The following is a 57,671-nucleotide window of genomic DNA, read 5'->3' as shown; positions in this document are numbered from 1 at the left end:
GGAACGCGGCCCGCAGTTCCTCGAGATCGGCGTCGGGACTCGCCGTCGCGTCGGCGGCGCCGGGCAGTTCGTCGATGTCGAGGAGCCGTGTCGCCCCGAACCAGCGTTCCACCCAGGCGTGGAACGCGGTGCCGCGCCGGGCCATCGGGTTGGGCCGGAACGGGGTGGGCCGGCGGAGCCGACGAGCGAACTCGGCCTCGTCGGCGTCCAGTTCGACCAGCTGACTGACGGACAGATGGGTCGGCAACGACACCTCGACGAGCGCCTGGTTGGCCTGATGATGCTCGGCGAGCAGGGCCGACACCTCGGCCTCCCACGCCCCGATCTCGTCCGCGGGGTCGGCCGGTGGCGTTGCGGGGGTCTCGGCGTCGGCGGGGCCGGACTGGGCAGCAGGTGTGTCGAACAGCGCGGGCGCCGCGCGGCCGGCGATGGCGTCGGCGACCAGGTCGGCCGCCCGCTGTACCGAGTCGCGGCGGCCCGCGAGCGGATCACGCGGCCACGGCGCCGCGATCGCGCGTTCGGCCAACGGATTCGGGCTGTCCGGTTCGGGCGGTGGCGTCCGCACCGCGATCGACAGACCGGTCGAGTCGACGCTCGGGTCGGCGATCGCCTCATCGATGCCGGTCATCAACTCGTCGAAGAAATCCGAACCGCCGCGGGGTTTGTCGCCGGTCTCCGACCAGTGGTGCGCCGAGATCAGCAGGTCGTGCCGGGCGCGGGTGAGCGCCACATAGAGCAACCGGCGATCCTCCTCGAGTCGCCGTTCGCCGATCGCGGCCTTGTGGTCGGTCAGGGCGTCCTCGAGCTGCTTGCGGTCGGCCACGGTGTCGATCTTCAGGATCGGGAACCCCTCCGGCGCACCGTCGGCCGCCTCGGCCGGGATCGCCAGATCGCCGCGCAGGTCCGCCGGGAGTTCGCGCGCACTGCCCAACCATGTGGTGTCGGCCTTGGCGCTGGGGAAGATCCCCTTCGCCAGGTGCGGGATCGCGACGACATCCCATTCCAGGCCCTTGGCCGCATGCACGGTGAGGATCTGCACCCGCTGTTCGGCCACCTCGATGCGGCCCGGTTCGAGACCCTTCTCGATGGTCTCGGCAGCATCCAGGAAGGCGAGCAGTCCAGGCAGATTCGCTCCCGGACGATCAGCGTAATGACTGACGTAGTCGGCGAAGGCGTCGAGGTGTTCGCGTCCGGTGATCGCACCCCGCATGCGCCGCGCCCGGATCTGCGCCTCGACGCCGACCCCGATCGTGTTCTCCACGTCGGCGACGAGTTCGGGCAGCGGTTGTCCGATGCGCCGACGCAGTGACTCCAACTGCGCACCGAACGCCCGGATGCGGGCGTAACCCTCCGGGCTGTAGTCGGTGGGTTCGCCGGGGTCGACGACGGCGTCGGCGATGCCCGCCCGGTCGACGATCTCGGTGGGCAGCACCGCATCGAGTGCGGCGTCGAGCGCTTCCCTGCTGGTGACCACCCCGCCCGCCTCGGCGAAGCTCTCCGCCGCCAGGTTGGTGGCCCGACGCCAGAGCGCGGCGAGGTCCTTGGCGCCGAGCCGCCAGCGGGCCCCGGTGAGCAGACGCATGACCGCGGTCCCGGCCATCGGGTCGGCCATCACGCGCAGGGTCGCGACGATGTCCTCGATCTCCGGGACGTGCAGCAGCCCGCCGATGCCGACCACCTCGGTGGGGATGCCCCGACTCTCGAGCTCGGCGGCCAGCGGCGCCGAATCCTCGTTGCGGCGCACCAGGATCGCGGTGGTCGGCGGCGCGACGTCTGCGGCCTCGGCCGCCTGGTAGCGTTCCTCGATGGCGTCGGCGATCCAGTTCCGTTCGTCCAGAACCGTTTCGGTCAGGGCGATCGACGCCGTTCCGTCCGGGGCATCGGGACGCGGCCGGAGCACACTGACCGGGATACCGCGGCGTCGGAGCTCCGCGGAGATCTGATTCGCCAACCGCAAGCCCTGGGCCGAGTTGCGCCAGCTGGTGAGCAGTTCGAGGCGCCGGGCCGGGGTCCCGTCGGGTCGTGGGAAGTCGCGCGCGAACCGCGGCAGGTTGGCCGCCGAGGCGCCACGCCACCCGTAGATGGACTGGATGGGGTCGCCGACCGAGGTGACCGCGACCGGCGCGCGGCCGTGCCCGCCGAACAGGGTCGACAGCAACACCCGTTGCGAGTGGCCGGTGTCCTGGTACTCGTCGAGGAGAACCGCGCGGAAGGCGGTGCGCTCGGCGGTCACGACCTCGGAATTGGACACCACCAGCCGTGCCGCCAGCGACATCTGGCTGCCGAAGTCGAGCGCGGACTGGGCGCGCATCGTCTCGCCCAGCGCTATGACCATCGGGATCAGCTCGCGACGTTCGTCGATGACCTCCTGGACCTTCAGCAGCGCCTGGGTCGGTTTGTCACGCTGCTTGGGGCCCTTCGGGAGGGTGTCGACGAGTTCGTACAGCGTCGAACCCGCCTGCGCGAGGTCGGCGATGTCGACGAGGTGCTCGGACATCTCGCCGTACAGCTTGAGCACCGCCTCGGTGACACTCGCCGGCACCTTCTTGGTGTTCAGCTCGCCCGGCCACGCGGAGACGAGGGAGAACGCGAGCTGCCAGAGCTCGGTCTCGGTGAGCAGCGTCGACGACGGTTCCACCGGCAGCAGCAGCCCGTAGTCGGCGATCAACCGGCCGGCGTAGGCGTGATAGGTGCTCACCTCGGGGTCGGCGCCGCGCAGGCGGGCGGCCAACGCGCCGTCGGGATCCCAGTTCCGCAGCGCCGGCGACCCGGCAAGCATCGAGAGCCGACGCCGGATGCGGGCGCCGAGTTCGCTCGCGGCCTTGCGCGTGAAGGTGAGTCCGAGGATCTCGTCGGGGGCCACGAGCTGGTTGGCCACCAGCCACACCACGCGTGAGGCCATCGTCTCGGTCTTGCCGGCCCCGGCTCCGGCGACGACGAGCATCGGCTCCATGGGTGCCTCGATCACGGCCACCTGCTCGGGCGTGGGATCGGGCAGACCCAGCGCCGCGGCCAGCGACTTCGCCCCGACCATCGGCCGTTCGGTCCGATCCTGCAGGTCAGTCATCGGTGACCGCCTTCCCCGGGATCTGGGCCGGACAGCTGGTGGTGAGGTTGCAGTGCACACAGCCCGGGTTGGGCGTCGCGCTGTACGTCGGACCGATACTCGCCCGGGCCGCGCGACGCACCACCCCGATCCACTCGTCTAGCAACTCCGGCGTGAGCGGCGACTGAACACGCTCGGCCGCACCGGAATTGCGGTTCGCGGTCGACACGTAGACCAGTCGGGCGCCGCCCGGCGCGGCGTCGCCGAACTGGGGCACGCCGCCGTGCGCCAACGCCACCTGATAGGCCGCCATCTGCGCGTGCTCGTCGGCGTCGGCCTTGGTGATGGGGTTCTTCGAGGTCTTCACGTCGACGACGACCGGGCGGCCGGCGCCATCGGTCTCGAGGCGGTCGACACGCCCGCGCAGACGGACCGCGGGCTCGTCGGAATCCGGCCCCGACGCCGCGGGAATGGTTGCGTCGATCGGCAATTCGACGCCCACCTCCTCGAGATCGGCACGCGAGATGCGCAGCCACTCCCGGAAGTGCCCCAGCATGCCCTCGGCCCGTTCGAGTTCGCGAGCCGAGTACCAGCCCGCCCCGGTGTCGACCCGTTCCCAGATGCCGCGCAGCGCCGCCGTCACCTCAGCCGGGTCGAGCTGGCCTGCCACCGCCTGGACGAGCGTGTGCACGAGACTGCCGGTCAGCGCGGGGGTGCCGTCGCCGTCGCGGCCGCCGTTGCGTTCGAGCACCCACCGCAGCGAACAGCGGGTCAGTGCATCGACATTCGACGGTGAGAGCGTCAGCGCCCCCGACTCCGGCGTCCACAGCGGATCGTCGGTGCTGGGTGCGGCGAGCCCGAACCAGTCGCGCGGGTGCGCACCCGGGATGTCGGAGTCGGCGAGCTCGGCCAGCAGACGCGCCGCGGCCTTCGTCCGGGGTGCATCGGGTTCGTCGACGCCGGCGATCACCGCCGACCGAAGTGTCGCGACGAGGGACGGCAACGAGAGCACCCGGTCGACGCCTGGATCGAGCCGTACCTCGGCGCGGGCCGACTCGGCCGGATCGTCGTTGTCCCCCACCAGATCTGCGAGCTCGGTGATGAACCGCGACGGCGAGGCGTCCCCGCTGCCGTCCTCGACCGCGGTCACGAGCAGCCGGCTTCGCGCCCTGGTGCAGGCGACGAGGAAGAGCCGGCGCTCGTCGGCGAGTGCCGTCGCCCCACGGGCGACGGTGTCCACGGCGTCGGCGGCCATACCGTCGAGGAGGTCGACGAGTTGCCCGGTGGCGAGAACGCCACCCCGGCTGCGCAGCGACGGCCACAGTCCGTCCTGGACCCCGGCGACGGCGACGACCTCCCATTCCCGCCCCACCGCGGCGTGCGCGGACAGCACGGTCACCGACTCGGTTGCGGCGGTGGCTGTTCGGCTGTCGCGCGGGATCTGCAACTGGGACAGGTAGTGCACGAATCCGGCGGGCCCGGCCGCGGGCAGCGTGTCGGTGAAATCCGCGGCGGATTCGAACATCGCCATGACCGCGTCGAGGTCGCGGTCGGCCTGTTCACCGGCCGGGCCGCCGCGGACCGCCGATGCCGCCCACCGCCGCTCGAGTCCCGTGGCCTGCCACGCCGCCCACAGGGTCTCCTCGATCCCGCGGCGCGCGTCATGGACCCGCTGGGCCGCACCGACGACGTCCAGCACGCGGGCCAGCGGCGCCGCCTCGGTCTCGGTGAGCCGTCGGCGATAGCGCGCGCCGACCTCGGGGTCGAGGATGGCGCGGGTCAGCGACGTGAGCGAATCCGGTTGTCCTGCTGGGTCATCGGCATCGTCGAGACGCCGCACACCGCGTCGGAGACGGCGCATCGAGCCCGGGTCGGCCGCCCCGATCGGACCGGACAGCAACGTGAGCGTGTCCTCGGTGCTGAAGAGCTCGCTGGTGAACAGGTCGGTGGTCTCCGGGTCGGTGGTGTCGGGCAGGTCGGCATCTGCTCCCGCGGCCGCCCGCGCGGCGACGGCGCGCAGCACCAGCATCAGTCCGATGACGGCTCGTTGCCGATGCAGGGGCAGGTCGCTCGCGGGCGTCGTCAGGGGTACGCCCGCGGACCGGAAGGCGCGTCGGAGCGGCGGCAGGGCCAGTGACACCGACCGGACGACGACCGCCATCTGCGACCACGGGACCCCGTCGAACAGATGCGCACGCCGCAGGAGGTCGGCGATGGCGGTGGCCTCTTTCGCGGCAGACCCGTACACGCGCACCGCGGCCGCGCCTCCCCCATCGGCCGCGCCCGGGTCGGCGTCGGCCGAATCCGTCACCGGGTCGGGATACGGGTGCGGGCGAGCGCCGGGCAGCCGGGCGGCGATCGCGCGCCCGAGGCGGGACAGCTCGGGCCGGGCGCGGTGATCGTGTTCCAGCAGGATGTCGAGCGGGCTGCCCGGTTCGGCCAGCCCGTCCGCGAATCGCGGACTCGCACCCCGGAATCCGAACACGGACTGGTCGGTGTCGGCGGCGATGATCGTCGAGAGGGTTCCGGTGCCGACCAGCGTGATGAGCTGCGCCGCCTGCGGGTCGAGATGCTGCGCGTCATCGACCAGCAGATGCCGGATACGACGACGCTCGCCGCTCAGCAGGTCGGGATCGGTGGCGAAGGCCGACAGGGCCGACCCGATCAATTCGGCCGCGTCGACCGCGGGCGCCGAGGCCCCCGGGGTCTCGAGCCCGACCGCCCCGCGCAGCAGCATGTTCTGCTCGTACTGCGCGTAGGCCCGGGCGGCCGCGGCCCACTCCGGTCGTTTGTGCGTACGCCCCAGCGCGGCAAGCTCTTCCGGACCCACCCCGCGTTCGGCGGCGCGCATCATCAGGTCGCGCAACGCCTGGGCGAACCCGTCGGTGCCCAGCGCGGGCCGTAGGTGGGCAGGCCAGTACCCGGCGCCGTCCTCGATGTCACCGGCGAGCAGTTCACGCAGGACGACGTCCTGTTCGGACCCCGTGATGAGGCGCGGCGGCGGATTGTTGTGGGCCTGCGCCTGTAAGCGGAGGATCGCGAAGGCGTAGGAGTGCACGGTCCGCACCAGCGGCTCGCGCAGCGCACCGCCGAGCACCCGGCGACCGCTCGAGCCCGCGGACAGGACGCGCCGGGTGATCTCCTCCCGGAGCGCGACGGCGGCGCGTCGGCTCGACGCCAGGACGAGGACCGACTCCGGATCGGTGGCGGGGTCGAGCAGGCGGGCGACCGCGGCGTCGACGATCAGTGCGGTCTTCCCGCTCCCGGGGCCGCCGTGCACCCGCACCGGGCGCCACGCCTGCTCCTCGTCCGCCGGCCGACTCGTGGGCGGGTCGATCACCTGCGCCACGGACGGTGGCCAGTGCCGGGGCCGGTCCGTCGGGTCGGGGGCCGCGACGAGTCGCGCACGCAGCGCGCTCCGCGGGGTCTGGGCACCCGGTTTCCGACTCATGCATCCATCGAATCACGGCCCACCGACGGCCTCGTCGGCCGTGCCCGCGACCTGTGTCCCCGCGACCTGTGTCAGAGTCCGCCGCGCGGCGTACGGCAGGATGGACGGGTGACAGCTCTCAACACGCATGTCTTCGGCAGCGGTCCTGCGGTTCTCGCGATCCACGGACTCACCGGGCACGGCCGCCGCTGGGCAGCGCTGACCGATCACCTCCCCGGCGTGCGCCTCGTCGCGCCGGATCTGATCGGTCACGGCCGGTCTCCGTGGCGACCGCCATGGAGCATCGAGCACCAGGTGCGGGCGTTGTCCGCGGTGATCGACGAACACATCCCCGCCGATGAGCATCCGGTGGTCGTCGTGGGTCACTCGTTCGGTGGCGCGCTGGCGTTGCACCTGGCCAACCGCCGCCCGGATGCGGTGAAGGGGCTGGTGCTGCTCGACCCCGCGCAGGGCCTCGACCCCGAATTCGCGCTCGACGTGGCCACCGACAGTCTCGACAACTGGGACTACGCGGATGCCGACACCGCCCGCGCCGCGAAACGTGCGGAGGGCTGGGCCGCCGTTCCCGACCAGCTCATGGAGGCCGAACTCGCCGAACACCTCGTCCCCCGGCCGCGCGGCCGGGTCGGCTGGCGGGTGAGCGCACCCGCCGCAGCGGCGTCGTGGAGCGAGATGGCTAGGCCCGCAGTGCTTCCGCCGCCAGGTGTGCCCACCCACGTGGTGGTCGCCGACCAGGTCCAGCCCCCGTTCGTGCGGCCGGCCTTCCTCGATGCGTGCGCGAGCGAGCGCGGCGACGAGGTCACCGTCCACCATGCCGACTGCGGCCACATGGTGCCGTTCCTCGAGCCCGGGCTCGCGGCCGCGCTGGTCCGATCGCTGCTGTAGCGACGACATCTGTCGAGGCGACGATGGCAGCCATCACCGAGGAGCAGGTCGAACGGGTCCGTGCACTCGTGTCGGCCATTCCGGCCGGCCAGGTGAGCACCTACGGCGACCTGGCCGCCGCGGCCGGGTTGTCGAGCCCGCGGATCGTCGGCTGGATCATGCGGACCGATTCGGCCGACCTGCCCTGGCACCGTGTGGTGCCCGCCGGCGGCCGGCCGGCGCCGCATCTCGCGACTCGTCAGCTGGAACGGCTGCGGGCGGAGGGTGTTCCGGTCACCGACGGGCGAATCCGACTGCGCGAGTGCCGGTGGGACCCCGCCACGTGACCGACCCGCAAACCCACCTGTTCTCGGCATACCCACCCCCTTGGAGGGTGCTGAATATGCCGAAAAAGGGTGGGTTTGCGGGGCAGCTCAGACGTGGCGCGGGACCGGCACACGTCGGTACGGACTGATGGCCGCACGCATCCGCGTGACGATCAGGTCGACGATCCTGGGGTCCGGCCCCAGGGGTGCGGCGACCGCGTCCGCGCCGTAGGTGCTCAGGCGCTGATGGAACAGGCCCGGGGCGAGGAGGTGGCTGGCGATCACGACCCGCCGTCCCGTGCGCCGGGCCCGCTCGACCGCCTCGGGCACAGTGGGGGTCGCGGTCGTGATGAACCCGACCTCGACCCGTCCGCCGATCAGCGATTCCAGCTGCCGGGCGGCCAGATGAACCTGCCCGCAGGCACTCTCGTCCGATGACCCGGCGGCGGCGAGCACGACCGCGTCGCCCGGTTCCCAGCCCGCTTCGGCCAGCCGGAGTCGGGCGACCGAGGCGATGGCCGGATCGGGACCCAGCGCCCGGGTGACGACGGTGTCCGCCCGGCCGGCGGCCGCGACGTGTTCGGGCAGGTCCTTGCGGACGTGGTAGCCCGAGGCGAGGAACGCGGGCACCAGCACCGCCGGACGTTCCAGGTCGGCGATGACCTCGCTCGGCGTCGGTCCGAGGACGTCGACGAATGCGGTGCGGGTGAGCCCGATGCGGGCGCTGACGGCCTCGGCGATCTGGGCGATCACGTTGACCCCGTGCGGGTTGCGGGTCCCGTGCGCGACCAGGACGGGGCTGTACCCCTGCAACCGGTCACCGTGCGGAAGCCGTACATGGTTGTCGTGCATGTGTTCTCGCTTCCTTCTCACTCGTCTTCGGCGTCGTACTCGAGGTCGACCGCGAGCCGGTAACCACGCTTGACGACGGTCTGCACCATCTTCGAATCCCCGAGTGCGGCACGGAGTCGAGCAACGGCGACCTCGACCGCATGGGTGTCGGAGCTGTCACCGGGCAGACCGGCGAGCAACTCCTGCCGCGAGACCACGCGACCGGGGTTGCGGGCCAACAGTTTGAGCAGGAGCAGACTCGTCGCCGACATCTCACGGAGCTCACCGTCGACCACGACGGCCTGGCCGCGGATGGCGGTGTCGTGCCCGGCGACCCGCAGCAGGTGGCTCCGCCGCGGCAGTTCGTCGGTGATCAGGCGCGCGAGCGCGCCGAGACGGAACCGGCGCGGGTAGATCGTCGGGATCTGCAGCGCCTCCAGCGGACTGGCGGTCACCGAGCCCACGCACATGACCGGTACCGCGGTCCGCAGTGCGTGGATGAACTGCTGCAGCTTGCCGAGTTCTTTGGCACGGGTCAGGATCGACGCCGCCGCCGGGGCGCTGGTGAAGGTGATCGCGTCGAGATCGCCGCGGAGCACCGCGCCGATCATCTTGTCGATGCGCGCCACGTCGGGGTGCATATGCCAGCGGTACACCGGGATCGCAACCACCTCGGCACCGGCGGCGCGCAGCACCGTGCAGAAGTCCGGCAGCGGTTCCCACTCGCTGGTGGCACCGTGCAACTGCACCGCGATCCGGACGCCGTCGACGCCCTCTTCCAGCAGCCGGTCGAGGACCTCCGAGGAGGACTCGCTCTCCGGCGACCACTCCTCGCGCAGCCCCGCCGCCCGGATCGCGCCCTTGGCCTTCGGGCCGCGTGCGATCAGCCGGCTATCGGACAGCGCCCGTAGGACGGCCTCGGCGTTGCCCCACCCGTCGGCGGCCTCGACCCACCCGCGGAAGCCGATACCGGTCGTGGCGACCATCACCTCGGGCGGGTGGGCGATGAGTTCCTCGGTCACCCGCTCGAGTTCGGTGTCGTCGACCAGCGGCAGGATGCGGATGGTCGGGGCCTGCATCACCTCGGCACCGCGTCGTTCCAGCAGTACCGCGAACTCCTCGGCGCGACGCGCGGCGGTGATCCCGATCGTGAAACCGGCGAGCGGCAACGGGTCGGGGTCCGGTGAGGTTGCGCCGGCAGGGTCTGCACCGGCGGGGGTCATGGTGTTCACGCCGGGAAGAACACCTCGACGATGCGGTTGACCACCCGCACACCGTAGCTGGGGACCGACACCGTCTCGTCGTCCAGGCAGATCCCGGTGCGCAGCGCGAAGACCTGTTTACCCAGCGGCGAGGCGACGGTGGGTTCGCCCCCGCGGTCGCCGGTGAGTCCCCGGGAGAGGACCGCGGCGCGACCGAACGGATCGATGTTGCCGATCGCGTACAGGCGGGAGCGCCCGGGCGCCGCCTCGCGATCGGACTCGGCGGCGGGCAGACGGAACAGCGCGGCCTGCACACCCTCGGGACCCAGCACGGCGACGCCGCGACCGACGATCAGGTCGTCGATCGAACAAGCGCGCACCCAGCTCCCCTCACACGCCGTGGCGGCGCCGGTGGGTGTCGTCTCTGCGGACATGGTGTCGGCCTCCCCTGGCGCGATGGTCATGTGGGCACTCCTTCTCTCACCGGTCGCTCGCTCACTCCATCGGGGCCCGACGGAGCGGTCGCACCCGGACGGACCGCCGGCATGTCGAGCAGCACCGGCGCCTTGCGCTCGTACTCGGAGAACCGGATCGTCGGGTCGACGACATCGGGCGCATTCACGAACGAGACGAACCGCTTCAGCTTGTCCTCGTCCGCGAGCACCGCGGCCCACTCGTCCTGGTAACCGCCGACGTGGCGGGCCATCGCCTCCTCGAGTTCGGCGGCGAGCCCCAGGCTGTCCTCACACACCACGTCCTTCAGATGGTCGAGACCACCTTCGAGCGACTCCAGCCACGGCGCCGTGCGCTGCAGTCGATCGGCTGTTCGGATGTAGAACATGAGGTACCGATCAATGTAGGCGACGAGGGTCTCGTCATCCACTCCGCTGGCGAGCAGCACCGCATGCTTGGGGCTCTGGCCGCCGTTGCCGCCGACGTAGAGGTTCCAGCCGTGCTCGGTGGCGATGACACCGACGTCCTTGCCCCTCGCCTCGGCGCACTCGCGGGCACATCCCGACACCCCGAACTTGATCTTGTGGGGTGAGCGGAGTCCGCGGTACCGCTTCTCCAGGAGCACGGCCATGCCGACCGAGTCCTGCACGCCGTACCGGCACCACGTCGAACCGACGCAACTCTTCACCGTCCGCAGGCTCTTGCCGTACGCCTGCCCCGACTCCATCCCGGCGTCGACGAGGCGCCGCCAGATCTCGGGCAACTGGTCGACGCGCGCACCGAACAGGTCGATCCGCTGGCCGCCGGTGACCTTGGTGTACAGCCCGAAGTCGCGCGCGATCTCACCGATCACGATCAGCTGCTCGGGCGTGACCTCGCCACCGGGCATCCGCGGCACGACCGAGTACGAGCCGTTCTTCTGCATGTTCGCCAGGAAGTGGTCGTTGGTGTCCTGCAGCGCGGCCTGCTCGCCCTCGAGGATGTGGTCGCTGGAGGTCGACGCGAGGATCGACGCGACCGTCGGCTTGCAGATCTCGCAACCCTGCCCGGTGCCGTACCGGTCGACGAGTTCGGAGAACGTGCGGATTCCGGTCACCGCGACGATCTCGAACAGCTCGGCGCGCGACTGGGTGAAGTGGTCGCACAGCGACTTGCTCAGTTCGACCCCGGACGCGGCGAGCAGTTGCTTGATGCTGGGCAGGCAGCCACCGCAGGTGGTGCCGGCCGAGGTGCAGCCCTTGACCGCGGCGATGTCGCACGCACCGTCGGCGATCGCCGAGCAGATGGCACCCTTCGAGACGCCGTTGCACGAGCAGATCTCCGCGTCGTCGGGCAGTGCGTCCATACCCACCGCAGCACCGCCCTCGGGTGCGATGAGGGCAGCGGGGTCGCCCGGGATCTCCCGGCCGACCATCGGCTTGAGCATCGCGTAGGCCGATGCGTCGCCGACCAGGATTCCGCCGAGCAGCGTCTTCGCGTCGTCGCTGACGACGATCTTCGCGTACCGGCCGGCGACCGCGTCGTGGTAGGTGATCTCCAGCGCGTTCTCGGTGGTGCCGAACGCGTCGCCGAAGCTGGCCACGTCGACGCCGAGGAGCTTCAACTTCGTGGACAGGTCGGCACCGGGGAACTCCGACGTCCCGCCGAGCAGACGGTCGGCGACCACCTCGGCGGTCGAGTAACCGGGGGCGACGAGGCCGTAGCAGCGGCCTTCGACGGCGGCGACCTCGCCGATGGCGTAGACGTTCTCGTCGTCGGTTCCACAACCGGCGTCGACGAGCACGCCGCCGCGCTCGCCGACGGCCAGTCCCGCGTCCCGAGCGAGCTGATCGCGCGGTCGGACGCCGGCGGAGAACACCACGAGCGAGGCGTCGATCGTCGACTCGTCGGACAGCGTGACCCGCAGGCCGCCGTCCTCGGCGTCGGCGATCTCCGACGTCCCGACCCCGGTGTGGACCTCGAGTCCGAGCTCGGTCACCAGGTTCTTCAGGATCGCGCCGCCGCCCTCGTCGACCTGCATCGGCATCAGACGCGGGGCGAACTCCACCACGTGCGGGGTCATCCCCATGAGCTTGAGTGCGTTGGCGGCCTCGAGTCCGAGCAGGCCGCCACCGACGACCACACCCGTCGCACCCGGACCGGCGGCCTCGGCCGCGGCCCGGATGTCGTCGAGGTCGTCGAGGGTGCGGTAGACGAAGCACCGGTCGTTGTCGTGACCGGGGACCGGCGGGACGAAAGCGTAGGAACCGGTGGCCAGAACGACTGCGTCGTAGTCGATCTCGCGACCGCTCGAGGTGACGACCCGGCGGGCGTCTCGATCGATGCCGGTGACGGTCTCGCCCAGATGCGTGACGACCCGATCGTCCCCGGCGTACGTGTTCCCCTCGAGTGCGAGAGAATCCCGAAGCCAGGCACCGACATACGAGGACAGCCCCACCCGGTCGTAGGCCGGGTCGATCTCCTCGCTGACGATCTCGATACGCCACAGGTCGGTCGCGTCACGCTCGCGGAGCGCCTGGACGAAGCGGTGACCGACCATGCCATGGCCCACCACCACCACTGTCTTGGTTGTGCGCGTTGCGGTTTCGCTGTTCACTGCTCTTTGCTCCCTTGCCTCGCCGGTCCCGTGAGGATCAGGCCAGCGCTTCCTTGGTTGCCTGCTTGTCGGTGCCCTCGGCGGCAGCACCGGTCGATGCGGTCCCGTCGACAGTCGATGCCGGTTCGTCATGGGCACCGGTGATCGCGAGATCGGTGGTCTCCGCGATGACGATCGGGCGCCGGGCGTAGAACCACCAGGTCACGACCGCTGCCAGGACGTAGAAGAGCATGAACACCCAGAAGGCCATCGTCGCCGACTTGTTGGACTGGTAGCTGGCGCGCAGCACCAGGTTGATGCCCACACCGCCGAGACCGCCTGCGGCACCGGCGATCCCGATGAGCGCGCCGGACATGCTCCGCGACCACTTCGTCTTCCCGAGCGAATTCAGTCCGCTCCGCGCCTGCGCCTTGTGCTCCCAGATGGTCGGGATGATCTTGTAGACCGACCCGTTGGCCAGGCCCGAGAGCAGGAACAGCAGGATGAAGCCGATGATGAAGGCCGTCAACGTGGCGCCGGTGATCGTCTTGCCGTTGTTGTCGGCGATCGTGCCGGCGACCACGAGGATCGCCGCGGAGAAGACCATTGCGATGAAGGTGTACAGCGTCACCTTGCCACCGCCGACGCGATCGGCCAGTTTTCCGCCGTAGGGACGGATGACCGACCCCAGCAGCGGACCGATCCAGACGATCTGCGCTGCTGCCAGCGCCGGCTTCGCGACTCCGGCCTCGGTGAAACTGATGTTGAGGACCTGGCCGAACGCGAACCCGAAGCCGATGAAGGAACCGAACGTACCGATGTAGAGCAGGCAGATCAGCCACGTGTCGCGGTACTTCAGGCAGTCGAGCATCGCCCGGCCGCTGGCCGTCTGGTGGTCCAGGTTGTCCATGTAGAGGGCGGCACCGATACCGGCGACGGCCAGGGCGACCAGGTAGATGGCGCACACGATCTCGGGTTGGTCGGCGGCGAGCCAGATGACCAGCAGACCGATGACCTGCACGACCGGCACGCCGATGTTGCCGCCGCCGGCGTTGAGTCCGAGCGCCCAGCCCTTCAGCCGTTGCGGGTAGAACGCGTTGATGTTGGTCATCGACGACGCGAAGTTGCCGCCACCGAAACCGGTGATGGCCGCGACGGCGAGGAACCAGCCGAACCCGAACTCGCCCGGGTTCATCATCAGCATCATCGTCAGCCCGGTCGGGATGAGCAGCACGACGGCGGAGAAGATCGCCCAGTTGCGGCCGCCGAACTTGGCGGTGGCCTGCGTGTACGGGATACGCAGGCAAGAACCGACCAGCGTCGCGGTGGCGGCGATGACGAACTTCTGGTCCATGCTGATGCCGTACTCGGGGCCCATGAACAGGGCCATCACCGAGAACAGGGACCAGATCGAGAATCCGACATGCTCACAGATGACCGACCAGATCAGATTGCGCTTGGCGATCGCGGCATTGCCGTTGTCCCAGGCGACCCGGTCCTCCGGGTCCCAGTCGGTGATCGTGTGGTCCCGTGTCAGTTGTGCTCTGAGATCTGCGAATGCCAAGGCTCCGCCTCCGATGGTTGCTGGTCTACGTGGTGTCACTGCCGTGCACAGGGCTGCGTGCAGTGGTGGCTGTCGTGGAAGACGCCGACACCGGTGTCGTGCGACTCGAGACCAAGTGTGGAGGGGGCGTGTTGCGCGGATTTTCCGCGAGGTGACCGCATCGTCACGTTGTCCTCACTCCGTCACGCGGGCGTTGTGAGAACCCTGTCAGCGGTCAGTCAGGGCTGTGAGCTGCGGTTATACGAGTAAACGTACATGTTCGACGACTCGCTGCAACCCGGGCAGTGCGCCCGAGGTCGACCGCGGGTGCAGCGCGTGGACTGCCAACCGGAACATCGTCGCCCGCAGCATCATCTGCGGCCACTCGGGCTGATCCGACCATCGCTGGATGAGTTCGGTGTCGGCACCACCCCACGCCAGGGCGTCGACCACCGCGACCGCCGCCGCCCACGGGGCGGGCCGCCAATACGGGACGATGTCGGTGATCCCCGGGGCCGCGGCACCGGCGAACAGCACCGTGCCGAAGAGGTCACCGTGCACGACCTGAGACGGCAGATCCACCGGCTTACGAAGCTTCGCAAGGGTTTTCAGCATGTCGACGCTCTGCACACCGTCGGGTGCGGTCGGCTCGGCCATACCGGCGGCCCGGGCCGAGCGCAGCGGGACGTCCTCCCAGGCGGCACGATCGGCCGCGGTGAACACGTCGACGTCGGTGTGCGGCGGAGCAGGCGGCTGCAGCAGGAACCGGGGCCGTTCGAGCGAGGCGGTCGCCTCGTGCAGCCGGTCGGCGACCAGGACGACCTCGTCGTGCCGTGGTTCGGGCGTCCCGGCGATGTAGGTGTCGGCGCGCCAGCCCGACACCACGTACCGGCCGTCGGTGGCGCGGAACGGACGCGCGATGCGCATCCCCTCCACGAACAGGGATTCGCGCACCGACGCCGACCACGCGGCGCGCGCGTGGTCGGGGACCAGTGAGAGCACGACTTCGCCGACACGCCACCCGCCGACCCACGATTCCCCCATCGCGATGGGCGGGTGGGCGGTGAGCCCGAACGTGTTCAACACGTGTCCGGGCGGCTCGACGGTGTTCACGTCGGCCAGATTACCGAGCGCGGTAGTCCGTTTCGGGAAGGCACGCGGCAACCACCCGCACCGACGTGCGGATCGATGACCGGGCTCAGTAGACCGGCAACGTCTTGTCGACCTGGTTCGCCCACGCGGTCACGCCGCCCTGCAGGTGCGTGGCGTCGGCGAAACCGGCTCGCTTCAGCGCAGCGAGCGCCTCGGCGGACCGGATGCCGGTCTTGCAGTAGAGCACGGTGGGCCGGTCCTGCGGCACCTTGGCGAGACCCTCGCCGGAGAGGATGTCGCCCTTCGGGATGAGGGTCGCGCCGTCGATGCGGACGATGTCCCATTCGACGGGCTCCCGGACGTCGATGATCGCCAGCTTCTCGCCCGCGTCGATCTTCTGCTTGAGTTCGACGGCGGTCAGCGTCGACCCCGCGGCGGCGTCGGACGCCTCCGAGGAGACGACACCGCAGAAGTCGTCGTAGTCGATGAGGCCGGCGATCCGCTCACCCTCCGGATCCTTGCGGATCTTGATGGTCCGGTAGGTCATGTCGAGGGCGTCGTACACCATGAGACGACCGAGGAGGGGCTCGCCGATCCCACAGATCAGCTTGATGGCCTCGGTGCCCATGATCGATCCGATCGAGGCGCAGAGGATGCCGAGTACACCGCCTTCGGCGCAGGACGGCACCATCCCGGGCGGCGGTGCCTGCGGGTAGAGGTCGCGGTAGTTGAGCCCGCGGCCGTCGGGGGCGTCCTCCCAGAAGACCGAGGCCTGACCCTCGAAACGGTAGATCGACCCCCACACGTAGGGCTTGTGCGCGAGGACCGCGGCGTCGTTGACCAGGTACCGGGTCGCGAAGTTGTCGGTGCCGTCGAGGATGAGGTCGTACTGCGAGAACAGTTCGATCGCACCCTCGGGCTCGAGCCGCTGGTCATGCAGGTTGACGGTGACGAAGGGGTTGATCTCCAGGATGGAGTCCCGCGCGCTCTCGGCCTTGGGCCGGCCTATGTCGGACTGGCCGTGGATGACCTGGCGCTGCAGGTTGGATTCGTCGACGATGTCGAACTCGACGATGCCGATCGTCCCGACCCCCGCCGCAGCGAGGTACAGCAGCGTCGGCGAACCCAGTCCGCCGGCGCCGATCACCAGCACCTTGGCGTTCTTCAGACGCTTCTGACCGTCCATCCCCACGTCCGGGATGATCAGGTGACGGCTGTAGCGGGCCACCTCTTCGTTGCTCAGTTCCGCGGCCGGTTCCACCAGCGGCGGCAGCGACCCTGTGGGCGACCCTTGCGATGACACGAACGCCTCCATTGTTCGGGCTGACTACGTACCCCCGGCACAACGGATGAGTCCGCGGCGGCATTCCCGGTCAGCGGGTGGGGAACGGCCAGGGATTGGGACGGCACACGAAGGTCCGGTTGGCCTTCATCTGCGGGTCCAGAGCCATGATCTCGGAGTTCGCGACGCCGAAGGACTGCTGCATCATGATCGGCGCGAGCGCGCCGTCCTCGCGGCACGCCTCGTGCGCCTCGTAGCCGATGCCGTGACCGACCTCGTGGTTGATGAGGTACTGCCGGTAGGCGACGTCGTCACCCTGATAGGACAGCGCACCGCGCACCCATCGGGCTTCGTTCAGCGTTACCCGCGCCTGCGGCGGGTAATAGCACGAGGTCTCCAGGCGGATCTGGTAGCCGCACAACTCGCGGGTGGTGCCGGTCGAGGTGAGCGAGATGCGGAGGTCGGGTTCGCCGCGGTCGACACGGCGGAAGGACACGCGGCCGTCGCCGATCCAGCTGCGCGGGTTGGCGAGCGTCGTGTCCACCATCTTCGCGAAGGTCGGGTCACCGCCGTAGTCCTGCGGGTTGAGGCCGTTCTCCACCTCCACCGTGTAGGTGTACACCTGCCCGCCGGTGCCGACGGGCGGACCGCCGCCGCGCAGGACCCGGAACGTCTTGCGGGCCCGGTCGGTGAACGGGCCGCCCTGGGGCAGCGTCCCGGCGGGCAGCGCGGCCGCCTGGATGTCGCCGGTGGGGGCACCGATCGGGCGGGTCTCCTTGCTGATGTCGGTGTTGCGCGCCGCGGAGTCGGGGCTGGCGGCCGCCGCCGGCTCGAGCGCATCGGTCCGGCCGTCCCGGATGGTGACGACGATCAGCGCGATCGTCAGGATCGTGAGCACCGGGATCGCATAGGCACGCCACCCATAGGTCGAGACGAACCGCCCGAGCGCCGACTGCTTCTTGTATTCCGGCTGGGCATCGCGGTCGACGCGGGGACGTCCGCTGTCGTCGGTCGGGTCCCAGCGCGCTCGTAGCGGCTGGTCCGGTCTGGGGCGTCCCGACGATCTCGGGCCGACATCCTTGGCACGCACCCGGCCACGCTCGGACCCGGGGCCACCGTCCTCTGTGCGGCTCACCGGTCAACTTTCTCACAGCAGACCACCGATACTGCGCAGGAAGCTCCGCCGAGTACTCTCTTGGGCATGTCGACCGCAACCAACGCGTCCGCCGTGCCCGGCCGCAGCACTCGCCTGCCGCGCAGCGCACGACGTATGCAGTTGCTCGACGCGGCCAGTGAGATCTTCGTCGAACGCGGCTACCACGCGGCCGGCATGGATGAGATCGCGGTGCACGCGGGAGTGAGCAAACCCGTTCTGTATCAACACTTCCCGTCGAAGCTCGACCTCTACATCGCGGTCGTGGACAGCCACGCCGAGAAGCTGGTCAGCGACGTCAACACCGCCCTGCGGACGACCACCGACAACCGCAAGCGCGTCCGTGCCGCGGTCCAGGCCTTCTTCGACTTCATCGATCAGGACAACTCGGGCTACCGGTTGATCTTCTCCTCCGACGCCTCCGATCCCGCCGTCATCCGCCGGGTGGAGGGCGCGACCGAGGCGTGCGTCGACGCCGTGTACGGCTTGGTCATGCACGATTCCGGTCTCGATCCGTACCGTTCGCGGATGCTCGCGTCGGGGCTCGTCGGTGCCAGCCAGGTCAACGCCCGCTACTGGCTCGAGGCCAAGCGCCCGGTCGACAAGCAGACCGCCGTGGACACCACGGTCGCCCTCCTCTGGGGCGGGTTGTCGCACTTCCCGCGACAGACGGCGTCGGCTGACGCGCAGCCGGTTGTCGAGCCGAGTGTGGCCGACGCGCAGCCGGATGCGACCGGCGCCGGGAGCGAAGCGAGCGGGCCGACTGTCAACGGCACTGCCTGAACCACTTGCGACACGAGAAGGGGCCTGCACGCCATCCGGCGTACAGGCCCCTTCTCGTCGATCTGGTTGCGCGGCCGGTCAGGAACCGAATCCGACGCGGCGGTTCTCCGACGCGCCCACCTCGACATAGGCGATCTTGGTGACCGGGATCAGGTAGCGGGCGCCCTTGTCGTCCACGAGGGACAACAGCTGCTGCTTGCCACCCAGTGCCGCCTCGACCTCGGCGAAGGCCTTGTCGCTGGTCAGGGTCGACGCGATGGTCAGCTCCCGCGGGCTGTCGGTGATGCCGATCTTCACTTCCACGGCCATGTGCCGCCCTCCTCGGTGTCTGTCAACGCTTGCCGCACAAGGCTAGTGCAGCCGGGGTGCGGCGGGACAGCCACTCCGCTCAGAGCGAAACACCGTCGGCCTACTCCGCCGTGGTCAGGTCCGGCTCAGGCTAGGCCGAGGTCGGCCATCCGCTCGGCGTGTTTGCCGGCGACGACGTCGAAGAACCCGGCGACGCCGGTCAGCGAACTGGCCCCGGCGAAGAGCAGATCGGTGACCTCTTCCTCGGCGGCGAGAACCCACTGCGCATGGGTGATGGCCTCGCCGAGCAGCCGGCGGCCCCACAACACCAGGGCCGATTTGATCGACGGGTCGGCCTCGACGGCCGCCCGGACCTGTTCACGGGCGAACTGGGAGTTGGCGGTTTCCGACATCACCTCGGCCATCACGGCCTGCGAGTCCGGCGGCAGCATGTCGGAGAGCTCGGCGTAGAAGTCGGCCGCGAGTCCGTCGCCGACATACGCCTTGACCAGCGCCTCGTACCAGGTCTTCGGCGTCGTCGCGCGGTGATACTGATCGAACACCGAACGGTAGCGCTCGACGGCTTCCGCGGCGCCGAGGCCGGTCATCGCCTCCACCCGCTCGGCGAGCCGGTCGAAGTGGCCGACCTCGGAGGCCGCCATCCGGGCGATCGCGATGCGGCTGGGCACATCCGGCGCCATCGCCGACTCCTCGATGAGCCGGTGGAACGCGGCGAATTCGCCGGCGAGCAGCACGGCGAACAGCTTCCCGATCGCCGAATCCCGCATCTCGGCCGACGCCACCGAGGTGGACGTCGCAGGTGACGGGGTCGACTCGGACGGGTCGGATGCAGGCGCCATGAGGTGATGGTAGCGGGCCGCCGCGGGGCACCAAGTACACTCGACGGCGGTGCACTCCGACGGGACCCCCCGTCGCTTGCCCGCTGAGCTGCGCGTGGAGCGCGTGCTCGCCGGCGCGAGCGTGTGGATGTGACGACGGCGTTGCTCGCCGAACTGCGAGTTCCTCGCGATACCCGGTCACATCCCCGGTGCCACTACGACATATGCGCGTGCACTTTCGAGCCTTCTCCGTGCGCGCACCGAAACACATCGCGCGCAGACCGGCCCAGAAAGGCACACAACCGCACATGAGCGATTCCGCCGTGCAGACGACCATCGTCGACGACACCCACACCGCCCCCACCTTCGCCGAGCTCGGCGTCGACGACCGTATCGTCTCGGCCCTCGCCGCAGACGGCAAGACCCACACCTTCGCGATCCAGGAACTGACCCTGCCGCTGGCGCTCGAAGGCCACGACCTCATCGGCCAGGCCCGCACCGGCATGGGCAAGACCTTCGGCTTCGGCATCCCGCTGCTGCACCGGCTCGCCCATGCCGAGGAGTCCGGGGTCCGTCCGCTGGACACCACGCCCCGCGCGCTGATCATCGTGCCCACGCGCGAGCTGTGCGTGCAGGTGACCGGCGATCTCCAGGTGGCGGCGCCGTCGCTCGAGGTGACCCTGGCCGATGGGACGAAGCGACCGCTGAAGGTCACCTCGATCTACGGTGGCCGTCCCTACGAGTCGCAGATCGCCGAACTGCAGTCCGGTGTCGACGTCGTGGTCGGCACCCCGGGCCGGCTCCTCGACCTCGCCCAGCAGGGCCACCTCGTCCTCGGCAAGGTGTCGATCCTGGTCCTCGACGAGGCCGACGAGATGCTCGACCTCGGCTTCCTGCCCGACATCGAGCGCATCATGTCCGCACTGCCGACGCCTCGTCAGACGATGCTGTTCTCGGCGACCATGCCCGGTCCGATCGTCACCCTGGCCCGCACGTTCCTGAACCGGCCGACCCACATCCGGGCCGAGAACGCCAACGACTCCGCGGTCCACGACCGCACCAAGCAGTACGCCTACCGGGCGCACGCGCTGGACAAGGCCGAGCTCGTCGCCCGCATCCTGCAGGCCGAGGGTCGCGGCGCCACGATGATCTTCACCCGCACCAAGCGCACCGCGCAGAAGGTCGCCGACGATCTCGCCGAGCGCGGCTTCAAGGTCGGCGCGGTCCACGGCGATCTCGGTCAGGTCGCCCGCGAGAAGGCGCTCAAGCGGTTCCGCGACGGCACCATCGACGTGCTGGTCGCCACCGACGTGGCCGCCCGCGGCATCGACATCGACGACGTCACCCATGTCATCAACTACCAGTGCCCCGAAGACGACAAGACCTACGTGCACCGCATCGGCCGTACCGGTCGCGCCGGGCGCACGGGCATCGCGGTGACCCTCGTCGACTGGGATGAGCTGCACCGCTGGGAGCTCATCGACAAGGCGCTGAATCTAGGTATCCCCGATCCGCCGGAGACCTACTCGACGTCGGAACACCTCCGGTCGGACCTGTCGATCGACGAGTCGAAGACGGGCCGGATCGCCGCCGCCAAGCCGCCGCGCGACCCCGACGAGACCCGGGAGACGCGCGCGGACCGCGAGCCGCGCAAGCGCTCGACCCGCACCCGCCGTCGCACCCGGGGCGGACAGACGGACGCCAATGGGACGTCCACCGAAGCGGCTGCTGAGTCCGCGACAACCGAGACCACGACGACCGAGTCCGGCGCCGACGCCGGAACGCCTGCCGCTGACGGCACCGCGAAGCCGCGTCGCCGTCGTCGACGTCGGGGTGGCGCCAACCGCAAGCCCGCCGGCGAGCAGACCACCGCGTCCGACGCCGGCGCGTCGGAGTCCACGGCAGCTGTCGCCGACTGACCACCGGCTGACCCGCGTGGCACGAGTCAGGCCCGAACGGCGCCGCCCGATCGATCTCGCGGTCACCGCGGCCATCGTGGTCGTCGTCGCGGCCCTGTGCGTCACCGCCTGGGCCCTCAGCCCGGTTCGCCACACCGCGAGCGTGCCGGCCGCGGCCGTACCCGCCGCGGTGCAGCCGGCACAGTCCGTGCCCGCGAGTTTCGTCGCGCGCTGGCGGGCCGACTCCGACGCCACCCGCGCCCCGGCGATCGGCACCTCCGCCGTCGTCACCGGGAACGGCGGACGGGTGGTCGGGCACGACCCGGCCACCGGACGCGAACTCTGGTCGTACAGCCGCGATCTCGACCTGTGTGCGGTCGGTACCGCCTGGACCGGGAGCGCCGATCTGGCGCTGGCCGTCTACCGCAACAGCCGCGGTTGCTCGGAGGTGACCGCTCTCGATGCGGGCACCGGCAGCCGGAAGGGCGCCCGCACCAGCGACGCCGACCCGGAGGTCCGGCTCGCGACCGACTCGGGGTACGTCGTCGCGCAGGGCCCCCGCCGGATGGAGACCTGGGGTTCCAATCTCGTTCGCGGAATCGAATACGGCCGGGTCGAGGCGCCGGTCCGACCGGAGGACGCGCCCGATCGCGTCGACTGCGAGCTGTTCTCGTCGGTGGTGTCGGGAGATCGGGTGGCCGTCGTCGAACGCTGCGCCGACGACCCCGGGTATCGGCTCACGGTCCTCGGCGCGGTACTCGGCGACGACGAGAAGGTCGAACAGTACGGGTCGACCCTCATCACCGGCGACGTGAGCGGACCGCCGCCCGTGGTCATCGCGATGTCGTCGTCGGGGATCGCCGTGTACGACGGTGGCGCCGCACCGGCCGAACCGCCCACGTTCGACGCCGAGAGCGGGCCGGCGATCCGCCGGTTCGACACCGACGCGAACGCGGCGGGGACCAACACCGTCGCCGGCGACTCGACGCCACCGGCCGGTAGCGTCCCGATCTCCTCCGACGGGATCGTCACCTACTGGACCGGGAAGGCGACCGTCGTCCTGAATGCCCAGACGCTGAATCCGATCTACCAGGTCCCCGGCACATTGGGACCCGGCCAGATGATGGCGGGACAACTCCTGCTGCCGAGTACCACCGGGATCAGCGTCCGCGACGTCGCGACCGGCCGGGAGATCCGGTCCATCCCGCTCGCCCGGAGCGGACCGGCCGCGCCCGTGGTGAGTCTGCGTGTCCTCGGCGACATCGTCGTCGAACAGCACGGACCCCGGATCGAGGCCTTCGGCCCGGGCTGACCCCCACGGCCCCCGACCGCAGACCCGACTGTCAGACCTCGAAGGTGCCGACCTCGGCGCCCGCCTCCCAGTGCTTCCACAGATTCTCGGCGAGCGCGCGATATGCCGTCGCGCCCTTGTTCTTTCGGCCCCGCATGACCGACGTCCCGGAGGCGGAGGCCTCGGCGAAACGCACTGTGCGCGGGATGGGCGGGTCGAGCACCGGCAGGTCGTACCGATCGGCGACGTCGGCGAGAACGTCGCGGCTGTGCGTGGTCCGGGCGTCGAAGAGGGTGGCCACCGCACCCAGCATCGTGAGGTTCGGGTTGGTGATCTGCTGGACCTCCCGGACGGTGCGCAACAACTGTCCGACGCCGCGATGGGCGAGCGTCTCGCACTGCAGCGGCACGATCACCTCGTCGGCCGCGGTGAGACCGTTCAGCGTGAGGACGCCGAGCGACGGCGGGCAGTCGACGATCACGACGTCGAAGTCCTCGCTCACCTCCGCGAGTGCACGCTTGAGGGCATACTCCCGCCCCGGGCGCATCAACAGCAGCGCCTCGGCGCCGGCCAGGTCGATGGTCGCCGGCAGCAGGGTGACCTTGTCCTCGGTGTCGAGCAGGACATCGGCGATCTCCTCGTCACCGAGCAACACGTCGTGGACCGAGGAGGTGAGCTGATCGGGATCGTGCCCGAGCGAGAAGGTGAGACACCCTTGCGGGTCGAGATCGACGACGAGGACCGAGACGTCGAGATCGGCGAGGGCGGCACCGAGGGACTCCACCGTGGTGGTCTTGGCGACCCCACCCTTCTGATTGGCAATCGCGAGGATACGCGTCATGCGCCCTACTGTACGACCGCCCGGGCGTGGATCGTCGGATGAGAGTCCACCTCGGCTGCGCGGCGCACCCGGACGGAGGAGAACCGGCCGGAGGAGGATGTCAGCGCTCGGGTTCGAGTTCGTCGGCGAGCCACCTCATGGACGCCGGACTGAACAGCATCACCAGGACCGCGAGCGCCGCGAGCGCCAGCGGCACGCCGAACACCGGCCATCCGCTAGTGAACAGGTAATACGCCACCGGCAGCAGCAGGATCTGCGCCACCATGGCGATCGAGCGTCCCCACCGCCGCCCCGAGAGCAGCGCCAGACCGCCGACCAGTACTCCCCCGCCGATGATGCCGAACCAGGCCGCGGTGCCGTAGCCGCTGATGGTGGTCTCCTCGTGCCCGGCCAGGCCGCGCACGACCAGGATCACCGCGACCGCAACACCGGCCAGCCCCTGCAGCGTGGTCACCGCACCCGCGATCTTGATCTGGCGCGGGGTCACCGACGGATCGGTGTCGGACTCCGGACGGCCGTTCTCGGTGCTCACCGTCCCAGGATATTTGGTCCTCTCGCGCGGACCTCCGCGGGTGTGCGCACCGGAGCGATGGCGCCGTACACATCCGCGCGATTACGCGCGGGCGGCGACGACCCCATATCCTCGGGTGTCGTGCGTGTCATGCTCATCGTCAACCCGTTCGCCACCGCGACCAGTCCGGCCGGTCGCGACGCGCTGGCGCACACCCTGAGCGCGCATTTCGACCTCGACGTCGAACTCACCACGCACCGCGGGCATGCGTTCGAGCTCGCCGCGCGCGCCGCGGCCGAGGACTTCGACACCGTCATCGTGCACGGCGGCGACGGATCGGTGAACGAGGCCGCCAACGGACTGCTCGACCCGCCGTCGAGCAGCGATCCCGACCGGCGGCGGCCCGCCCTGGCCGTGATCCCCGGCGGTAGCGCCAACGTCTTCGCCCGCACGCTGGGGATCGATCCCGACCCGCTGCTCGCGACACAGCAGATCATCACCCTCCTCGACGCGGGACGCAGTCGCCGGATCGGACTCGGCCACACCGATGACCGCTGGTTCCTGTTCAACACGGGCATGGGCATGGACGCGGTCGTCATCCACGCGATGGAGGACAAGCGGCACGCGGGCAAGACCGCGACGCCGGCCCGATACCTGTGGACCACGATCACCAGCTTCCTGAAGCAGTCCGGTTCGTCGGCCACGTTCGACGTCGAGATCCCGGGCCGGAACCGGATCGTCGGCGCGCGTTACGGTTTCGTGTCCAACACCAGCCCGTGGACCTATCTCGGACCGCGCGAGATCCGCACCAACCCCGGCACCGGTTTCCACACCGGCCTCGGGGTGTTCGTGGCGACCTCCACCGGTGTGTTCCGTAACCTCCCGCTGGCGACGCGACTCCTGTCACAGGCAGATCCCAAGGCACGCCACCTCTTTCGGGATGACGACGTCGACGAGGTGTGCTTCCGCGCGGAGGCCCCGATCGACGTACAGATGGACGGCGATTACATCGGGGCGTTCCGCGACATACGTTTTCGTCATCGCCGCGACGCCCTCACGGTCATCGCACCGCCGATCAGCACCGCCGACATCACGACGTAGGGCAGCGCCGCCGCCGCGAAGAGCCCGGCCGGACCCAGCCATGTCGACCCCAGCGCCCAGCCGGCGAAGGCCAGGATCGCGACCACCTCCTCGCCCATCCCGGCCAGCGAGGTGACGGTGGCCCGCGATGCCGATCTCAGATGGTCCTGCAGTTCGGCGTCGGCCACGACCCGCGCCCACCCCAGGATCCCGAACGCCGTCGCGACGCCCGCGGCGCCCACCGGGTGCCCCCACAGCGCCGACCCGATGAGCACGACCGCGCCCACCCCCACCGCCGGCCCGATCGCGTCGACCGACCGGAACCGCCCCGCCGCGAGCGCGCCGCCGATGTCACCGGCCGACACCACGATCATCAGCAGCGCGACCGCCGCCGGATCGGGCTCGGCGGCGGCGTCGACCACGAACGACGCGATCAGCAACGGGAGATACTCGTCGAGCGCCGCGACCCAGGTCAGCGCCACACCCAGCAGCAACATGCGCCGTGCGACCGGCTGCGTCCGCACCGAGCCCCAGCCGTGGCGGACGATCTCCCGCCAACCGAGGTCGGGGTCCGCGTCCTCGGGTTCCGGTGGATCGGCGGCGGCCTCTCGACCCTCGGGCAGCATCGCCGACATCACCGAACACAACACGCAGGCGACGACGCTGGCGGCGCCTGCGGCGTCGTAGCCGCCCCACGCGAACAACGGTGCGGCCGCCGCGGTGCCGCCGATCACTCCGATGGCCCCGGCCGCCCGCATGAGCCCGGTCAGTCGGGCGTAGTCCTGCGAGCGCCTCAGCCGGTTCAGCTCGTCGTAGACCAGCGCCTGTGTCGTGCCGGACCGCAACGCTCCACCGAGGGCCCACAGGACGAATCCGGCGGCGAAGGCAACGAACGACGGCGCCACCGTCCACAGCGCGAAACCCGACGCGGTGATCAGCGGACCGGCGACCAGCAGCTTCCGTCGGGACACGCGGTCGGCCAGCACACCGGTGGGGACCTCGACGATCACCGACGACACCGACCAGATCACGAACAGCGCCGAGATCTCGGCGGGCCCGAGCCCGGCGCCCGGAATCCCGGGGTCGGCGAAGAGGACGGCGTACAGCGGGTAGAGCGGGATGAGGTCTTCGAGGAGGGCGGAGCCCACCGCCGCGGCTGTCAGCCTGCGGTGGGGCCGCCGGGGCGGTGTGGATCAACATCGTCGGCGCATGTGGTGAACAATACCCTCGGCGTCCGGCCACGTCACGAGCGTTTTTCACCGGCGACGGGGTCGCGACCTGCAGAAAGTCGTCGACAGTACCGCCGCGAGACGCGTAGGCTACAACAAGGCCGTGAGACAAAGTGCCCGGACCCCCCTTCGGGAGTCCGCGACCGTAGTGCTAGGCGGGTGACGTGATGTTGCCCACGTGTGAAGCAAACCCATTGACTTCGGCCCGATTCGTGAAAGTATTCACAAGCAACAACGCGGAAACATTTGGTGCGCCGCGTGAACTGAGAGTTACAGCCGACAATCACCAGCAAGACGATCGAGTGGTGCGAACGCGCCCGAAGGAGTAGTGGAATGGACTGGCGTCACAAGGCCATCTGTCGCGACGAGGATCCGGAACTGTTCTTCCCCGTGGGGACCAGCGGCCCGGCCATCGCACAGGTCGCCGACGCGAAGCTCGTCTGCGCGCGGTGCCCCGTCACCGCCGACTGCCTGTCGTGGGCCCTCGAGTCCGGCCAGGATGCCGGAGTGTGGGGCGGCATGAGCGAGGACGAGCGACGCGCACTCAAGCGCCGTACCGCACGTACGCGTACCCGGAGCAGCGTCTAGGCCTCGACGGCCGGCATCGTCCCGGACTCGAAGAAACCCGGCCGCGGCCGGGTTTTTTCGTGCTCTCGTCCCCACCGTCCGGCGGAAACCGCGGTCAGACAATGCGGTACGCGACCACGGCTCACGAGCGCAGCGGAATGTAGACACCCACTTCGGTTCCCGGGCCACCCGGATTGGACCGGATGTCGAGCTCACCGCCCAGTTCGATGGACACCAAGGTCTTGACGATCTGCAGGCCGAGATGGTCGGACGTGGCCAGATCGAAATGCTCCGGGAGACCGGAACCGTTGTCGCGGACCGCTATTCGAAGGCCGCGCACATCCCGTTCGGCGACGACCGCGATCTCGGCGTCATCGTGCGGCGCGCCGTCGAAGCCGTGTTCGATCGCGTTCTGGATGAGTTCGGTGAGGACCATCACCAGCGGCATCGCGAGTTCGGCGGTCAGCACGCCGAGCCGATCGCGATGGCGCACAGCCACCCGCGCCTCCCCCGACGCGACATCGACCAGGATCGGGACCAGACGATCGACGACCTCGTCGAGGTCGACCTCCTCGTCCACGCTGCCCGACAACAACTCGTGGACGAGCGCGATGGAGGCCACTCGGCGCACCGCCTCGTTGAGCGCCTCGCGGGCATCGGAGTTCGACGTGCGCCGCGCCTGTAGTCGCAACAGCGCCGAGACCGACTGCAGGTTGTTCTTCACCCGGTGGTGGATCTCGCGGATGGTGGCGTCTTTGCTGATGAGTGCGCGGTCGCGTCGCTTGACCTCGGTGACGTCCCGGATCAGGACGACGCTTCCGGTCGTCTCGCCGCGCGGACGGAGCGGCACGGCGCGGATCAGGGCCGTCGCGCGGCGGGCGTCTGCCTCCACGCGCATCCCGATGTCGCGGTAGGGGCCGGTCGGGATCTCGGCGACGCCGGCCGCGATGTCGAGCATCAGTGCGACGTCGTCGGCCTCGAACGGTTCGGTGATGAGTTGCTTGACGACGTCGGACAAGCGGGTGTGATTGAGTTCGGCGGTCCACCCCATCCGGTGGAAGGCCGACAGCGCGTTCGGGCTGGTGTAGGTGACGAGGCCCTGTCCGTCGAGACGAACGAAGCCGTCGCCGGCGCGGGGCGTCGACAAGCCGCGCGGATTCCCCTCCTCATGCGGAAAGGTGCCGTCGGCGACCATCTGGCACAGGTCGTCGGCCGAGTCCTGATAAGCGAGTTCGAGCGGCGACGGCAGGCGCGGGTGGGTGAGGTCGACAGCTCGGGTCGCCACGGCGATCACCTCGCCGTCGAAGCCGACCGGAACCGCTTCCTGCCGCATGGCCGTCGCGCCGAACCAGGTGGGGTCCTCGTCGCGCAGGATGCGGGCGGAGGTGAAGGCGCGCAACACCTGTGGATGGGCTTCGGTGTCGATGACGCGGCCGACCTCGTCGGTCGGGAAGACCGTCGAGGCCGTGTTGGGACGGCATTGCGCGACCGTGACGACCGCGCCCGCCTCCGTGCGCACCGACAACAGGAGGTCGGCGAACGAGAGGTCGGCGAGCAGTTGCCATTCGGCGACGAGGCGCTGCAGATGCGCGGCTGCCGAGTCGGACTGCGTGGTGTGTTCGGCGAGCAGGTCGGAGAGGGTGGACATCTCAGGACACGGGGGCGACGACGGGCCGGGGCCGGTTCACTACTACTCGTAGACGGCGATCACATCGCCGGCCTGGATGACGTCGCCGACCTCGACCTTGACCTCGGCGAGCGTGCCCGGCTCCTCGGCCAGCACGGGGATCTCCATCTTCATCGACTCCAGCAGGACCAGGGTGTCGCCGACCTCGATCTGCTCCCCCGCGGCGACGCGCACCTCGAGGACACTCGCGACGATCTCTGCCACAACGTCTTCTGCCATGCACCCAAATTAGCCCACGGCGTCATACCCGGAGGTCCCGGTGCCGGGGGCGTCAGCAGAGGTGTTTTTGGTACGTGGGAGAATCCCTGAGACACTGTGATGTCCCGATCACCAGGGATGTCTTCCCCGGATGACACCAGGGATGTCCTCCCCGGCCGATGCCAGGGTTGTCTCAGCACAGCTGAACCAGTACACGGCGGGCCCGGTCCCACGGCGCCCGCCCCGCAATGAAGGAGATGCGTCATGGGAAAGCGCGGACGCAAGAAGCGTGCTCGTAAGAAGAACGCTGCCAACCACGGCAAGCGCCCCAACGCCTGATCACCGCACCACGCGGTCTCGGCGAGCGAGCAAGCCAAAAAGCCCGGGTACGGCCTTCACAGGCCGCCCGGGCTTTTTGGTGTGTTCTCGACGCGATCAGCGATCGGATTCGGAGACCTCGTGCACGATCACGGTCTTGCGGATCTCGATGCGCAGACGGTCGCGCAGGCTCTGCGGTGCCTGGTCGCCGCCGCACTTCCGGTTGACGAGCGCCTTGAGCTGCTGCTCGATGCCGTAGTGCGCCAGGCACGACGGGCAGGAGTCGAGATGGCCCTGGAGTCGTTCCCGGGCGTTCTGGTCGCACTCGTTGTCCAGCAGGAGCCAGACATCGGCGATGACGGCCGAGCAGTCGAGCTGGGTCAGCTCCGGATCGACGTCGCTCATCGCGCCACCTCCGCATCCGCCGCCGCACGTGCGGAACGATTGAACCCGCGCTCACGCGCGACGTCGGCCAGCAGCTCACGCAGCTGACGGCGACCGCGGTGCAGTCGGGACATGACGGTACCGATCGGGGTGTCCATGATCTCGGCGATCTCCTTGTACGGCAGGCCTTCCACATCGGCGTAGTAGACGGCCATCCGGAAGTCTTCCGGCAATTCCTGCAGCGCGGCCTTGATCTCGTCGTCGGGGAGGGCGTCGAGCGCCTCGATCTCCGCCGACCGCAACCCCTGCGAGGTGTGTTCGGCGGTCGCCGCGATCTGCCAGTCGGTGATTTCGTCGGTCGGGTACTGCGCGGGCTGACGCTGCTTCTTGCGGTAGCCGTTGATGTAGGTGTTGGTGAGAATCCGGTAGAGCCAGGCCTTGAGGTTGGTGCCCTCCCGGAACGACGCGAACGCGGTGAACGCCTTGATGTAGGTCTCCTGGACCAGGTCCTCGGCGTCGGCGGGATTGCGGGTCATCCGCAGCGCGGCACCGTACATCTGGTCGAGCAGCGGCAGCGCGTCACGCTCGAACCGCTCGGTCAGCTGTTCCGGCGACTCGTTCGGATCGGCCCGGCGAGGCGCCTTGGCGCTCCCGGTACGGCCGGAATCGGGTGACTCTGTGTCGGATGCTTCTGTGTCGGACACTACGATCCCTTCGATGGGAGGCATCACGGAGATGTTGTCGATCAAGCTTACCGACCCGTCCCCCACCGAGAGAGGCCTCGGTTCGACGCGCTGCGGGAGCTCCATCACGGCCGCTGTGCTCATATGCCTCTGACCTCCTTCGTGTCCGTCTTCATACGTCCGTTGTCCGATCAGTCCCAACAGAGCGCACCGCGCGGTTTGTTCCCGGCCCGCCCCCGCGATCGTCTCGGCGCGGATCACCGCGGCCTCGTGCGCACGCGCTCAGCCGCGACCCCGCTCACGACCAGGAGGTAACCGACCATGGCGTCCACCCCGGCGATCGCCGCGCTCGAACGCGCCCGGATCGACCACTCGGTGCACCGGTACGCGCACGACCCCCGATCGGAGGCCTACGGCGCGGAGGCGGTCGCCGCTCTCGCCGAAACCCTCGGTGTCCGTGCCGAGCAGATCTTCAAGACGCTGGTCATCGAACTCTCCGGCGGGGACCGGCCCGGCCTGGCGGTGGCGGTGGTCCCGGTGCCGGCCAAGCTGTCGCTCAAATCGGCGGCCGCCGCACTCGGCGCGTCGAAGGCGAAGATGGCCGACGCCAAGGCGGTCACCCGGACCACCGGCTACGTTCTCGGCGGCGTGTCCCCGGTCGGCCAGCGGACCCTGTTGCCGACCGTCGTCGACTCGTCGGCCACGCATTTCGACCGGGTGCTGTGCAGCGCCGGCAAGCGCGGGCTCGAGATCGAGCTGGCCCCGGCCGATCTGGTGTCCGTCACCGAGGCCGTCGTCGCCGACATCGCCGTCGGCTGATCGTCGGCTGTCGGAACGGCCACTCATCCCGGTGGCGGGGCACCCACTAGGGCAGCATGGACACCATGTGCGGACGCTATGCGGTGACCACCGACCCGGCGAAGCTGGCAGCCGAGATCGATGCGGTCAACGAGGTACCCCAGCCGGCGGGTGCGGACTCCACCGATCTCGACGCGGCGCCCCGGTCACCGGGCGTGAACTACAACGTCGCGCCCACCACGACCGTGATGACCGTCGTGAAGCGACACTCGCCCGACGATCCAGACGACGATCCGCTGCTCCGCGTCCGCGCGATGCGCTGGGGGCTGGTGCCGCCGTGGGCCAAGGAGGTCGGGAAGGGGCCGCTGCTGTTCAACGCGCGCGCCGAGAGCGCCGCGGAGAAGAGTTCGTTCCGTTCGTCGGTCAAGTCGCGGCGTTGCCTCGTGCCGATGGACGGCTGGTACGAGTGGAAGAAGGGTCCGGCCGACAGCAAGGGCAAACCCACCAAGATCCCGTTCTTCATGTCGCCGCAGGACGGGACCCGGCTCTTCATGGCCGGGCTGTGGTCGGTCTGGCACCCCAAGACCGACGCCGAGTCGTCCGAGAAGGCCGCCCAGCCGCTCCTCAGTTGTTCCATCCTCACCACCGACGCGGTCGGGGAGCTGCGCGACGTCCACGACCGGATGCCGCTGATCATGCCGTACGAGCACTGGGATGCCTGGCTCGACCCGGACGGCCGGGCACCCGACGAGCTGTTCGCCCCGCCGGCCGAATCGCTGGTCGACGCGATCGCGATCCGCGAGGTCGCCCCGCTGGTCAACCGCGTCGCCAACAACGGGCCGGAGTTGCTGAACCCGTTGTGACGCGCCGCAAGCTCCGGGCGCTCCTCAGAGACCAGTGACGGCGGTCGCTCAGCTGAACTCGTAGTCGCGCAACGGGAACGAGTCCATCTCGCGGAGAGTTCGCAGCGTCGAGGTTGGGCGGAGCAGCGTCGCCTCGCCGTGCTGGTTGAAGTAGTAACTGCGCGACGTCGCGCAGTCCCCGTTGTAGAACACCGAGGACTGCAGACGGTCGGTCACCTCGTCGAGGAAGGCGTCGTTGGCCTCCTCGGTCACCTCGAACGTCCGTTGCCCGCGGCGGCGCAGTTCTCCGAAGAGGCGGGCGATGTGCTTCATCTGCCCTTCGATGGTCGTGAAGTACGACAGGCCGCTGTAGGAGTAAGGACTGTTGAGGGACAACAGGTTCGGGAACTTCGGGACGGTGACGCCCTCGTAGGCCTGGAAGCGGTTCTCGCGCCAGAACTCGCCGAGGTTGCGCCCGTCCCGGCCGACGATGTCGAAGGCCGGGAAGTTGGTGTCCCAGAGGTTGAACCCGGTGGCGAGGACGAGGGTGTCGATCTCGGTCCGGGTGCCGTCCGCGGCGAGGATCGCATCGGCTTCGAGGCGGGCGATGCCACTGGTCTGCAGGGTCACGTTCGGCCGGGCGAAGCTGGCGAAGTAGGTGTTGGAGAAGGTGGGGCGTTTGCAGCCGAAGTCGTAGTCCGGGGTGAGCTTCCGCCGTAGTTCCGGGTCGGCGATCTGGCGCCGCAGGTGCGCCTGGGCCAGTCGGGCGGCGAGTTTGTTGCCGGGCTTCACCTGCTTGTAGTGCAGGACGCCGAACACCATCAGCAGTTCGAGAAGCGACGAGTTCACCAGTCGCGCAGCACGCTGGGTGAGCGGGAACCGGCCGAACAGTTGCTGGACGAGCGGCGGGATCGCGAAGTCGATCTTGGGCACCACCCAGATCGCGGTGCGCTGGAAGACGGTCAGGGCCTCGGCGCGGGCGGCGATCTCGGGGATGAGCTGCACCGCGGTCGCGCCGGTACCGATCACGGCGACCTTCTTACCGGTGAAGTCGAACCCGTCCTGCCAGTCCGCGGTGTGCAGGATCGTGCCCGCGAAGTTCTTGATGCCCGGGAACTCCGGGACGTGCGGCTGGGACAGGAACCCGGTCGCGGTCACCAGATAACGCGCCGTGCGTTCGGTGCCGGATGCGGTGCGGACGCGCCACAGCTGCTCGTCGGGGTCCCAGGTCGCGGTCTCGACGACCGTTCCGAATTCCATGTGCCGCTTGAGGTCGTACTTGTCGGCCACGTGGTGGGCGTAACGCTTCAGCTCCGCTCCGGGGGCGAACAGCCGGGACCAGTACGGGTTGGGCTCGAAGGAATAGGAGTAGGTCACCGACGCGATGTCGACGGCGAGTCCCGGGTAGTGGTTCACGTGCCACGTCCCGCCCAGGTCGTCCTCCCGCTCGAGGATCGCGATGTTGTCCAAGCCCTGTCGCTTCAGTTCGATCGCGGCACCCATCCCGCCGAAGCCGGCACCCACGATCACGACGTCGAGCTCTGGTTGCATCCGACACCCCCTCTTCGGTCACCCTGAATTACCGTTACCGACAGTTACCGTAACCCAGCACACAGCCGGGAGACCAGGGCCAGACCCTCCCGGACGCGGCGGTAGCGTGTCAGCTGCCATGTCTGACCGTTCGCATACACCCGCCTCCCCTGCGCCGACCGGCGCATCGTTCGCCGCGGCGGTCTACGCCTTCGCCGTGATCATGCTGGGCACCACGCTGCCCACACCGCTCTACGCGATCTACGGCGAGGAACTCGGTTTCGGCGTGACCACCACGACCGTGATCTTCGCCGTGTACGCCGCCGGCGTCATCGCCGCGCTGATCGGCTTCGGACGCTGGTCCGACGTCATCGGCCGGCGCAAGATGCTCATCGCCGGCGCGATTCTGTCGGCGGTCAGCGCCGTCGTCTTCCTCACGGCCGGCCCGGTCTGGCAGTTGCTGCTGGGCCGGGTGCTGTCGGGTCTGTCCGCGGGTATCTACGCCGGCGCCGCCACCACCGCGGTCATCGAACTGGCCCCCGCGTCGTGGCGGGGACGCGCCCCGGCCGTGGCGACCGCGGCCAACATCGGCGGCCTGGGCCTCGGACCGCTGATCGCCGGAGTCCTCGCCGAGTACGCCCCGTCCCCGCTGCACACCCCGTTCGTACTCGATCTGGCGCTACTGGTCCTGGTCTTCCTCGGCATCTGGCGGCTGCCCGAGACGGTGGACGTCGTCCCCGGCGCCCGGCTGAGCATCCAGCGGCTGTCGGTCCCGGCCGACATCCGCGGCGTCTTCGTCCGGGCGTCGATCGCGGCCTTCGCCGGATTCGCGGTGATGGGCACCTTCACCGGCGTGATGCCGTCCTTCGTCACGAACATCCTCGGCATCGACGACCACGCGTTCACCGGTTTCCTGGTGTTCGTCCTGTTCGCGTCCTCAGCGGTCACCCAGATCGTCGTGCGCCGGATGCCGACCGAACCGGCCCTGATCGCCGGCTGCGCCATCCTCATCCTCGGGACCGGCCTGTCGATCCTGGGACTGGTCGCCGCATCGACCCCGGCGTTGCTGGGCGGAGCGGTGATCTGCGGTGTGGGGCAGGGCATGTCGTTCAGCAAGGGACTGGCGTCGGTGGTCGCGGCGACCCCGGCGGGACGCAAGGCCGAGGTCACCTCGACCTACTTCGTCGTCGCCTACGTCGCGATCTCGATCCCGATCGTCGGCCAGGGAATCACCGCGCAGCACTGGGGTCTCCGGCCCGCCGGGATCGCCTTCAACATCGGGGTCGCCGTGCTGGCCCTCATCGCACTCGTACTGACCATCGTCTCGGTCAGGAACCTGGCACGCCCGACTCGTTGAGCACCGAGATGAGGCGGCGGAAGCGCACGCTGCTGACGAGGTCCTCGACGAGCACGACGTCGCCCTCCGAATTGGCCAGCGGGACACACCAGTTCGGGTACTGACTGCTGTCGGTGCCCGGCTGATTCTGGATTCGTCGCTCCCCCACCGCATCCACCAGGGCGACGCTCAGCAGTACCGACGGGCTGTGGGCGATCACGGCGTAGAGAGCGTCGACGACCTTCGGGTCGGTCAGCGGGGTGTCCCGGGACAGCAGGCCGCGTTCGTAGGCGAGTTCGAGGACGGCGTCGCGTTCACGTGCATCGCGCGCCCGCTCCGCGTCCTCCCCGGAGGCGAGCAGGCCCAGCCGCGATCGCAGCGTGATGTGGTCGCCCGCCAGATATCCCACGGTCGGGGGCAGATCGTGGGTCGTCACCGAGGTCAGACACAGCTCGCGGTAGTCCTCGGGCGGGGTCGCGGCGTCGGGCCCCTGTTCGAACCACAGGATCGACGTGCCGAGGATTCCGCGTTCGCGGAGTGAGTCCTGCACCGACGGTTCGAACACCCCGAGATCCTCGCCGACGACCACCGCGTCGGCGCGCTGCGCCTCGAGCGCCAGGATGCCGATCAGCGCCTCGCTGTCGTAGTGCACGTAGGTGCCCTGGGCCGGGCTGCTGCCGTCGGGTATCCACCAGAGCCGGAACAATCCCAGGATGTGGTCGACGCGCACACCGCCCGCGTGTCGGAGGACGGTGCGGATCATGTCGCGGTAGGGCTCGTAACCGGCCTCGGCGAGGCGTCGTGGATGCCACGGCGGTTGGTCCCAGTCCTGGCCCTGCTGGTTGAAACCGTCGGGCGGCGCCCCCACCCTCGCACCGGAGGCGAGCACGTCACCGAGGGCCCACGCATCGGCGCTGTGCCGAGCGACCCCGACCGCGAGATCGGCCATCACACCGATCTCCATGCCGGCCGATCGCGCCGCGTGCGCGGCGGTGGCCAGTTGCTCGTCGCAGATCCACTGCAGCCACATGTGGAAGTCGATGCGCCGGGCCATCTTTCGACGCTTCTTCTTCATGTACGCGGGGTCTGCGAACTTGCCCTGCCAGCGCGGGTCGTCGGCGTCGTACCGCTCGGCCAGCGCGCACCACGTCGCGAAACGCTTGAGGCCCTTCCCCTCCCGGCGCCGGAATGCGCGGTAGGCGTGCGCACGAGCCGGGGCGAGCGGGACGCCGTAGATGAGTTCGAGCGCTTCCAGCTTGGCGCGGAATGCCTTGTTGCGCCGGATCTTGTCGGTCGCGGTGTTCTCGTCGAGGAAGCTGCGCTTCAACGCCTTGACCCACTTGCGCTGCGACTTCGACAGCCCGTCCAGCTCGGGGATGTCGGTGATCCGGATGTAGAGCGGATTGACGAATCGTCTCGTCACCGGCAGGTACGGCGACGCCTCGATCGGCGCCTTCGGCTGGGCGGCGTGAAGTGGATTGACCTGGACGAAGTCGGCGCCGTACGCGCTGGCGGCCACCTCGCAGATCCCGGCGAGATCGGCGAAGTCGCCCACGCCCCACGAGTCAGCCGATCGGATCGAGTACAGCTGCGCGGCGAGTCCCCATCGCTTCCGGCCGATCAGCCGGTCGGCGGTGTGCAGTCGGCGCGGCGTCACGATCAGGGGCGCGCTCGAGGCCGATGAATCGTCGAGATCGATCGCCTTGATCTGGTGATATCCGGTGGGGAGGTCGTCGGGCACGGCGAACGTCGCACGGCCGATCAGCACGCCGTCGACCTCGCGCGGCTCGACCCAGACATCGAGTTGGGGGGCCGCGACGTCGTCACCGGTTTCGCTGACCACCCACACCTTCACCAGGTGCCCGTGCGGAACATGCACGGCGAACGTGGCTCCCGAGCCCTCGGTCACGACGGTCACGGCCGGGACGAACTCACGCCACGGTTGTTCGTCGATCTCGCGAATCGAGTTCTCGATCTCCTCGGGCGAACCCGCGGGGACGTCGAGCGCCCGGAGCACCGCGACCAATGTGTCCTGGTCCACCTCGTGCCGCTCGTCACCCCAGCCGACATAGCTGGAAGCGACGCCGTAGCGATCCGCCAGTGCGGTCAACCCATCGAGGTTCACATCAGCCACCCGTGCATGATCGCAGGATTTCCGTGCGCCCGCCGCCCGCGCCGCCGGGTTCGGTCCACCGGTTCGGTCCTCACGGAAAGATCACCCCCGGGTTTAGGGTTCCCCGCGGGTCCAGCGCGTCCTTGATCGCGCGCATGGTCGCAAGGTCGGTGGCGTCGCGGCCGAGGTGCGTCCAGGCCGACTTCGCGCGGCCGATACCGTGCTCGGCACTGATGCTCCCGCCGTTGGCGGCCACGATCCCGAACACGTGGTCGGTGACCGCGCCGGCCTGCGCCGGCGGGACGTCGAGCAGGTTGACGTGGATGTTGCCGTCACCGACGTGTCCGAAAAGAATCGGCCGACAGGAAAATTCGTTTTCGTCACCCACACGGGACAGTTCGGCGAATGCCTCGGGCAGTGCCCGGATCGGAACCGAGATGTCGAGCTTGACGACCGGTGTCGCGCTCGACCGGGCGATGGCCTCGGTGTGGCCCTCGCGACCGGACCACAGGGCGCGAGCCGGCGCCGGCGCGAGCACGGCGTCGATGATCCCGGTGGCATCACCGAGGAGCTCGGCGGTCGCGGTCTCGATGTCCCCGGTCCCCGACGCCTCGAGAAGGACATAGAACGGTCCCGGCGTCGTCGGGCGCCGGTGCCCGTACTCGGCGACGAGCGCAACCCCGGCCTCGGTCATCAGTTCGGCGGCCTCGACGGTCAGTCCCGCCGCCGACGCGGCGCCGATCAGCCCGATGGCGTTCTCGACGCGCTCGATCGAGGCGACCGCGACGGTCGCGGCCGAGGGCGGCGCGACGAGTCGGAACAGGACCCGGGTGATCACCGCGAGGGTTCCCTCGCTACCGGCCAGGAGGGCTGGAAGGTCGTATCCCACATTGTCTTTGACGAGGGATGTCCACCGGCGGAGCACGCGGCCGTCGGCCAGGACGGCCTCGATCCCCGCGATCTGCGACCTCGCGTTGCCCCGCCGGATCATCCGCGTCCCACCGGCATTGGTCGACACGACCCCGCCCGCGGTCGCGCTCTGGCGGGAGGCGAGGTCGATACCGAACGACAGGCCGTGCGCCGCGGCGCGGAGGTCGATGGATTCGACGGTCGCGCCGGCCTGGGCGCCGACACAACGACCGACGGTGTCCACCTCGTCGATGTCGGTCATCCGCACCGTCGACAGCACGATCCAGCGCTCGCCGACGGCGGCGGCCGGTGGCACCGAGCCGCCGACGAGTCCGGTGTTGCCGCCCTGCGCGCAGACCCGGATGCCCGACCGGTCGCATTCGGTGAGCACGCGCGAGACCTCGTCGGTGGTGCGGGGCCGGACCACCGCCTCCGCCGCTCCGCGATACCGCCCGGTCCAGTCTGTCAGGAACCCTGCCGTGGCGTCCGGGTCGGTGAGGACATGCGCGTCGCCGACGATCGCGCGACAAGCCGCGATAACGGCGGCAAGAGGGGAATCCGGCTCCTCAGGACCGTGGGAAGGCATCGAGGATCGGGGTGTCGCCGTCGTTGAACTCGATCACCTCGTGCACCGCCGCCGGATGGTCGAGAACGGCCGCCGCGACCTGGGCGACGTTGTCCCGGCTGACCTGGTCACCCTCGACCCGGTCGCCGCCGAGCGTGATGCTGCCGGTGCCGTTCTCGTCGGTCAGCTTGCTGGGTCCGAGGATCGTCCAGTCGAGTTCCGTGGACTTCAGGTACGTGTCCGCAGCCGCCTTGGCCTCGGCGTAGGCGTGGAAAGAGTTGTCCTCGGGCACACCGTGATCGGGTCCGGCGCCGAAGTAGGACACCATCACGTACCTGCGGACTCCGGCCCGCACGGCGGCGTCCATGGACCGGATCGCGGCATCGCGGTCCACGGCGTACGTCCGCTTCGGATCGCCGCCGCCGGCCCCCGCGGTCCACACCACCGCGTCGTGGCCGGAGATCGCGGTGGCGATGCCGGTGGTGTCGAGGGTCTCGACGTCGGCGACCACGGGAACGGCCCCGGTGTCCGCGACGTCTTCGGCGTGTTCGGGATTGCGGATGATCGAGGTCACCTCGTCGCCGCGTTCCGACAGAATCCGCGCCAGCCGCAGCGCTATCTTGCCGTGTCCGCCGATGATCGCCACTCGAGTCACTGGATGCTCACTTTCGGTTGCTCACTTGTGCGGTCGCCACTCTCGTACCCAATCCAACGTACGCACATGCGCGCACCGGACACGGCCGAGACACGACTCCGCCCCGGCCCGACGTTCGATGCGAACGTCGAGCCGGGGCGGAGATTCTCTGCTGTCAGACGCGAGTTCGACGACCGCGCCCGGTCACCAGCTTCACGATGAACAGCAAGATGCATGCACCAACGAGGCAGGTCACGAACGTGAGGAAGATGCCACCACCCTCCACGTCAAACAACGCCTGCAACAACCAGCCGCCCAACAAGCCGCCAACGACGCCCACAACGATGTTGAGGATGATTCCCTGTTGTGCATCGGTTCCCATGATTTTGCTGGCGATCCAGCCGGCGAGCCCGCCGATCACAATCCATACGAGGATGGCCCACATGTCTGCTCCTAAAGGGTCGTCGTTGATCCGTTGTGCAAATCGTTAGAGATCGCGAAGACCTCTCGAATCGCTACAAATCGGAACGTACCCAGCCCGACAGAGCGCCAAACAGCGTCCGGGGAAAATGTGTACACATCGAGACCGGACCGGTCACCGGACCGAGACCAAGCGGCGGAACCGGGATCAGGGGCAGGTCACCTTGATCTCGTAGGACTTGGTCACGGGCTCGGTCGGATTGGCGGGATCGATCCCGGATGCGTCACCGGTGACCGTGTAGGTGTCCCCGTCCTTGGTGACCTCGCCGCTGCCGCCGCCGGCACCCTTCTGATAGGCCAGCACCACACCGTCGAGCGAGCCCAGCCCCACGGACTCCACCTCGGGCGAGTCACCCGACGTCAGGACGACGCCGATACCCGAGCCCCCACCCGATCCGATCCCGATGGTCACCTTGCCCGCGGCGTCGGTGCACCCGACCGTCTTGTCCGCCAGTTCCAGTTCCTGACCGTCGACGGTCACGGTGGCCTCCGCGTCGGTGCCACCCGACGCCGAGTCATCGGAACCGCACGCCGTGAGGGCGACGGCCAGTGCTGCGGCGCCGAGAACCGAGGTGATGTGCACTTTGCGCATGATGGGAGCTCCTGAGGAGTCGAACGAGGCGCCACCGGTCGGCGGCTGAGACGAACTTAGACGCCTGAGCTGCGGTTCGGCGTCGGTCGATCGAATGGGCCGCGGGAACTCGGAACCGCCCCCGAGAGTTCGGCCCGAGCGAGTTCGGCCCGAGCGAGTTCGGCGTCGGCCTCGACCATCACGGCGCGGGTCAGATCGCGGAACTGTTCGTAGTGGCCGTGGTAGCCGTACTTCGCATGCAGGCTCGGCCAGGTTGCGAAGTCGGCGGCGGCACCGATCGCGTTGCCCTCGTGCAGATAGGTCGGGAGGACGTTCTGGATCGAGGTGTCCCGTCTCAGTCGTCGCACCGTGTCCTGATGGAGGGTCGACGCCGCCCGGTACTTGGTGATCACGACCCCCAATTCGACGATTTCTCGCCCCAATTCGGTGCCGAAATCGGCGACCTGACGCTGGATGTGCGGAATCGCATATGTGGACAGGACATCCGGGATGGTCGGGATCAGATATGCGGCGGCCATCGCCAGCCCGTTGAGGCTGAACGGTCCGACGTTGGGCGGGCAGTCGACGAGAATGTAGTCGTATTGCCCGGCGATCGGGGCCAACGCGTTCGTCAGGACCTCGACGGCCGCCAGATGGTCGTCCGCAGCAACCCGGTGAGCACTGAGCTCCTCGGCCAGTTCGATCAGGTCCAGGGACGACGGCAGCAGGTCGATCCCGGTGAGCCCGGCGACGGTCGAGACATCGCGCTGCACGCTGCCCTCGAGGTCGAACGATTCCGTACCGTCGAGCAGGTCGGTGAAGAGTGTCGCGACGGTGTGCCGCCGGGCGTTGCACGTCAGCCAGTGTTCCTGCCCGATCATCATCGTCGTCAGGTTGGTCTGGGCGTCCAGGTCGACGAGCAGCACCTTCTTGCCGAAGACGCCGGCGAGGAAGTCGGCGAGGCCTCCCGTGAGCGTGGTTTTCCCGACCCCGCCCTTGAGACTGATGGTCGCGATCACCGTCGGCATGGCGTCCCCGGTCTGTTCGGTCGCCCTGCTGTTCGGGCGTCCTGCGTCGCGAGTAGATTACCGAGCCGACGCGTAGGCCACCGGGTGTTCGGTGGCGCCGCGACGGCCGCCCGGCCCCTCGAACCTGCGAATCCGACGCCGAATGTCTTTTCCACCCTCATTCTGCGGGCATTACCCATATCTGTAAGAATGACCGGGTCGAGCATTGACCGGATATTTCTGTCGATTCGGTCGTGTGATTCAGAGTCAGGTGAGAACGACTTGACAATCGTTGACGAGAATCGAACGGGATGCGAAATCCCGCATATTTTCGACGACCGTGCGACTTGCTTTTTCCTGGTCGGTACTGAAAACCCATGTGGAAGGACACCCGTATGAGCAACCGAGTCCGGACAGCCACCGTCGGCCTGGCGGTGTGCGCCGCAGCGGCATTCGGAGCCGCCCTCGCGCCCGTCGCCACCGCAGCGCCGAGCGATGTGACCGCGACACCCTCGGTGTCCGGCAACACCGTCACCCTGACGGTGACGAACAACGCCGCGAAACGCATCGGCTGCGAGATCGTCGGCGTCCCGGCCGGCGGAGCCCCGACCAATGTCGTCTTCGGATACCAGACACCGGAGGAGCTCGGTGCGCTCATCTCCCCCGGCTCGTCGAAGTCGTTGCCGCTGCGAATCTCTCAGGGCACGCCGCCGACACCCAGTGGGACGACGACGATCCCGGACGGCAGGTACGACATCTACTGGGGATGCACCACGATCACGCTGCCACCGGGCACCGGGGCAGCCGAGGAGTTCTGGGGCACCAACCCACCGGTGACAGGGACGACCCCGACGGTCGCCGCACCGCTGCGGGTAACCGTGCCGGGCGGAGCGGCAACGGCACCGGCCCCGGAATCGGAGACCCCGGCGGCGCCCGGATTGCCGAGCATCCCGGGCCTGCCCGACATCCCCGGACTCCCGGGGATCGAGCTGCCGGAGGAGATCTGCACGACGTCGTCGTGCGTCCCCGTCGGATGAGCTGAGCGGGCCGTTCACCGCGCGTGATCGCCGTTTTGCCCAATGCACTCCCGGGACCCGGGTGCGGTTGTGCATACTTCGACCATGTCAACAAGCGATGTCACGCGCGTCCATCTCGCCGCCGAGGGTGGTGGAGCGGCACTCGACCAGGTCTTCCTGATGTCGGCGGTGGCGGCCGTCGTGTCGGTCGGACTGCTCTGGATCGGTTATCTGCATCGCACGCGCAAGATCACGTGGCTGACCACGCTGTCCGAATGGGCCGCGCGCCGGGTGAACCGCCCACCGTGGGCGGCGCTGCCGATCTTCCTGTTCACCAGCACGATCATCTGCGCGCTGTTCGGCTTCCTCTGGGACGTGAGCCTGCACATCGGCGACGGTCGCGACGAGGGGCCGCTGGCGAACCCGGCGCACTACTTCATCCTGGTAGGCCTGTTCCTGCTGTTCATCTCCGGCATGCTGTCGGTGTTCCTCCCCTTCGACAAGCCCGGCCGCTCGGCGATCCGGATCACGCGTCACTGGTACGCACCGGTGGGCGGAATCCTGTTGGCAGGCTGCGGTTTCTACGCACTGCTGGGGTTCCCGCTCGACGACGTCTGGCATCGGATCTTCGGCCAGGACGTCACCCTCTGGGGCCCGACCCACCTGATGCTCATCGGCGGCGCGGGCCTGTCGCTCATCGCCGTCGTGATCCTCGATCGTGAGGGCCGGGCCGCGATGGGTCCCGACGCCCCGGACGACGGCCGAAGCCAGTGGCTCGTGCGCTGCCTGGCCTTCGGCGGGCTCGTGATCGGCATGTCGGTGTTCCAGATCGAGTACGACTTCGGCGTCGAGCAGTTCCGGCTCGTGCTGCAGCCGATGATGATCGCCGGGGCCGGGGCGTTCGCCCTCGTCGCCGCGCGGATCTGTCTCGGGCCGGGCGCCGCGCTCGTCGCGGCCGTCTTCGCGATCCTGCTGCGTGGTGTCGTCGCGGTCGTCGTCGGGCCGGCGCTGGGCGCGCCGATCAACGTCTTCCCGCTCTACCTGGGCGCGGCCGTGGTCATCGAACTGCTCGCGCTGACCCCGCTGCTCAAGCGCCGCGTGCTCTTCGGCGCGGTGGCCGGGCTCGGAGTCGCGACCCTCGGTCTCTGGATCGAGTCCTGGTGGATCGCCGCGGCCTACCCGTTCCCGTGGGTCACCGGCATGTGGGGTGAGGCGTTGGCGATGGCGATCCCCGTGGGCATCGCGGCCGGTGTGTGCGGCGGGCTGCTGGGTCTCGTCAGCGTCGGCGAGCGGCTCCCGACCCGTTGGGTCAGCATCACCGCGGTCGTGCTCTCCGTCCTGGTGATCGGCGGGGCCGTCGCCAACGGCCTGCGGGTCTCGGTCCCCGCGGATGTCACGGCGCGCGTCGTCCTCACCCCGGCCGGGCCGAACGAGGCTGCCGACGAGAACGTGACGGCCGAGGTCTTCCTCGACCCGGCCGACGCGCTCAGCGACGACCCCGAGTGGGTCACGCTGATGTCGTGGCAGGGCGGGATCGACAATGACCGCGGCATCGTCATCGACCGGCTGGAGCGCGTCGGCCCCAACCACTTCCGGTCCACCGAACCGATGCCGGTGTCGGGATCATGGAAGACCATCCTGCGCGTACAGGACGGCACCACGATGGCGGGCGTGCCGGTGTATCTGCCGGCCGACCCGGCGATCGGCGCGGAGGGCGAGCCGGCTCAGCTGACGTCGACGAAACCGTTCGTCGCGGAGATATCGATCCTGCAGCGCGAGCGGACGTTCGACTACCCGTCGTGGCTGTTCGGCGCCGCCTCCCTGGTGGTGCTCGTGTGTTCGCTGCTGCTCATCGCGGCGCTGTCGTGGGGAGCCGGCCGGGTGAACGCCCGGGAGGCGACATCGGGCGCGCGGGAGCCCGAACTCCAGCCGCAGCCGTGATCGCTCTCGCTGCCGACCCCGGCGTTCACCACCTGGCGACGCACCCGCTGGTGCTGGCGCTGCCGGCCGTGATCCCCGCGTTCCTGGTGGTGGGCGTCATCGTCGCGATCGCGATCATCGACCGTCGACGCGGGGACGACGAGGACGACGCGGACGACGTCGCAGGCCGCCCGGGCGAGGCCGGCCGCACTGCCGCCGAGCCGGCAGGCGGCGACCCCGATTCCACCGCTCCCCCGACCAGAGACGAGGCCGATGACCCCGCCCGCGAGGCCGACTGACGTTCTGCTCGCCCACGGACTGGGTGGTTCGGAGTACCTGCCCGTCCCGCTGACCGCGGTGTTGATCGGCGGCGCCTGGGCGCTTACCATCTCGTTCGCGGTCATCGCGTTCGCTTGGCGCACACCACGATTCGGTCGGCCGGACGCCGGCCGAGAACTCCCGGCATGGGTGACGGCGACCGTCGACAACCGTTGGGTGCGCGACGTGATCAGCGGCGCCGCAGTGGTTCTCACCGCATGGCTGATCGTGGCCGCCGTCGGCCCCGACGACGAGAACCCCCTACCGGGCGCGTTCTATGTGCTGCTCTGGGTCGGCATGACCGTGCTGTCGGTACTCCTCGGACCGGTGTGGCGACTGCTGTCCCCGGTCCGCACCCTGCTGCGGGCCGCCCGAGGTGTCGGCGGCCCGCGGGTCGTCGGCCTGCGGGAGTATCCGCGTCGGCTGGGCTGGTGGCCCGCGGCGTTGGGCCTGTTCGCTTTCGTCTGGCTCGAATTGGCGTCGCCCGACCCGAGTTCGGTGGCGTCGGTGCGGATCTGGCTTCTCTGCTACCTGGTCATCACCCTCGTCGGTGGCGTGGTCTTCGGGTTGCGGTGGACCGTGGACGCCGACCCGTTCGCGGTGTACAGCACCGTGGCCTCGCGCCTGTCCCCGTTCGCGCGCAACAGCGCCGGCCGGGTGATCCTCCGCAGTCCGATGAACTCGCTGCCCACGCTCCCGGTGCTCCCGGGTACCGTCACCGTTCTCGCGATCCTGCTCGGCTCCACCGCTTTCGACAGCTTTTCGGCGATCGCGTTCTGGCAGGACCTCGTCGCCGACGGTGCCGGTGACAGCCGGGCGGCCGCCACCGTGTACTCGACCGCCGGCCTGTTGGTGTTCATCGGCGTCGTCGTGGTGACCTTCTGGACGGCCGCCCGCGCGGTCGGCGGTGTGCAACCCGACCTTCGGCGCCGCCTCCCCGGCCTGATGGCGCACTCGCTGGTCCCGATCGTGATCGGTTACATCCTCGCCCACTACCTGCAGTCACTCGTCGAACAGGGACAAGAAGCCGTCCTCGCGCTCGGCGATCCGCTGGGGAGGGGATGGAATGTGCTGTGGCTCAGCGATGCTCATCCGGTGTACGTGATGAGTGACCACCCGACGGTCACGGTGACCCTGAAGGTGGCGTTCGTACTCGGCGGCCATCTGTTGGGGGTGGCCGCGGCGCACGACGCATCGTTGCGTCTCCTGCCCCGCCGGCACCAGCTGACCGGGCAGCTCACCATGATGGTGCTGATGGTCTTCTACACGTTCCTCGGGCTCTGGATGCTGTTCGGCGGGTGATGCCCGGTCAGTAGGTGGTCGGGGGCGTGTTCTTCTTGTTCGAACGGAACAGCATGTAGCCGCCGTAGAGGGCGAGTGCGACGAGGGCGATCCAGAAGAGTCCCTCGAGTAGCGGGCCGAGGATGGCCAGTGCGATCAGCGCGACCGCGATGATGCCCAGAACCTTCCAGAAGGTCATGCCGGTGGTGTTGTTCGTCGATGTGGTCATGAGCCCAGTCTGCGCCCGCCGAAGCCGGAAAGCGATGCTCGGCGGCACTTCTGGGGCGAACTTCAGGGACTTCCCTGAGGGACCCCCTACCGCTGGAACCCCTACCGTCGGAACCACGCCTCGGCGTTGCCGGCCAGCGCCTTCTCGATCCGCAGTGCCGACGTGTCGGTCAGGTCGGACGGCAATGCGTCGGGCGCGAACCACGCGACGTCGGAGTTCTCGTCGTCGGCGGCCCGGGGATCGCCGTCGACGTGGCGCGCGAGGAAGCAGACGTCGAGATAGCGGGTCCGGTCGCCGTTCGGGTAGGTGATCAGCGGCGTGACGTCGATGCTGGTCAGTCGGATGATTTCGGCGCTGACATCGGTTTCTTCGCGGACCTCGCGCAGGGCCGCCCGCGCCGGCTCCTCTCCCGGTTCGAGGACGCCGGACACGACGGCCCACTGTCCGTTGTCGACGCGGCGCGTGAGGAGCACCCGCCCGGCGTCGTCGCAGACGACGACGCTGACGCCGGACAACCAGAGTTCGCGGGTACCGACCTGGGCACGCAGATCGCGGATGAATTCGGGAATGGGCACCCCCACATCCTGCCTGCCGGTGCGCGTCGCCGCCGGAGAGGTGGGGTCGGGTGCCAGATATCCCGACGCGCACAATGTCACCCATGAGGATCTCCCGACGTGCCGAAGGGATCGCCCCATTCCAGGCGATGGAGTTCGCGAAGCGCGCCGCCGAACTCGAGGCGGCTGGTCATTCCGTCGTCAAGCTGAACATCGGCGAACCCGATTTCGGGGCACCGCCGGCGGTCCTCGCCGCCGCCCGCGAGGCGACCGGCCGTCCCCTCGCCTACACCGGTGCCCTCGGCCTCCCGGAGTTGCGCGAGGCGATCGCAGACTTCTACGGCCACCATTTCGGGGCGTCGGTGGATCCCGCGCGGGTGGCGGTCACCGCCGGCGCGTCGGCGGCCCTCCTGATGGCCTGCGCGGCGTTGATCGACCCGGGCGACGAGGTCCTCATCGGCGACCCGTCCTATCCGTGCAACCGCCAGTTCGCGCACGCCTTCGGCGCACAGGTCCGGCTCCTGCCGACCAGCCCCGCCAACCGGTTCCAGCTCACCGCCGCCGAAGTCGACGACGCGTGGACGGACGCGACCCGCGGCGTCATCGTGGCGACCCCGTCGAACCCGACCGGCACCTCGATGCCGTATGAGGAACTCGTGACCATGTGCGAGCTCGCGGCGGCCCGGGACGGCTGGTCGATCGTCGACGAGATCTACCTCGGGCTGTCCGACCCCGGACCGGACGGTCGGCCGCCGCGCAGCATCCTGGCCGCCGACTCGCCGGGCGTCGCGGAGACGGTCGTGATCAACAGCTTCTCCAAGTACTTCGGGATGACGGGTTGGCGGCTGGGATGGTGCATCGTGCCCGCGGAACTCGTGGGGGTGCTGGAGCGGCTGGCGCAGAACTTCTACGTGTGCCCGCCCACGCCGTCGCAATACGCGGCGCTGGCCTGCTTCACGCCGGATTCCCTGGCGGTGGCCGAACAGAACCGTCGTGAGTTCGCGCGACGCCGGCAACTCGTCGTGGACGGGCTCGCGGACATCGGACTCGACGTGCCGGTCATCCCCGACGGCGCGTTCTACGTCTACCTCGACGTCGGCTCCACGGGCCTGACGTCGGCCGAGTTCTGCGACCGGGCGCTCGCCGAAGCCCATGTCGCCCTGACCCCGGGCCACGACTTCGGGGTCGCGGGCGCGGACCGGTACGTCCGTCTGTCCTACGCCGCATCCACCGACGACCTCACCCTCGCCATCGACCGACTCCGGACGTTCGTCGGGGCCGGTCACGTTCCACTTCGATGAGGAGAGACCATTCCATGACCTCTGCGGGACCAGTCCGATCCGAACGCCTCGCCAAGGAGGTGACCCCGATCCTGACCGCCCGGACCGAGGGCGCGCCGCGGGTGCCGGGGGTGGTCGCGGGCGTCACGACCGACGAGGAGACGGTCTTCCTCGGTGCCGCGGGGGTGCGTGCGCTCGACGACGAGCAGCCGATGACCGTCGACTCCGTCTTCGCTCTGTTCTCGGCGACGAAGGCGGTGACCGCGACGGTCGCGTTGCAGCTCGTCGAGGAGGGCGCCTTGGACCTGCACGCACCGGCCCGCACTTACGTCCCGGCGCTCGGCGAGCTGCAGGTGATCGAGGGCTTCGACGACGACGGGCGGCCGCGCCTGCGGCCACCCGCCTCCGATGTCACGACCCACCAATTGCTCACGCACACCGCCGGTTTCGGTTACGACTTCTTCAACGAGACCTACCGTCGACTGACCGCGGACCACGGTGTGCCCGCCGTCGCCACGGCCACGAGGGCCTCGTTGCGAACCCCGCTGCTGTTCGATCCCGGCACGGAGTGGGAGTACGGCTCCGGGGTGGACTGGGCCGGCCAGGTCATCGAGGCCGTCACCGGACGCCGTCTCCGCGAGGTGATGGACGAGCGGGTCCTCGACCCACTCGGCATGTCCGACACCGGATTTGCGCTGTCCGACGGCGCCCGGCGTCGGCGAGCGGTCCTGCACATGCGCAAGCGGGGCGAGCTCGTCCCCAACCACCGCTGGGAACAGCCTGCCGATCCCGAGATCGACATGGGCGGGCAGGGCCTCTGGTCCACCGTCCCCGACTATCTGACCTTCCTGCGAATGTGGTTGCGCGAAGGCCGCTCCGACCGCGGTCAACAGATCCTGCGCCCGGAGACCGTCACCACGGCGTTGCGCAACCAGATCGGCGATCTCGCGGTGCGACGGCTGCCCGGAGTGATCCCGCCGCTGAGCCACGATGTCGAATTCGATCCGGGGACACCGAAATCCTGGTCGTATCCGTTCATGGTGAACGACACCGACACCCCCACCGGCCGCAAGGCGGGTTCGCAGTCGTGGGCCGGGCTGGCCAACCTCTACTACTGGATCGATCCCCACACCCGGATCGGCGGCTTCTGGGCCACCCAGATCTTCCCCTTCGTCGACCCCGCATCGATCGACGGGTACCGCGACTTCGAGGCGGCGACGTACCGAGCGTTGGCGGACTGACCTACGGCGCGTTCGTCATCAGGCAACGCCGAGCAGTACCCAGTTGCTCTGCCCGGTGAGATCGCGAAAGCACCGACCCGGTAACGGCATTACGCAGAGATCGCTACCTCACAACGCCGCCGACGACCATGCCGTCGTCGACCACTCCTGTCCGGTGCACTCCAGTCCGTTGCACTCCGAGATCCCCACCGATGAACGCGAGGGTGTAGATGTAGGCGATCGGCGGGGGCACTGGCTGATCTGTCGTACCGGTCTCACCCCATCCATGGTGGCGGGCGCCCGCTGCTCGACCGTCGCGGTCGAGCGGTTCAACCGCGCCCCGGCCCGTCGCAGTGCTCCCTCATCGGTGGTCGACGACGGACTCAGCCAGGGCACGCCCCGAAAGTTCCGCGGAGTGTGGCTCGAGGGCGCGATTGCTGCCGAACGGGGGCGTTGCGTGTTCGTCCGACACCCCGTTCCCGCGACGGTGATCCGCTGCGGTAACGGAGTACGGAGGGGCAGCACTGTGGAGTTGTCAAGGGACGGACGCGGTCCCGGGTACGGTCCGGGTGCAGAAGGTGCTACGCGAAAGTGTGACGGAGGGCCGGTCAGGCGGCGTCGTCGAGTCGCATGGTGCGTCGGTTGTAAGCGGGTAGTGGTCGACGTTGCGGGTCGATGATCGCGGGTGGGACGAGCCAGGGATGACGGTCGAATCCCATCACGATGTCCCAGCCATGGTGGTGGACCTGGGTGTGGCAGCGTTGGCAGAGCAGGCAGCCGTTGTCGAGGTCGGTGGCGCCGCCGTCTGCCCACGACTTGATGTGATGCACCTGCGTATGAGACGGCGGCGCACCACATTTGATGCAGCAGGTGTCGCGGACGATGATTGCTCTGCGGAGGTGTGCCGGATACAAGCGGTGGGTGTGGCCCATCTGCAGCGGCACGCCCTCACGGTCGAGGATGATCTCGGTCAGGGATCCGTCGCAGGAGACCTGTTTCGCCGTCACTTGGCTGACCGATCCGGTCCACGGCAGCGTCGCCAGGTCTCCGGTCGCGGGGATCGTCAGCATCAACTGGGTGCGTGGGCTTCCGACGGTGTCGATGCTCGCGCCGATCGCGGCTTGGTCGAGGATCAGTTCGAAGGCGTCGGCGCGGCGTTGCTCGGCGGTGCGACGGTCCTCGGCGCCGTCGGGTTCGGGCCGTGGGCAGGACCGTTCGTCGATCATAGCCAGGAACTTCTCACCCACGACCTGGGTGAGGTCGGCGCGGACTTCGACGCGGCCGTCGTCGGTGGTGTGCGCGTTCACCGAGTTCAAGCGTGCATCGTCCGACGCTGGGGTTCCGGCGTCAGAGGCGTCGGCGAGGGCGTTGCTGATGGCGTGAGCATGCTTGAGCACTTCGGTCGGCGTAGCACCGGATAGTGCTTGGGCGATGAGTTCGATCTCATACCGGGAGCGTTCTCCCTCGGAAAGAGCGTCACCACACCGTTTTTCGATCTCGTTCATGCCGCGGACGATGGCATCGACGACCTCGCCGGACAGCCGCCCGTCAGCGGCATGACGAGACAGCGCAGGCAACCCCGGCAACGCATCGACGCTTCGCATGGTGCGGTGCGCGGCGGCCGGTGCGTGGCCTGACTCGATCAGCAGTTTCTTGGTGGTGCTACCGGCCTCCTGTGCGACACCGAGTTCGTCGAGTTGCGCTGCGTGCGCGACGATCTGATGATCGGCAAGGTTGCGGATCAGGCGCCACGTGTCGAGGGCGTCGAATGTTGCTCTGCCCGTCGGGTCGTCGGTGGGTGGGGTGGTCTCGATGAGTTGATCGAGGAGCGTGGTGAGCTCTGGCATGACTCCAAGGTACCGGAACATTCGTTCGACTACGAGGAGTTTCCACAGGCTCAGAAATCTCGAAACTGTCGACTGTGCAGCGTTTTTCGTCGAGTGTGCGTCGATTCGCGTTGATTGTGCGTGAATCGTTGACAGAGGTGAACTTCAGTCACATCTGTTACGGATTCTGGGTGAAAAGTTGCGAGTCTGAAGTGGACTGAAGATCCCGCGAACTCGCTCCCCCGGGGCGCATCCGCAACCCGCCGGGCGTGTGGGGCTGGGTCCGCAGGGGTTGTGCAGCGGCGTCGGGTCACCAAGTGGCTTCGACTCGGCGCCTCGACCTCGACGCGCTCCTTCGTCGCTTGCTCGGCCCGGCGGCTCCGCTCGGTGCCGGCTCAACCAGCGGGGGTCGGGTCGACTGACGCCCCCCCAGACTTCTGGGACGCACACGAACCCAGAACTCTGGCACGAGCATTTCCCGCGTTCGAGGGATGGCGGGAACAAAAGGGCGTCGGCCACTCTGAGTCCCATGGAGCTGCCGAGTCCGGCGGCCCACCACAGCAGCACCGACGCTCGAACCCGTTCATCCCCAGATCATTACGAAGGAAGCATCGTGTCCATCACCTCCGAACCCATCGACTTCACCGACTTCGACGCCCTGCTCTCCGCGGTCAGCGGTCCCGTTCTGACCCCGGCCGACGAGGGCTACACCGCCGAACTGACCGGCTTCAACCTCGCGGCGATACCCGCCGCTGACGTGGTCGTCGGGGCGACGAACGCTGCCGACGTCGCCGCCGCCGTGCGATATGCGCGCTCGAACGGGATGCGGGTCGGTGCGCGGGCGACCGGGCACGGATCGCCGATCGAGGGGCGCGGCACGGTCGTCGTCACCACGTCCCGGATGGCGGGGGTGAGTGTCGATCCGGTGACCAGGACCGCGCGCGTCGAAGCCGGTGCGCGGTGGCGCGATGTGGTCGCCGCGACCGCTCCGCACGGCCTCACCGGGCTCGTCGGCTCGTCGTCGTCGGTGGGTGTCGTCGGGTACACACTCGGCGGCGGGCTGAGTCCGTTGGGTCGTCAGTTCGGTTATGCCGCCGATCATGTCCGGTCGATCGAACTCGTCACCGCCGATGGTCTCGTCCGCACGGTCGACGCATCCGCGGGTTCGGACCTGTTCTGGGCACTGCTCGGCGGACGGGACGGCTTCGGCATCGTCACCGCGCTCGAGTTCGAGCTCTTCGATCTGCCCACGGTCTATGGCGGCGGGATCTTCTTCGCCGGCTCGGCGGCCGCCGACGTCCTGCACGCCTGGCGCGAATGGGCGCCCTCCCTGCCCGAGGAGGCCGGGACCTCGGTGGCGATCCTCCGCCTCCCGCCGGACCCCAACCTGCCCCCGCCCCTGCAGGGTCAGCTCGCCGTGCACGTCCGCTACACCCACACCGGGGACCCGGCCACCGCCGCCGCGTTGCTCGCACCGATGCGGTCGGCGGGTCCGATCCTCCTGGAGAACATCGACGTCCTCCCGACGGCTGCGCTCGACGCGGTACATATGGACCCGCCCGGGCCGATGCCGAGCGCCGAACGCGGCTGCGTACTCGCCGATTTTCCGGCATCTGCCGTGGATGCCCTGCTCGCGGTAGCCGGGCCGCAGGTCGCGAGCCCGCTGGCCATCGTCGAGGTCCGTCTCCTGGGTGGCCGGTTGCGGTCGCCGCAGCGCGTACCCAACGCCGTCGTGGGACGCGATGGCGCGTTCTCCGTCCTCGCCATCGGCGTACCCGCCGGCCCGCTGGGCGAACAGGTCGGTGAGCATCTCGCGGCCGTCACCGACGCGGTGGCCGCCCACTCCTGTGGAGCGCTGCTCAACTTCTCCGGGCGGACGGCAACCGAACGCGACGCGCTGTGGTCGACCGACCAGCGGACGCGCCTCGAGACCATCCGACGACGCCACGATCCGGCCGGTGTCCTCCGTCCGGGGGACCCCACTATTGTGGGATAGACATCCGTGCAGCTCATGCCCACAATTGTCGAATGACATCGAGTCTGACCGCCGAGCGTGTGCGCCGCGACATCGAGGTCGTGGCCCACGCCGGCCTCGGTCTCGACGACTTCTTCGCCGAGACCGTCGCCTCCCTGAGCCGCGCGGTGCCCGTCGACGCGGTCTGCATCGGCACCTTCGATCCCAACACCGTCCTGCTCACCAGCGCCCGCAAGTACGGATCACTGCTCGGCGAGGATCACCGGGACCCGGACTGGGGTCTCCTCGAATACGGGCAGGTCGAGCCGACGGCCTACCGCGAGATGGTGGCCGCCAAACGCGATGCGGTCGGACTCAACCTCCTCAACCGGGGCGCCACCGAACGGTCCAATCGGATGTCGCAGTTGATGATTCCCGAATACTGCTTCCACGACGAGGCCCGCTTGGTGCTGCGTGACGGGGACCGGGCGTGGGCCGGGATCGCGATGTTCCGCAGCGGGGCCGGATGCCGGCCCTTCGACGCCGACGAGATCGACTTCCTGGGTTCGCTGTCGCGCACTCTCGCCTACGGCGTGCGCGTGGGGTTGCTGAGCAGTGTGGTCGCCGGCGGGGCGAGTGCCGCCGCCCCGGCCGCCGTCGACGCGCCGAGTCCGCCACCGCCGACCGGCCACGGCCCGGCGGTGCTGATCATCGACCGCAGCAACGAGATCGTGCAGATGAGCGCAGGCAGCCAGGAGCGCATCGCCGACCTCGCGTCCGGTCCGAACGGCGCGGCGGTGATGAACCCGATCTACGGCCTGATCGGAGCCGCACGCCGTTACGGCTCGGGTGAGTCCTCCGTCCCGCCGCGCCTCCGGGTGCGCGGGGCGTCGGGCATGTGGCTCGTCATCCACGCGTCGCCGCTGTCGTCGGCCGACGGCCGGGTCGGCGAGGTCGTGGTGACCATCGAGGAGGCCCGCCCGCCCGAGATCATCCCGCTGGTCGTCGAGGCTTTCGGGCTCACGGCCCGTGAACGCGACGTCACCCAGATGGTGCTGCAGAGTGTGGCCACCAAGGACATCGCCACCGCCCTGCACGTTTCCGCCTACACCGTGCAGGACCACTTGAAATCCATCTTCGACAAGGCCGGCGTCCGCAGCCGGCGCGAGCTGATCGCGCGGATCTACTTCGACCAGTACGCCCAGCGTCTGAACGATCCGCTGCTTCCGTCCGGGTCGTTCGCCGCCGCGGATCGCGAACTGTAGCGGTCCCTCACCACCTCCGAACCCGCCCCGTGCGCACCGCGCCGGGCGGGTTCTCTGTCGTCGTCTCACAGTGAGACGTTTGTAATCCACGTCACAGGGTTGTATCGAAGTCGCTCCAGTCCATGCGGGCCGGCAATCCGCCGGCTCTCCACCAAGGAGGCGCACTTTGAGCAGGCAGAGCTTGACAAAAGCCCATGCGAAGATCACCGAGTTGTCCTGGGAGCCCACCTTCGCCACCCCGGCCACCCGGTTCGGTACCGACTACACATTCGAGAAGGCCCCCAAGAAGGATCCGCTCAAGCAGATCATGCGGTCGTACTTCCCGATGGAGGAGGAAAAAGACAACCGCGTGTACGGCGCCATGGACGGCGCCATCCGCGGCAACATGTTCCGCCAGGTGCAGGAACGCTGGCTGGAATGGCAGAAGCTGTTCCTGTCGATCATCCCGTTCCCCGAGATCTCCGCGGCCCGTGCGATGCCGATGGCCATCGACGCCGTGCCCAACCCGGAGATCCACAACGGCCTGGCCGTGCAGATGATCGACGAGGTTCGTCACTCGACGATCCAGATGAACCTCAAAAAGCTGTACATGAACAACTACATCGACCCGGCCGGCTTCGACATCACCGAGAAGGCGTTCGCCAACAACTACGCCGGCACCATCGGCCGTCAGTTCGGCGAGGGGTTCATCACCGGCGACGCCATCACCGCGGCCAACATCTACCTGACCGTCGTCGCCGAAACAGCTTTCACCAACACACTTTTCGTCGCGATGCCCGATGAGGCCGCCGCCAACGGCGACTACCTGCTGCCCACCGTGTTCCACTCCGTCCAGTCCGACGAGTCGCGGCACATCTCCAACGGCTACTCGATTCTGCTCATGGCTCTCGCCGACGAGCGCAATCGCCCACTACTGGAACGTGATCTGCGGTACGCATGGTGGAACAACCACTGCGTCGTCGACGCCGCGATCGGCACCTTCATCGAGTACGGCACGAAAGACCGTCGCAAGGACCGCGAGAGCTACGCCGAGATGTGGCGTCGCTGGATCTACGACGACTACTACCGCAGTTACCTTCTGCCGCTGGAGAAGTACGGGCTGACCATCCCGCACGACCTCGTCGAAGAGGCGTGGAAGCGGATCGTCGACAAGCACTACGTCCATGAGGTCGCGCGGTTCTTCGCCACCGGCTGGCCGGTCAACTACTGGCGCATCGACGCCATGACCGACAAGGACTTCGAGTGGTTCGAGGAGAAGTACCCCGGCTGGTACAACAAGTTCGGCAAGTGGTGGGAGAACTACAACCGGCTCGCCTACCCGGGACGCAACAAGCCGATCGCCTTCGAGGACGTCGATTACGAGTACCCGCACCGCTGCTGGACCTGTATGGTGCCGTGCCTCGTCCGTGAGGACATGGTCACCGAGAAGGTCGACGACCAGTGGCGTACCTACTGCTCGGAGACCTGCTACTGGACCGATGCCGTGGCCTTCCGGGGCGAGTACGAGGGTCGAGAGACCCCGAACATGGGTCGCCTCACCGGTTTCCGCGAGTGGGAGACGCTGCATCACGGCAAGGATCTCGCCGACATCATCCAGGATCTGGGTTACGTCCGAGACGACGGCAAGACGCTGATCCCGCAGCCGCACCTCGACCTGGACCCGAAGAAGATGTGGACGCTCGACGATGTCCGCGGCAACGTCTTCAACAGCCCGAACGTGCTGCTCAACGAGATGTCCGACGAGGAACGGAACGCCCACATCGCGGCGTACCGCGCCAACACCAACGGGGCCGTACCGGCCTGAGTCGCGTCGACCCTTCGTGACGCGCTCTCCGCAAGCTCCGAGCGCTCCTCAGGGAGCAAAAGGAACGCGCTCTCCGCAAGCTCCGAGCGCTCCTCAGGGAGCAAAAGGAAACGCACTCAGCGCGAACTCCGAGCGCTCCTCAGGGAGCAAAAGGAAACGCACTCAGCGCGAACTCCGAGCGCTCCTCAGGGAGCAAAAGGAAACGCACTCAGCGCGAACTCCGAGCGCTCCTCAGGGAGCGGGTGATGTCCCGCAAGCCATCCCCCTGCTCCCTGAGCCTGGATCCGTGGACGGGTGCGGGGTGTCGATAACGTGAAAATGCCCTCTGAGCTGGAATGATTGGTGGTGTTGAGACACAAAACATTCCAGCTCAGAAGGCACTTTCAGTGAAAGTATCGCACACGTTCTCCGCCACGTCCGCCATCTTCGACGACGACAACCTGGTGTCGCACGCCGGACTGGTACCGGTCATGAGAGTGGCCGAATCGACCGGGTTGGCCGCATCGCTGGGCGACCGGGTCGATCTCGGCACCACCCAGGTCGCCTCCGCCGGGGCCAACCTCAAGGCGAAACTGTTGACCGTGATCGGCGGATTGTGTTGCGGCGCTGACAGTATCGACGACCTCGGAATGGTCCGCAGCGGTGGGCACACCCGCCTGTTCGACCGCGTGTACGCCCCAGCCACGATCGGACAAACGCTGCGCGAGTTCACCCCCGGCCACGCCCGGCAACTCAACGCCGTGATGACCCACACATTGCCGGCGATGTGCGCCACCGCGGGTCTGCTACCCACCGACGGGTCCCGGGTATTTGTCGATATCGACTCACTACTACGCCCGGTCTACGGCTACCAGAAAGAAGGCGGCTCCTACGGGCACGCCAAAATCGCCGGGCGTGAACTGCTGCGCAAAGGGTTGTCCCCGCAGGTCACCACCCTGTCCGCACCCGGGTATGCACCGGTGATCGCCAACGCCTGGCTACGCGCCGGGCGCACCGCTTCCGGTAACGGGGCAGCGAGAATGATCGCTGAAACCCTGACCACCGCACGCCGCTGTGGGGCGAGCGGGGAGATCACCGTCCGCGGCGACGCCGCCTATGGCACCGCCGCGGTGATGCGCACCTGCCAACGCCTCGCAGCGACGTTCTCGCTGGTCCTGCGGACCAATACGGCGATCACCCGCGCCATCACCGCGATCGGCGACGACGCCTGGACGCCGGTGCACTATCCCGGGGCGGTCACCGACCCCGACACCGGCGAACTGATCTCTGATGCCGAAGTCGCCGAAACCACCTACACCGTGCAACCGGACTCCACCCAACCGGTCACCGCCCGACTGATCGTGCGCCGGGTCACAGCCCACCACCCCGCCGGCACCGACACCCTGATGCCCGCCTGGCGGTACCACTCGTTCTTCACCAACACCACCGACGACACCGTCACCGCCGACCTCACCCACCGCCGCCACGCCATCATCGAAACCGTGTTCGCCGACCTCATCGACGGACCCCTGGCCCATCTGCCCTCCGGACGGTTCGGTGCTAACGCCGCCTGGCTGGCACTGACCGCGATCAGCCACAACCTGATGCGCACCCTCGCCGCACTCACCAACACCCCCAAACTGCGGGCCGCGCGGGGCGCAACGCTGCGCCGCACACTCATCGCGATACCCGCCCGACTAGCGCGACCAGCACGAACACCGGTCCTGCACCTACCCCGACACTGGCCAACCCAACACGCCTTCACCACCCTATGGACCGCAGTGCACACTCCCTGACCTACCAACCACACCCGCCCACCCACCAC

Annotated in this window: 49 protein-coding genes (1 of these 49 running past the window's edge); 20 read left to right on the top strand and 29 right to left on the bottom strand. The window is 68.9% G+C overall.

The genetic code is table 11. The annotated features are described in order from the left end of the window. Together FFS52_RS17440 and FFS52_RS17435 are read right to left on the bottom strand one after the other, a co-directional pair. Positions 1-3,067 carry the 5' portion of a UvrD-helicase domain-containing protein gene (locus FFS52_RS17440; protein ID WP_137810424.1) on the bottom strand. 338 nt of this gene lie to the left of the window's left edge, so the window shows 3,067 of its 3,405 coding nt (coding positions 1-3,067); it begins with the start codon at positions 3,065-3,067; its stop codon lies off the left edge, out of view. Then, a complete protein-coding gene (locus FFS52_RS17435; protein ID WP_137810423.1) occupies positions 3,060-6,497 on the bottom strand; it encodes an ATP-dependent DNA helicase in 3,438 nt (1,145 codons plus the stop codon). The genes FFS52_RS17440 and FFS52_RS17435 overlap by 8 nt, the downstream gene beginning before the upstream one ends. 108 nt (positions 6,498-6,605) lie before the next feature. Between FFS52_RS17435 and FFS52_RS17430 the strand changes: the two genes are divergently transcribed. Both FFS52_RS17430 and FFS52_RS17425 read left to right on the top strand, forming a co-directional pair. Then, entirely contained in the window at positions 6,606-7,382 is a 777-nt protein-coding gene (locus tag FFS52_RS17430) for an alpha/beta fold hydrolase (protein WP_137810422.1), read from the top strand. 23 nt (positions 7,383-7,405) lie between these two features. Continuing rightward, complete coding sequence (locus tag FFS52_RS17425; RefSeq protein ID WP_137810421.1) at positions 7,406-7,708, top strand: MGMT family protein; 303 nt, start codon at positions 7,406-7,408, stop codon at positions 7,706-7,708. A gap of 87 nt (positions 7,709-7,795) precedes the next feature. Here FFS52_RS17425 and FFS52_RS17420 read toward each other — a convergent pair whose 3' ends face one another. The 8 genes from FFS52_RS17420 to FFS52_RS17385 all read right to left on the bottom strand — a co-directional run bounded on the left by FFS52_RS17420 (position 7,796) and on the right by FFS52_RS17385 (position 17,800). Continuing rightward, the gene (locus FFS52_RS17420; RefSeq protein WP_137810420.1) at positions 7,796-8,539 is read right to left on the bottom strand and encodes a sirohydrochlorin chelatase; all 744 of its coding nucleotides are present in this window, start codon (positions 8,537-8,539) and stop codon (positions 7,796-7,798) included. A gap of 17 nt (positions 8,540-8,556) precedes the next feature. Beyond that, positions 8,557-9,741, bottom strand: coding sequence for a uroporphyrinogen-III synthase (locus tag FFS52_RS17415; protein ID WP_055475606.1), 1,185 nt, complete (start codon positions 9,739-9,741; stop codon positions 8,557-8,559). A 5-nt stretch (positions 9,742-9,746) separates the two neighbouring features. Next, a complete protein-coding gene (nirD, locus tag FFS52_RS17410; RefSeq protein WP_171011665.1) occupies positions 9,747-10,154 on the bottom strand; it encodes a nitrite reductase small subunit NirD in 408 nt (135 codons plus the stop codon). 26 nt (positions 10,155-10,180) lie between these two features. Then, positions 10,181-12,769, bottom strand: coding sequence for a nitrite reductase large subunit NirB (gene nirB / locus FFS52_RS17405; RefSeq protein WP_078113368.1), 2,589 nt, complete (start codon positions 12,767-12,769; stop codon positions 10,181-10,183). A gap of 37 nt (positions 12,770-12,806) precedes the next feature. After that, entirely contained in the window at positions 12,807-14,312 is a 1,506-nt protein-coding gene (locus tag FFS52_RS17400; RefSeq protein WP_078113367.1) for a nitrate/nitrite transporter, read from the bottom strand. A gap of 237 nt (positions 14,313-14,549) precedes the next feature. Further along, complete coding sequence (locus FFS52_RS17395; protein WP_055475607.1) at positions 14,550-15,404, bottom strand: TIGR02569 family protein; 855 nt, start codon at positions 15,402-15,404, stop codon at positions 14,550-14,552. Between the two features lie 85 nt (positions 15,405-15,489). Beyond that, positions 15,490-16,698, bottom strand: coding sequence for an adenylyltransferase/sulfurtransferase MoeZ (gene moeZ / locus FFS52_RS17390; RefSeq protein WP_055475546.1), 1,209 nt, complete (start codon positions 16,696-16,698; stop codon positions 15,490-15,492). Between the two features lie 58 nt (positions 16,699-16,756). Beyond that, entirely contained in the window at positions 16,757-17,800 is a 1,044-nt protein-coding gene (locus tag FFS52_RS17385; protein WP_055475547.1) for a DUF3152 domain-containing protein, read from the bottom strand. 66 nt (positions 17,801-17,866) lie between these two features. Here FFS52_RS17385 and FFS52_RS17380 point away from each other — a divergent pair, with 66 nt between their 5' ends. Beyond that, positions 17,867-18,601, top strand: a complete 735-nt coding sequence (locus FFS52_RS17380) for a TetR/AcrR family transcriptional regulator (protein ID WP_058251898.1) — start codon at positions 17,867-17,869, stop codon at positions 18,599-18,601. Positions 18,602-18,679: 78 nt separating this feature from the next. Here FFS52_RS17380 and FFS52_RS17375 read toward each other — a convergent pair whose 3' ends face one another. Continuing rightward, a complete protein-coding gene (locus FFS52_RS17375; protein ID WP_004023442.1) occupies positions 18,680-18,910 on the bottom strand; it encodes a DUF3107 domain-containing protein in 231 nt (76 codons plus the stop codon). Between the two features lie 125 nt (positions 18,911-19,035). After that, positions 19,036-19,749, bottom strand: a complete 714-nt coding sequence (locus FFS52_RS17370; RefSeq protein ID WP_078113366.1) for a ferritin-like fold-containing protein — start codon at positions 19,747-19,749, stop codon at positions 19,036-19,038. 287 nt (positions 19,750-20,036) lie between these two features. Here FFS52_RS17370 and FFS52_RS17365 point away from each other — a divergent pair, with 287 nt between their 5' ends. Beyond that, the gene (locus FFS52_RS17365) at positions 20,037-21,647 is read left to right on the top strand and encodes a DEAD/DEAH box helicase (protein ID WP_137810418.1); all 1,611 of its coding nucleotides are present in this window, start codon (positions 20,037-20,039) and stop codon (positions 21,645-21,647) included. Positions 21,648-21,663: 16 nt separating this feature from the next. After that, positions 21,664-22,938 (top strand): hypothetical protein, encoded by a 1,275-nt coding sequence (locus FFS52_RS17360; protein WP_137810417.1) that lies wholly within the window; start codon positions 21,664-21,666, stop codon positions 22,936-22,938. A gap of 31 nt (positions 22,939-22,969) precedes the next feature. Here FFS52_RS17360 and FFS52_RS17355 read toward each other — a convergent pair whose 3' ends face one another. Then, on the bottom strand, positions 22,970-23,758 hold the full coding sequence (locus FFS52_RS17355; protein ID WP_055475550.1) for an AAA family ATPase: 789 nt from the start codon (positions 23,756-23,758) through the stop codon (positions 22,970-22,972). Between the two features lie 100 nt (positions 23,759-23,858). Next, positions 23,859-24,290, bottom strand: coding sequence for a hypothetical protein (locus FFS52_RS17350; RefSeq protein WP_055475551.1), 432 nt, complete (start codon positions 24,288-24,290; stop codon positions 23,859-23,861). Positions 24,291-24,419: 129 nt separating this feature from the next. On the opposite strand from FFS52_RS17350, the gene FFS52_RS17345 reads away from it, so the two are divergent. Then, positions 24,420-25,370 carry a diacylglycerol kinase family protein gene (locus FFS52_RS17345; RefSeq protein ID WP_171011664.1) on the top strand — a complete coding sequence of 317 codons (951 nt, stop codon included), beginning with the start codon at positions 24,420-24,422 and terminating at the stop codon, positions 25,368-25,370. Here FFS52_RS17345 and FFS52_RS17340 read toward each other — a convergent pair. Next, on the bottom strand, positions 25,307-26,497 hold the full coding sequence (locus FFS52_RS17340) for an MFS transporter (RefSeq protein ID WP_055475553.1): 1,191 nt from the start codon (positions 26,495-26,497) through the stop codon (positions 25,307-25,309). The two genes, FFS52_RS17345 and FFS52_RS17340, sit on opposite strands and share 64 nt — an antisense overlap. A gap of 414 nt (positions 26,498-26,911) precedes the next feature. On the opposite strand from FFS52_RS17340, the gene FFS52_RS17335 reads away from it, so the two are divergent. Next, a complete protein-coding gene (locus FFS52_RS17335; RefSeq protein WP_004023450.1) occupies positions 26,912-27,166 on the top strand; it encodes a WhiB family transcriptional regulator in 255 nt (84 codons plus the stop codon). 121 nt (positions 27,167-27,287) lie between these two features. On the opposite strand, the gene FFS52_RS17330 is transcribed toward FFS52_RS17335, so the two are convergent. From FFS52_RS17330 to FFS52_RS17315, 4 genes are all read right to left on the bottom strand, one after another. Further along, positions 27,288-28,793, bottom strand: a complete 1,506-nt coding sequence (locus tag FFS52_RS17330; RefSeq protein ID WP_137810415.1) for a sensor histidine kinase — start codon at positions 28,791-28,793, stop codon at positions 27,288-27,290. Between the two features lie 42 nt (positions 28,794-28,835). Next, a complete protein-coding gene (locus tag FFS52_RS17325; protein WP_055475555.1) occupies positions 28,836-29,051 on the bottom strand; it encodes a biotin/lipoyl-binding carrier protein in 216 nt (71 codons plus the stop codon). A gap of 414 nt (positions 29,052-29,465) precedes the next feature. Beyond that, the gene (gene rsrA, locus FFS52_RS17320) at positions 29,466-29,753 is read right to left on the bottom strand and encodes a mycothiol system anti-sigma-R factor (protein ID WP_055475556.1); all 288 of its coding nucleotides are present in this window, start codon (positions 29,751-29,753) and stop codon (positions 29,466-29,468) included. Continuing rightward, entirely contained in the window at positions 29,750-30,559 is an 810-nt protein-coding gene (locus FFS52_RS17315; RefSeq protein ID WP_058251904.1) for a sigma-70 family RNA polymerase sigma factor, read from the bottom strand. The genes rsrA and FFS52_RS17315 overlap by 4 nt, the downstream gene beginning before the upstream one ends. A 177-nt stretch (positions 30,560-30,736) precedes the next feature. Here FFS52_RS17315 and ybaK point away from each other — a divergent pair, with 177 nt between their 5' ends. Then, entirely contained in the window at positions 30,737-31,234 is a 498-nt protein-coding gene (gene ybaK / locus FFS52_RS17310) for a Cys-tRNA(Pro) deacylase (RefSeq protein WP_068971504.1), read from the top strand. A 65-nt stretch (positions 31,235-31,299) separates the two neighbouring features. Beyond that, on the top strand, positions 31,300-32,076 hold the full coding sequence (locus FFS52_RS17305; RefSeq protein ID WP_137810427.1) for an SOS response-associated peptidase: 777 nt from the start codon (positions 31,300-31,302) through the stop codon (positions 32,074-32,076). Between the two features lie 48 nt (positions 32,077-32,124). Here FFS52_RS17305 and FFS52_RS17300 read toward each other — a convergent pair whose 3' ends face one another. Continuing rightward, a complete protein-coding gene (locus FFS52_RS17300) occupies positions 32,125-33,606 on the bottom strand; it encodes an NAD(P)/FAD-dependent oxidoreductase (RefSeq protein ID WP_137810414.1) in 1,482 nt (493 codons plus the stop codon). Between the two features lie 118 nt (positions 33,607-33,724). Between FFS52_RS17300 and FFS52_RS17295 the strand changes: the two genes are divergently transcribed. Continuing rightward, positions 33,725-34,942: an MFS transporter gene (locus tag FFS52_RS17295; protein ID WP_137810413.1), complete on the top strand. Its 1,218-nt coding sequence runs from the start codon at positions 33,725-33,727 to the stop codon at positions 34,940-34,942. On the opposite strand, the gene malQ is transcribed toward FFS52_RS17295, so the two are convergent. The 6 genes from malQ to FFS52_RS17265 all read right to left on the bottom strand — a co-directional run bounded on the left by malQ (position 34,914) and on the right by FFS52_RS17265 (position 41,221). Further along, positions 34,914-37,046 carry a 4-alpha-glucanotransferase gene (malQ, locus tag FFS52_RS17290; RefSeq protein WP_137810426.1) on the bottom strand — a complete coding sequence of 711 codons (2,133 nt, stop codon included), beginning with the start codon at positions 37,044-37,046 and terminating at the stop codon, positions 34,914-34,916. The genes FFS52_RS17295 and malQ overlap by 29 nt on opposite strands. 79 nt (positions 37,047-37,125) lie before the next feature. Then, a complete protein-coding gene (locus FFS52_RS17285) occupies positions 37,126-38,529 on the bottom strand; it encodes an FAD-binding oxidoreductase (RefSeq protein WP_137810412.1) in 1,404 nt (467 codons plus the stop codon). Further along, entirely contained in the window at positions 38,510-39,163 is a 654-nt protein-coding gene (locus FFS52_RS17280; protein WP_165629752.1) for an SDR family oxidoreductase, read from the bottom strand. The genes FFS52_RS17285 and FFS52_RS17280 overlap by 20 nt, the downstream gene beginning before the upstream one ends. Positions 39,164-39,317: 154 nt before the next feature. Beyond that, positions 39,318-39,587: a GlsB/YeaQ/YmgE family stress response membrane protein gene (locus tag FFS52_RS17275; protein ID WP_058251910.1), complete on the bottom strand. Its 270-nt coding sequence runs from the start codon at positions 39,585-39,587 to the stop codon at positions 39,318-39,320. Positions 39,588-39,770: 183 nt separating this feature from the next. Next, complete coding sequence (locus tag FFS52_RS17270) at positions 39,771-40,214, bottom strand: lipoprotein LpqH (RefSeq protein ID WP_058251911.1); 444 nt, start codon at positions 40,212-40,214, stop codon at positions 39,771-39,773. A 56-nt stretch (positions 40,215-40,270) separates the two neighbouring features. Continuing rightward, positions 40,271-41,221, bottom strand: coding sequence for a ParA family protein (locus FFS52_RS17265; RefSeq protein ID WP_068971503.1), 951 nt, complete (start codon positions 41,219-41,221; stop codon positions 40,271-40,273). A 374-nt stretch (positions 41,222-41,595) separates the two neighbouring features. Here FFS52_RS17265 and FFS52_RS17260 point away from each other — a divergent pair, with 374 nt between their 5' ends. The 4 genes from FFS52_RS17260 to FFS52_RS17245 all read left to right on the top strand — a co-directional run bounded on the left by FFS52_RS17260 (position 41,596) and on the right by FFS52_RS17245 (position 45,756). Further along, a complete protein-coding gene (locus FFS52_RS17260; protein ID WP_065631902.1) occupies positions 41,596-42,237 on the top strand; it encodes a hypothetical protein in 642 nt (213 codons plus the stop codon). 84 nt (positions 42,238-42,321) lie between these two features. Beyond that, positions 42,322-44,157 (top strand): hypothetical protein, encoded by a 1,836-nt coding sequence (locus FFS52_RS17255; RefSeq protein ID WP_065631870.1) that lies wholly within the window; start codon positions 42,322-42,324, stop codon positions 44,155-44,157. Next, a complete protein-coding gene (locus tag FFS52_RS17250) occupies positions 44,154-44,435 on the top strand; it encodes a hypothetical protein (RefSeq protein WP_058251914.1) in 282 nt (93 codons plus the stop codon). The genes FFS52_RS17255 and FFS52_RS17250 overlap by 4 nt, the downstream gene beginning before the upstream one ends. Beyond that, positions 44,410-45,756: a hypothetical protein gene (locus FFS52_RS17245; protein ID WP_058251915.1), complete on the top strand. Its 1,347-nt coding sequence runs from the start codon at positions 44,410-44,412 to the stop codon at positions 45,754-45,756. The genes FFS52_RS17250 and FFS52_RS17245 overlap by 26 nt, the downstream gene beginning before the upstream one ends. 7 nt (positions 45,757-45,763) lie before the next feature. On the opposite strand, the gene FFS52_RS17240 is transcribed toward FFS52_RS17245, so the two are convergent. Together FFS52_RS17240 and FFS52_RS17235 are read right to left on the bottom strand one after the other, a co-directional pair. After that, a complete protein-coding gene (locus tag FFS52_RS17240) occupies positions 45,764-45,964 on the bottom strand; it encodes a hypothetical protein (protein ID WP_137810411.1) in 201 nt (66 codons plus the stop codon). Positions 45,965-46,065: 101 nt separating this feature from the next. Next, positions 46,066-46,539 carry an NUDIX domain-containing protein gene (locus FFS52_RS17235; protein WP_058251917.1) on the bottom strand — a complete coding sequence of 158 codons (474 nt, stop codon included), beginning with the start codon at positions 46,537-46,539 and terminating at the stop codon, positions 46,066-46,068. Between the two features lie 83 nt (positions 46,540-46,622). Here FFS52_RS17235 and FFS52_RS17230 point away from each other — a divergent pair, with 83 nt between their 5' ends. Continuing rightward, the gene (locus FFS52_RS17230) at positions 46,623-47,819 is read left to right on the top strand and encodes a pyridoxal phosphate-dependent aminotransferase (protein ID WP_137810410.1); all 1,197 of its coding nucleotides are present in this window, start codon (positions 46,623-46,625) and stop codon (positions 47,817-47,819) included. Between the two features lie 14 nt (positions 47,820-47,833). Beyond that, positions 47,834-49,039 carry a serine hydrolase domain-containing protein gene (locus tag FFS52_RS17225; RefSeq protein ID WP_137810409.1) on the top strand — a complete coding sequence of 402 codons (1,206 nt, stop codon included), beginning with the start codon at positions 47,834-47,836 and terminating at the stop codon, positions 49,037-49,039. A gap of 587 nt (positions 49,040-49,626) precedes the next feature. On the opposite strand, the gene FFS52_RS17220 is transcribed toward FFS52_RS17225, so the two are convergent. After that, positions 49,627-50,886: an HNH endonuclease signature motif containing protein gene (locus tag FFS52_RS17220; protein ID WP_137810408.1), complete on the bottom strand. Its 1,260-nt coding sequence runs from the start codon at positions 50,884-50,886 to the stop codon at positions 49,627-49,629. Between the two features lie 571 nt (positions 50,887-51,457). Here FFS52_RS17220 and FFS52_RS17215 point away from each other — a divergent pair. The 4 genes from FFS52_RS17215 to FFS52_RS17200 all read left to right on the top strand — a co-directional run bounded on the left by FFS52_RS17215 (position 51,458) and on the right by FFS52_RS17200 (position 57,642). Continuing rightward, entirely contained in the window at positions 51,458-52,840 is a 1,383-nt protein-coding gene (locus FFS52_RS17215; protein ID WP_068970093.1) for an FAD-binding oxidoreductase, read from the top strand. A gap of 32 nt (positions 52,841-52,872) precedes the next feature. Next, on the top strand, positions 52,873-54,063 hold the full coding sequence (locus FFS52_RS17210; protein WP_137810407.1) for a helix-turn-helix transcriptional regulator: 1,191 nt from the start codon (positions 52,873-52,875) through the stop codon (positions 54,061-54,063). Between the two features lie 166 nt (positions 54,064-54,229). Beyond that, on the top strand, positions 54,230-55,867 hold the full coding sequence (locus FFS52_RS17205; protein ID WP_078113347.1) for an aromatic/alkene/methane monooxygenase hydroxylase/oxygenase subunit alpha: 1,638 nt from the start codon (positions 54,230-54,232) through the stop codon (positions 55,865-55,867). 386 nt (positions 55,868-56,253) lie between these two features. Then, positions 56,254-57,642 carry an IS1380 family transposase gene (locus FFS52_RS17200; protein ID WP_137810406.1) on the top strand — a complete coding sequence of 463 codons (1,389 nt, stop codon included), beginning with the start codon at positions 56,254-56,256 and terminating at the stop codon, positions 57,640-57,642. The last annotated feature ends 29 nt before the right edge of the window (positions 57,643-57,671 follow it).

Origin of the sequence: Gordonia sp. ALPHA1B1 (assembly GCF_005502615.1) — a bacterium.
GTDB lineage: Bacteria > Actinomycetota > Actinomycetes > Mycobacteriales > Mycobacteriaceae > Gordonia > Gordonia hongkongensis.
The sequence above is the reverse complement of the archived record's forward strand: the minus strand, read 5'-3'. Positions and strand labels throughout refer to the sequence as shown.

Coding starts and splice junctions, on each gene's coding strand:
- FFS52_RS17435 (WP_137810423.1), bottom strand. CDS start 6,497: ATGAGTCGGAAACCGGGTGCCCAGACCCCGCGGAGCGCGCTGCGTGCG.
- FFS52_RS17425 (WP_137810421.1), top strand. CDS start 7,406: ATGGCAGCCATCACCGAGGAGCAGGTCGAACGGGTCCGTGCACTCGTG.
- FFS52_RS17420 (WP_137810420.1), bottom strand. CDS start 8,539: ATGCACGACAACCATGTACGGCTTCCGCACGGTGACCGGTTGCAGGGG.
- FFS52_RS17415 (WP_055475606.1), bottom strand. CDS start 9,741: ATGACCCCCGCCGGTGCAGACCCTGCCGGCGCAACCTCACCGGACCCC.
- nirD (WP_171011665.1), bottom strand. CDS start 10,154: ATGTCCGCAGAGACGACACCCACCGGCGCCGCCACGGCGTGTGAGGGG.
- moeZ (WP_055475546.1), bottom strand. CDS start 16,698: ATGGAGGCGTTCGTGTCATCGCAAGGGTCGCCCACAGGGTCGCTGCCG.
- FFS52_RS17380 (WP_058251898.1), top strand. CDS start 17,867: ATGTCGACCGCAACCAACGCGTCCGCCGTGCCCGGCCGCAGCACTCGC.
- FFS52_RS17375 (WP_004023442.1), bottom strand. CDS start 18,910: ATGGCCGTGGAAGTGAAGATCGGCATCACCGACAGCCCGCGGGAGCTG.
- FFS52_RS17370 (WP_078113366.1), bottom strand. CDS start 19,749: ATGGCGCCTGCATCCGACCCGTCCGAGTCGACCCCGTCACCTGCGACG.
- FFS52_RS17365 (WP_137810418.1), top strand. CDS start 20,037: ATGAGCGATTCCGCCGTGCAGACGACCATCGTCGACGACACCCACACC.
- FFS52_RS17355 (WP_055475550.1), bottom strand. CDS start 23,758: ATGACGCGTATCCTCGCGATTGCCAATCAGAAGGGTGGGGTCGCCAAG.
- FFS52_RS17345 (WP_171011664.1), top strand. CDS start 24,420: ATGCTCATCGTCAACCCGTTCGCCACCGCGACCAGTCCGGCCGGTCGC.
- FFS52_RS17335 (WP_004023450.1), top strand. CDS start 26,912: ATGGACTGGCGTCACAAGGCCATCTGTCGCGACGAGGATCCGGAACTG.
- FFS52_RS17330 (WP_137810415.1), bottom strand. CDS start 28,793: ATGTCCACCCTCTCCGACCTGCTCGCCGAACACACCACGCAGTCCGAC.
- FFS52_RS17325 (WP_055475555.1), bottom strand. CDS start 29,051: ATGGCAGAAGACGTTGTGGCAGAGATCGTCGCGAGTGTCCTCGAGGTG.
- rsrA (WP_055475556.1), bottom strand. CDS start 29,753: ATGAGCGACGTCGATCCGGAGCTGACCCAGCTCGACTGCTCGGCCGTC.
- FFS52_RS17315 (WP_058251904.1), bottom strand. CDS start 30,559: ATGAGCACAGCGGCCGTGATGGAGCTCCCGCAGCGCGTCGAACCGAGG.
- ybaK (WP_068971504.1), top strand. CDS start 30,737: ATGGCGTCCACCCCGGCGATCGCCGCGCTCGAACGCGCCCGGATCGAC.
- FFS52_RS17305 (WP_137810427.1), top strand. CDS start 31,300: ATGTGCGGACGCTATGCGGTGACCACCGACCCGGCGAAGCTGGCAGCC.
- FFS52_RS17300 (WP_137810414.1), bottom strand. CDS start 33,606: ATGCAACCAGAGCTCGACGTCGTGATCGTGGGTGCCGGCTTCGGCGGG.
- FFS52_RS17295 (WP_137810413.1), top strand. CDS start 33,725: ATGTCTGACCGTTCGCATACACCCGCCTCCCCTGCGCCGACCGGCGCA.
- FFS52_RS17285 (WP_137810412.1), bottom strand. CDS start 38,529: ATGCCTTCCCACGGTCCTGAGGAGCCGGATTCCCCTCTTGCCGCCGTT.
- FFS52_RS17275 (WP_058251910.1), bottom strand. CDS start 39,587: ATGTGGGCCATCCTCGTATGGATTGTGATCGGCGGGCTCGCCGGCTGG.
- FFS52_RS17270 (WP_058251911.1), bottom strand. CDS start 40,214: ATGCGCAAAGTGCACATCACCTCGGTTCTCGGCGCCGCAGCACTGGCC.
- FFS52_RS17265 (WP_068971503.1), bottom strand. CDS start 41,221: ATGCCGACGGTGATCGCGACCATCAGTCTCAAGGGCGGGGTCGGGAAA.
- FFS52_RS17260 (WP_065631902.1), top strand. CDS start 41,596: ATGAGCAACCGAGTCCGGACAGCCACCGTCGGCCTGGCGGTGTGCGCC.
- FFS52_RS17255 (WP_065631870.1), top strand. CDS start 42,322: ATGTCAACAAGCGATGTCACGCGCGTCCATCTCGCCGCCGAGGGTGGT.
- FFS52_RS17245 (WP_058251915.1), top strand. CDS start 44,410: ATGACCCCGCCCGCGAGGCCGACTGACGTTCTGCTCGCCCACGGACTG.
- FFS52_RS17240 (WP_137810411.1), bottom strand. CDS start 45,964: ATGACCACATCGACGAACAACACCACCGGCATGACCTTCTGGAAGGTT.
- FFS52_RS17230 (WP_137810410.1), top strand. CDS start 46,623: ATGAGGATCTCCCGACGTGCCGAAGGGATCGCCCCATTCCAGGCGATG.
- FFS52_RS17225 (WP_137810409.1), top strand. CDS start 47,834: ATGACCTCTGCGGGACCAGTCCGATCCGAACGCCTCGCCAAGGAGGTG.
- FFS52_RS17220 (WP_137810408.1), bottom strand. CDS start 50,886: ATGTTCCGGTACCTTGGAGTCATGCCAGAGCTCACCACGCTCCTCGAT.
- FFS52_RS17210 (WP_137810407.1), top strand. CDS start 52,873: ATGACATCGAGTCTGACCGCCGAGCGTGTGCGCCGCGACATCGAGGTC.